Annotated in this window: 41 protein-coding genes; 20 read left to right on the forward strand and 21 right to left on the reverse strand. The window is 44.6% G+C overall.

Annotation, left to right across the window (positions count from 1 at the left end):
* From PBAL39_RS19185 to PBAL39_RS19225, 9 genes are all read right to left on the reverse strand, one after another.
* Positions 1 to 800, reverse strand: an 800-nt coding sequence (locus PBAL39_RS19185) for a PorP/SprF family type IX secretion system membrane protein (protein WP_008244627.1), incomplete at its 3' end; no start/stop codon positions are given.
* Between the two features lie 8 nt (positions 801 to 808).
* A complete protein-coding gene (locus PBAL39_RS19190) occupies positions 809 to 1,468 on the reverse strand; it encodes a DUF1566 domain-containing protein (protein WP_008244630.1) in 660 nt (219 codons plus the stop codon).
* Positions 1,469 to 1,474: 6 nt separating this feature from the next.
* Positions 1,475 to 5,476: a hypothetical protein gene (locus tag PBAL39_RS19195; protein ID WP_008244632.1), complete on the reverse strand. Its 4,002-nt coding sequence runs from the start codon at positions 5,474 to 5,476 to the stop codon at positions 1,475 to 1,477.
* Positions 5,477 to 5,499: 23 nt separating this feature from the next.
* Positions 5,500 to 6,009, reverse strand: a complete 510-nt coding sequence (locus PBAL39_RS19200; RefSeq protein WP_008244635.1) for a gliding motility-associated C-terminal domain-containing protein — start codon at positions 6,007 to 6,009, stop codon at positions 5,500 to 5,502.
* Positions 6,010 to 6,189: 180 nt separating this feature from the next.
* Positions 6,190 to 7,428 (reverse strand): AraC family transcriptional regulator, encoded by a 1,239-nt coding sequence (locus PBAL39_RS19205; RefSeq protein WP_008244637.1) that lies wholly within the window; start codon positions 7,426 to 7,428, stop codon positions 6,190 to 6,192.
* A gap of 85 nt (positions 7,429 to 7,513) precedes the next feature.
* A complete protein-coding gene (locus PBAL39_RS19210) occupies positions 7,514 to 8,806 on the reverse strand; it encodes an alpha-L-fucosidase (protein WP_039867152.1) in 1,293 nt (430 codons plus the stop codon).
* 139 nt (positions 8,807 to 8,945) lie between these two features.
* Positions 8,946 to 9,179, reverse strand: a complete 234-nt coding sequence (locus tag PBAL39_RS19215) for a DUF4394 domain-containing protein (RefSeq protein ID WP_008244642.1) — start codon at positions 9,177 to 9,179, stop codon at positions 8,946 to 8,948.
* 182 nt (positions 9,180 to 9,361) lie between these two features.
* Entirely contained in the window at positions 9,362 to 11,338 is a 1,977-nt protein-coding gene (locus PBAL39_RS19220) for a DUF2207 domain-containing protein (RefSeq protein WP_008244649.1), read from the reverse strand.
* 100 nt (positions 11,339 to 11,438) lie between these two features.
* A complete protein-coding gene (locus PBAL39_RS19225; protein WP_008244650.1) occupies positions 11,439 to 11,987 on the reverse strand; it encodes a LemA family protein in 549 nt (182 codons plus the stop codon).
* Between the two features lie 327 nt (positions 11,988 to 12,314).
* Here PBAL39_RS19225 and PBAL39_RS19230 point away from each other — a divergent pair, with 327 nt between their 5' ends.
* The 13 genes from PBAL39_RS19230 to PBAL39_RS19295 all read left to right on the forward strand — a co-directional run bounded on the left by PBAL39_RS19230 (position 12,315) and on the right by PBAL39_RS19295 (position 33,021).
* The gene (locus PBAL39_RS19230) at positions 12,315 to 12,908 is read left to right on the forward strand and encodes an RNA polymerase sigma factor (protein ID WP_008244652.1); all 594 of its coding nucleotides are present in this window, start codon (positions 12,315 to 12,317) and stop codon (positions 12,906 to 12,908) included.
* A gap of 73 nt (positions 12,909 to 12,981) precedes the next feature.
* Entirely contained in the window at positions 12,982 to 14,112 is a 1,131-nt protein-coding gene (locus tag PBAL39_RS19235; RefSeq protein WP_039867172.1) for a FecR family protein, read from the forward strand.
* A 333-nt stretch (positions 14,113 to 14,445) separates the two neighbouring features.
* Entirely contained in the window at positions 14,446 to 15,978 is a 1,533-nt protein-coding gene (locus PBAL39_RS19240) for a SusC/RagA family TonB-linked outer membrane protein (protein WP_083801776.1), read from the forward strand.
* 18 nt (positions 15,979 to 15,996) lie between these two features.
* Entirely contained in the window at positions 15,997 to 17,805 is a 1,809-nt protein-coding gene (locus PBAL39_RS19245) for a TonB-dependent receptor (RefSeq protein ID WP_008244658.1), read from the forward strand.
* 8 nt (positions 17,806 to 17,813) lie between these two features.
* Positions 17,814 to 19,253, forward strand: a complete 1,440-nt coding sequence (locus PBAL39_RS19250; RefSeq protein WP_198139855.1) for a RagB/SusD family nutrient uptake outer membrane protein — start codon at positions 17,814 to 17,816, stop codon at positions 19,251 to 19,253.
* A 27-nt stretch (positions 19,254 to 19,280) separates the two neighbouring features.
* The gene (locus PBAL39_RS19255) at positions 19,281 to 20,036 is read left to right on the forward strand and encodes a DUF4397 domain-containing protein (protein WP_008244662.1); all 756 of its coding nucleotides are present in this window, start codon (positions 19,281 to 19,283) and stop codon (positions 20,034 to 20,036) included.
* A gap of 114 nt (positions 20,037 to 20,150) precedes the next feature.
* Positions 20,151 to 21,074 (forward strand): ABC transporter ATP-binding protein, encoded by a 924-nt coding sequence (locus PBAL39_RS19260; RefSeq protein ID WP_008244669.1) that lies wholly within the window; start codon positions 20,151 to 20,153, stop codon positions 21,072 to 21,074.
* 12 nt (positions 21,075 to 21,086) lie between these two features.
* On the forward strand, positions 21,087 to 23,408 hold the full coding sequence (locus tag PBAL39_RS19265) for a Gldg family protein (RefSeq protein ID WP_008244671.1): 2,322 nt from the start codon (positions 21,087 to 21,089) through the stop codon (positions 23,406 to 23,408).
* Between the two features lie 2 nt (positions 23,409 to 23,410).
* Complete coding sequence (locus PBAL39_RS25745; RefSeq protein WP_008244673.1) at positions 23,411 to 26,080, forward strand: putative mismatch repair-like protein; 2,670 nt, start codon at positions 23,411 to 23,413, stop codon at positions 26,078 to 26,080.
* A gap of 73 nt (positions 26,081 to 26,153) precedes the next feature.
* Positions 26,154 to 28,862, forward strand: a complete 2,709-nt coding sequence (locus PBAL39_RS19280) for a pitrilysin family protein (RefSeq protein ID WP_039867176.1) — start codon at positions 26,154 to 26,156, stop codon at positions 28,860 to 28,862.
* A gap of 10 nt (positions 28,863 to 28,872) precedes the next feature.
* On the forward strand, positions 28,873 to 31,164 hold the full coding sequence (locus tag PBAL39_RS19285) for a Gldg family protein (RefSeq protein WP_008244677.1): 2,292 nt from the start codon (positions 28,873 to 28,875) through the stop codon (positions 31,162 to 31,164).
* Positions 31,165 to 31,166: 2 nt separating this feature from the next.
* On the forward strand, positions 31,167 to 31,931 hold the full coding sequence (locus PBAL39_RS19290; RefSeq protein ID WP_039867157.1) for a sterol desaturase family protein: 765 nt from the start codon (positions 31,167 to 31,169) through the stop codon (positions 31,929 to 31,931).
* Positions 31,932 to 32,133: 202 nt separating this feature from the next.
* Positions 32,134 to 33,021, forward strand: a complete 888-nt coding sequence (locus PBAL39_RS19295; RefSeq protein WP_008244680.1) for a FimB/Mfa2 family fimbrial subunit — start codon at positions 32,134 to 32,136, stop codon at positions 33,019 to 33,021.
* 109 nt (positions 33,022 to 33,130) lie between these two features.
* Here the strand turns inward: PBAL39_RS19295 and PBAL39_RS19300 are convergent, their stop codons facing one another.
* Complete coding sequence (locus tag PBAL39_RS19300; RefSeq protein ID WP_008244682.1) at positions 33,131 to 34,363, reverse strand: FAD-dependent monooxygenase; 1,233 nt, start codon at positions 34,361 to 34,363, stop codon at positions 33,131 to 33,133.
* Between the two features lie 244 nt (positions 34,364 to 34,607).
* On the opposite strand from PBAL39_RS19300, the gene PBAL39_RS19305 reads away from it, so the two are divergent.
* A complete protein-coding gene (locus PBAL39_RS19305) occupies positions 34,608 to 35,468 on the forward strand; it encodes a helix-turn-helix transcriptional regulator (RefSeq protein ID WP_008244686.1) in 861 nt (286 codons plus the stop codon).
* Between the two features lie 33 nt (positions 35,469 to 35,501).
* On the opposite strand, the gene PBAL39_RS19310 is transcribed toward PBAL39_RS19305, so the two are convergent.
* Positions 35,502 to 35,834 (reverse strand): helix-turn-helix domain-containing protein, encoded by a 333-nt coding sequence (locus tag PBAL39_RS19310; RefSeq protein ID WP_198139856.1) that lies wholly within the window; start codon positions 35,832 to 35,834, stop codon positions 35,502 to 35,504.
* Positions 35,835 to 35,955: 121 nt separating this feature from the next.
* Here PBAL39_RS19310 and PBAL39_RS19315 point away from each other — a divergent pair, with 121 nt between their 5' ends.
* Complete coding sequence (locus PBAL39_RS19315; RefSeq protein ID WP_039867177.1) at positions 35,956 to 36,360, forward strand: DoxX family protein; 405 nt, start codon at positions 35,956 to 35,958, stop codon at positions 36,358 to 36,360.
* 95 nt (positions 36,361 to 36,455) lie between these two features.
* On the opposite strand, the gene PBAL39_RS25610 is transcribed toward PBAL39_RS19315, so the two are convergent.
* The 8 genes from PBAL39_RS25610 to PBAL39_RS19355 all read right to left on the reverse strand — a co-directional run bounded on the left by PBAL39_RS25610 (position 36,456) and on the right by PBAL39_RS19355 (position 47,391).
* Complete coding sequence (locus PBAL39_RS25610; RefSeq protein WP_008244696.1) at positions 36,456 to 37,631, reverse strand: redoxin domain-containing protein; 1,176 nt, start codon at positions 37,629 to 37,631, stop codon at positions 36,456 to 36,458.
* A 5-nt stretch (positions 37,632 to 37,636) separates the two neighbouring features.
* Positions 37,637 to 39,058: a PKD-like family lipoprotein gene (locus tag PBAL39_RS19325; protein WP_008244698.1), complete on the reverse strand. Its 1,422-nt coding sequence runs from the start codon at positions 39,056 to 39,058 to the stop codon at positions 37,637 to 37,639.
* A gap of 10 nt (positions 39,059 to 39,068) precedes the next feature.
* Complete coding sequence (locus PBAL39_RS19330; RefSeq protein ID WP_008244700.1) at positions 39,069 to 39,809, reverse strand: DUF4843 domain-containing protein; 741 nt, start codon at positions 39,807 to 39,809, stop codon at positions 39,069 to 39,071.
* A gap of 13 nt (positions 39,810 to 39,822) precedes the next feature.
* A complete protein-coding gene (locus PBAL39_RS19335) occupies positions 39,823 to 41,256 on the reverse strand; it encodes a RagB/SusD family nutrient uptake outer membrane protein (protein WP_008244702.1) in 1,434 nt (477 codons plus the stop codon).
* A gap of 26 nt (positions 41,257 to 41,282) precedes the next feature.
* Positions 41,283 to 44,507, reverse strand: a complete 3,225-nt coding sequence (locus PBAL39_RS19340) for a SusC/RagA family TonB-linked outer membrane protein (RefSeq protein ID WP_008244704.1) — start codon at positions 44,505 to 44,507, stop codon at positions 41,283 to 41,285.
* Between the two features lie 311 nt (positions 44,508 to 44,818).
* Positions 44,819 to 46,012, reverse strand: a complete 1,194-nt coding sequence (locus PBAL39_RS19345; protein ID WP_008244705.1) for a FecR family protein — start codon at positions 46,010 to 46,012, stop codon at positions 44,819 to 44,821.
* A 94-nt stretch (positions 46,013 to 46,106) separates the two neighbouring features.
* Positions 46,107 to 46,706: an RNA polymerase sigma factor gene (locus PBAL39_RS19350; protein WP_008244706.1), complete on the reverse strand. Its 600-nt coding sequence runs from the start codon at positions 46,704 to 46,706 to the stop codon at positions 46,107 to 46,109.
* Positions 46,707 to 47,046: 340 nt separating this feature from the next.
* Positions 47,047 to 47,391: a helix-turn-helix domain-containing protein gene (locus tag PBAL39_RS19355; protein WP_008244708.1), complete on the reverse strand. Its 345-nt coding sequence runs from the start codon at positions 47,389 to 47,391 to the stop codon at positions 47,047 to 47,049.
* A 153-nt stretch (positions 47,392 to 47,544) separates the two neighbouring features.
* On the opposite strand from PBAL39_RS19355, the gene PBAL39_RS19360 reads away from it, so the two are divergent.
* Complete coding sequence (locus tag PBAL39_RS19360) at positions 47,545 to 48,657, forward strand: alkene reductase (RefSeq protein WP_039867160.1); 1,113 nt, start codon at positions 47,545 to 47,547, stop codon at positions 48,655 to 48,657.
* A 322-nt stretch (positions 48,658 to 48,979) separates the two neighbouring features.
* Here the strand turns inward: PBAL39_RS19360 and PBAL39_RS25930 are convergent, their stop codons facing one another.
* Positions 48,980 to 49,081, reverse strand: a complete 102-nt coding sequence (locus PBAL39_RS25930; protein ID WP_157274115.1) for a tautomerase family protein — start codon at positions 49,079 to 49,081, stop codon at positions 48,980 to 48,982.
* Positions 49,082 to 50,786: 1,705 nt separating this feature from the next.
* Positions 50,787 to 51,032, reverse strand: a complete 246-nt coding sequence (locus PBAL39_RS19365) for a hypothetical protein (protein WP_008244712.1) — start codon at positions 51,030 to 51,032, stop codon at positions 50,787 to 50,789.
* A 94-nt stretch (positions 51,033 to 51,126) separates the two neighbouring features.
* Between PBAL39_RS19365 and PBAL39_RS19370 the strand changes: the two genes are divergently transcribed.
* From PBAL39_RS19370 to PBAL39_RS19385, 4 genes are all read left to right on the forward strand, one after another.
* Entirely contained in the window at positions 51,127 to 51,843 is a 717-nt protein-coding gene (locus PBAL39_RS19370) for a DUF92 domain-containing protein (RefSeq protein WP_008244714.1), read from the forward strand.
* A 133-nt stretch (positions 51,844 to 51,976) separates the two neighbouring features.
* Positions 51,977 to 52,567 carry a GDSL-type esterase/lipase family protein gene (locus tag PBAL39_RS19375; protein ID WP_008244715.1) on the forward strand — a complete coding sequence of 197 codons (591 nt, stop codon included), beginning with the start codon at positions 51,977 to 51,979 and terminating at the stop codon, positions 52,565 to 52,567.
* Between the two features lie 68 nt (positions 52,568 to 52,635).
* Positions 52,636 to 53,364, forward strand: coding sequence for an esterase family protein (locus PBAL39_RS19380; protein WP_039867161.1), 729 nt, complete (start codon positions 52,636 to 52,638; stop codon positions 53,362 to 53,364).
* A 525-nt stretch (positions 53,365 to 53,889) separates the two neighbouring features.
* Positions 53,890 to 57,480, forward strand: coding sequence for a glycoside hydrolase family 2 TIM barrel-domain containing protein (locus PBAL39_RS19385; RefSeq protein ID WP_008244717.1), 3,591 nt, complete (start codon positions 53,890 to 53,892; stop codon positions 57,478 to 57,480).
* Positions 57,481 to 57,671 lie beyond the last annotated feature (191 nt).

Here is a 57,671-nt window from a genome sequence, read left to right on the forward strand (position 1 = left end):
CCAAGGCCGAAAGTGGCGTTCTCTGTGCTGTGATACATCCCCATAAAAAACACCTGTTGATTGGCGATGCTCAGCTGCGCTCCCGCATCCCAGATGTTGTCAAAACCTTTGACTCCCCGGAAGGCAATTTTAGGCTCTACATCCATGCCTTCAGTGCCATCGCTGAGTTTAAAGCGATAGCTGACGGCTGTGAAAAATGTAGCGACATCGGCAAGTTTTACCTCGTCCTTTTTAAGGATGCTTTTAAGGTTGGGAACAGATGCCTGGATGTTCAACCTTTCTGAAGTATAGGCAATACCGAAATCGCCGTCGAGGTAGGTTTTCCGGTCATTGTACTGGCCTACCATAGGGTCATTCGGGTCACCATTGATGTCGGAGTTCTCCAGGCGCTGCGTCATGAAACCCAGCGACAGACCGAAGTGCAGCTGTTGGTTTTCTGCGGCAAGGGGCAGGTGATAGGCATAACTGCCCATTACACGTGTCTGCCTTTGAAGTCCTGCGCTTTCATTGTTGACGTTCAATCCGATACCTACCTTCTCAAAGCCATAGTCAGCAGTCAGATTTTGGATCAGCGGGGAACCGGGCACATTGTTCCATAATTTACGGTATGCCCCGTTCAGCTTTAGTCCGCTGTTAAATCCGGCAAAGGAAGGATTAATCAGGTACTGGTTGCTGTAATATTGTGCCGACAGGGGATTGAGCTGAGCGCGGCTTTCCTGTATGTTCGACAAGAGAACAGCCAGCAGCAGCACATAAGTAATCCTGGTCATGCTATAATAATTGTGGTTAATTTTCTTCATCTTGGATGTTAAAATGTGCGCATTGCCCGGACGTGGCTATTGGAATTTTTGCCGAACTGCTGTTGACTACCGTTTCCGACAGAAAGATTCTGTCTCCAGGTTTCGGCTGAACTAAATTCTGAGGAACTCCAATAGAGATAGGAATTTACGTTGCTCAATAAGGACCTGCTGAGGTAAATCTTCTTCAGTTCATCCTTACTCGGTAGGTACCAGTCAGTATAGTCGCCACCTCTGTAGTCTGCACAAAGCTTAGCCGGAATGTTGGCATCACTGCAGGAGGCCATAATCAGGGCTGTATTTGACGATCCTGTTCCAATCGCAATGCCGGTTGCAGCAGTAGTTGTTCCGCGGCATCCCCACTGACTGTATCCTACATCTTCATTTGAAGCAATCAACCCGTGTGTTTCTCCTGCTACATATCCTGCATCCCCATTCTGGAAAATGTAAACGATAGTTCCACCCTGGTATGGAACACCTGGAGCAGGAGGGACGTTGAACTGTTGCCCCGATTTACTTAGCCCCGTGGTGCTGCCAACCGCCCCGTTTTTATTCAGGTACGCAGCGGGGTTGGTGATGATCTGACCATATTTGTTTAGCCCCTGTGCAAATGCACCGGCGCTAAACAATAAGATGGTCGCGATTAGTGAATATCTTTTGATGTTCCTCATAACGGCTTAGTAATAAAAATCGAACTGAATCCTGTCGCCGGCAACAAGTGCGTAAGCACCATTGTTAGCTGCAGTATACGTTAGGGTAGTGCCAGATACGCTGTAAGCAGTGTTACTAATGCGGATGCCATTCACAAACATTTTCACTTTGCTATTCGCAGAAGGAGCCTGAGATAAGGTAAAGCTGGTTTGTGCAGTAGCAGCAGTCACCTCATCAGCCACTTCGCGAACTGCGGCAGCCGCAGTTGCAGAAATGGTACCGTTAGCAATCGTAATGTTGGTTCCGGCAGTAACCACTGTACCATTGGCTGCCAATAGCTCTGTCGCCAAACCGCCCGATTTTATAAAAGACGTTGCAGTAACTGTATTCGAAAATTTACCCGCACCGGTCACGTCGAGTTCAGACTGAGGGTTCGTGTTGAATATACCCACTTTACCAGAGTTGGTGAAAGACATGGCACTATAGGCAGAAGTGTTGTTTACATTGCTGATCTTCAGGTCCAGCTGCAGGGCGTTGTTGGCACCCGAGGTTTCGAAGTCCGCCCAGAAGCCATAAGAACTTCCCTGAGCATGTCCTCTTTTAAACCTGAGCATGGTTTGTGATGTTGCTGAAGCACGGATACCATTGATGGTCACCACAGGTGTTGCCGATAGTGTTGCATTTGGATAAAGGTGGTCGTCAATGCTCGTTCCTGAGCCAACTTCTAAAAGGCTGTTTGCATTATCCCAGAGGAAGTTTGCCGCACCTGCCTGTGTATTTGCTGCTGACCAGTAGTTCATTTGCCCGGCTGCTCCGCTACCCGTGTGACCGCCAAAGACCGATGTGCTACCGTCTGCCATTAAAAACTGACTGGAGGTACCACCTGGTTTCACAAAGGACTGTGCCGTGAGTGTACTTGAAAAAATACCAGCACCAGTGACATCAAACTCAGACTGAGGATTGGTATTCAATACACCGACCCTTCCTGTGTTGGTAAATGTCATGGCACTAAAAGCATTGTCGTTAGTTACATTGCTGATCTTCAGGTCCAGTCGCGTAGCATTATTGGCTCCGAGGGTCACGAAATCGGCCCCGAATCCATAAGAAGTTCCCTGGTTGTGTCCTCTTCTCAGGCTAAGCAATGTTTGTGTCGCAGTGGATGCTGGTTGACCAATCAGGCTCATCAGTGAGGTATTGGATAATGCGGAATTGAATTCGTAACCTCCGTTAGCAACTCCTGAACCCACTTTCAGCAGGTTGTTGGCATTGTCCCAAAGGAAGTTTGATGCTCCGGCCTGTGTATTTGCAGCCGTCCAGTAGGTCATTTGTCCGTTTGCTCCGGTACCAGAAGAACCGCCAAAGGTAGACACACTACCATCAGCCATTAAAAACTGACTGGAAGTACCACCTTGTTTTACGAAACTGCCGGCAGTCATTTTATCGTAGGCCGTGATGGTACCATCCCTTAAAAAGGTCATCAACGGTTTATCCGTAGTACCATCATTGTGATTCAGGGTCAATCCATAACCAACACCGCTATCGGTTAGTAAGCGGAAGTTCATGGAGTATTGTCTGAAGCCTAATGAAAGTGCTGATGTTGCTCCGAACCCACTGTATTCATATCTTAAATTTGCCTGGTTCTCTCCGATTTTGAAACTTCCGATTTCAGGTGTAGAGGTAAGCAGGTTGATTTTACCTGGCTGGGCGCTGTTATAGGTCATCGCACCGTTGTTTACATTCAAACTCGCCAGGTTAGCCACCGGGCTGGTAATAGATGTTGAAGCTAGTAAAGGATCCAGGATCTGGGTGTTGTTGCCTTCCTGGTTGAAAATCATCCTTGGCACATCGGCGCCATTACCATTGTTATTGGCGATGATCAGACTGGTGATTACGCCTGAATTGTTACCCGCCTTGAACTTCCAGTTGGTTTGCCTGTAGCCCAATTGTAATGTGTTCATGTTGTCGGCCATTTTTCCCCAGCTCAGGCTTTCTGCTTCCTGATTGTCTTTTGGACCAATCTGAAAGGTTGCTGATGGGGTAGAGGTCAATATGCCCAGTCTATTATTGGTATTGTCCCAGAAGAAATTGGCATTGTCCTCGCTGATGCCTGTCCCATTTGAAAACAATACCGATCCATTGGTGAGTGCAGGCATTGAACTGGAAACGCGGCTGTCAACATAAGTTTTAACTGCGTTCTGAGTAGGGAAGAGTACATCACTGGTTCCCAACGTAGTCGTTGTGGATTTATTTGCTGCGTTCTCCTTAGTGGCTTCTGCAGTTGTTGCACGGTTAGTTTCTGCCGTTAGTGCAGCATTTAAAGTGCTTTCAGCATCGGTAGCCCTGGTTACTTCTGCAGCCACTGAAGTCGTTAACGTTGTTATTGCAGTGTTTAATACTCCTTCAGCTGTGGTGGCCCTGTTTACCTCAGTTGTTATCGCAGTTGCATTTGTCGCTATCGCAGTTGCATTTGTCGCTATTGCAGTTGCATTTGTTGCTATTGCAGTTGCATTTGTTGCTATCGCAGTTGTATTTGTTGCTATTGCAGTTGTATTTGTCGCTATCGCCGTTGCATTTGTCGCTGCTGCTGCGTCAACGTAAGTTTTGACTGCATTTTGCGTAGGGAAAAGCACATTGCTGGTACCCAGTGTAGTTGTTGTCGATTTGTTCGCTGCGTTTTCTTTTAATGCGATGGCAGTTGAAGAACTCACATTCAATCCATCTACATAGGTTTTAACTGCATTCTGAGTTGGAAAAAGTATATCGCTGGTACCTAAAGTAGTTGTAGTAGACTTATTAGCCGCATTTTCTTTAGCAGCTTCAGCGGCTGTTGCGCGGGTAGTTTCTGTTGCTATTGCAGTGCTCAAAGCCCCTTCGGCAGTGGTTGCTCTGGATACTTCCGCTGCTAATGCAGTCGCATTTGTTGTTGCTGCTGCATCAACGTAAGTTTTGACTGCATTTTGTGTAGGGAAAAGCACATCGCTTGTACCTAATGTAGTTGTTGCCGACTTGTTCGCTGTGTTTTCTTTTAATGCGATGGCGGTTGCATTTGTTGCTGCTGCTGCATCAACGTAAGTTTTGACTGCGTTTTGTGTAGGGAAAAGCACATCGCTGGTACCTAATGTAGTTGTTGCCGACTTGTTCGCTGCATTTTCTTTTAATGCAATGGCAGTTGAAGAACCTGAATTCAATCCATCTACATATGTTTTGACTGCATTCTGCGTCGGAAAGAGGATATCGCTGTTGCCTAGCGCAGTGGCTGTAGACTTATTAGCTGCATTTTCTTTGGCCGCTTCAGCAGCGGTAGCCCTTGCCGTTTCTGCACTTAATGCGTTAGCAGTGGTGGCAATCGCTGCATCGACATAACTTACAGTTGCTTTTCCATTAAATATCAACCAGTCTTCTTTGCTTAGAAAGCCATCTGTGCTGGCATTAGCCTGAGCCATTGCAGCGGAAACATCACTCGGTGTCCATGCGGACCCTGTCCATTTCAACACCTGCCCATTTACGGGAACTACAGCACTTACGGCCGATCCCTGAAGCTTACTCACTTTGGGATTTGGAAAAGTACCGCTCAGATCACCTCCGGCTGCTCCCCCTGGCGTAGCAGAGCTTGCATAGATCGCGTAAGGTACAGACTGAAGCTGAGAAGTACCCATGTCAATGAAGCTCGCGCCTCCTGCAGGATCGATCTCCACCTGAAGAAATTTGTTGCCCGTAGACCAGTTGATGGTCGACATGGCACCACTTTGAGAAAGTGCACCGCTGCTGCCGATCACCAGGCTGAAAAGTCCAAATTTATTGGTGGTGGTTTTACGCGTTTCTGAATATACAGAATTACCTGTAGCACTGCCATCGTGAATGGTCAGCTTGATGGCAATGGGTTGTTCCGTAACGGGGTTTCCGTCTGCCTTGCGCGCCACACCCTGATAATTGATCTGGGGTAACTGCTGTGCCAATGCCTGACTGCTGCACATCAGCATAAATGCGAATGCAGCTAAAAAGAGCTGTTTTTTGTAGAGTTTGAACATATAGAAGGTAAGTGCTGGTGTGATTAATTTAAGATGGTAATGAAGCCTTTGATGATGCCTGACTTCCCATTTTTGTTGAGTTTGATGATGTAATAGTAGGTGCCTTCAACAAGGCGGGTGCCGTTAAGGTGACCTGTCCAGTCGTTCTGATAGTTTCTGGTGGAAAATACCGTCCTGCCCGCACGGTCAAAGACGGTTACCTCATTATCCGGATATTTTTCAATGTCCTCGACGACCCATACGTCATTCCTGCCGTCACCGTTAGGACTGAGTATGTTTGTCGCATTGACGAAAAATCCCGGGCTGAGCGTCTGACTTGCAATGATGGGCTGCAGCAGACCATTTGTAATGATTGCTTTGCTATTGATCATGCTTTCTACAAGCACCATTTCTCCGACACTCCATTCAAAAATAACTCCGGTGTTCTGGGTGTAGGTCTGCCCCGTTGAATTGATGACGGCCTGGTTCGTCTGCTGTGCATAGGAACTAGCTGCAAAAATGGGAACAGCTAAAAGTGAGAAGATGTACTTCATACAATTGAGATGTTTTTTAGATGGATGGTTAAAATTTTAGCACCGCCCCGTTAGATTACCCCTATAATCCTTCGCCCGGTTTGGTGCTGGAACAAAGCTAACCTGTTGATAGGTGTTACAACATACAGATGTCGTTAAAGACCTATCACCATTCAATAGTTGCAGTAAAAAAAAACGGGTTTATGAGGCGTTCTGCTCGGAAAAATAAGATTTGGGCAGTACACCGGTCTCTTTTCTGAACGCATTGTAGAAGGTGGATAAACTTTTAAAGCCAGCATCATAAGCAATGGCTTCGATGGTCATTTTTCCGCACAATAGCGGATATTCATTGAGAAAATGGCGTACACGATAGCTATTGATCCAGTCGCGGAAATTCTTGCCAATAAAGTTATTGACGATGAAGGAGCAGTGGTGAACCGGAATACCCAGTGCCTTGGCCATATCTACAATCTGAAACTCTTTCTGGAGGTAGGGTTTTTCCTGCTCCATATAGCTTTTCATGATTTCAGGATAACTTGCCAGTTGTTCGGGAAGCAGGTTAATTTTCTTGTCCATGGATGTTTTTCCCCCTGGCTTTTCTACAGGCCCGGTATCTGTTGTTGGGAATTCTACCTCCGGGGCTCCAGAAAAAGCCGAATTGTCAGAAAGTGATGTTGCCTCGTTTCCTTCTGTGCGCTTATCGAGATTTACCGAAACAAACAGATATCCGTAAAACATTCTGGGATTGTGGATCACGAAAACAATGATGCTGATCAATACTGCGCAGTTCAGCATTACGATCATCATGTTTGCATAAGGAATACTGCGGGTGGCGAGCTGCAGAAATGCGATCAGCTGGAAGAAGGTGGCTGCATTCAATGCGAAAAATATCCACCTCGTATCCATCAGGCCTGCATTTTCTTTGAGCCTGAACTTTGATTTCATCACTGCATACCATGACAACGATAGGTAAACAAGCAGGAGCAAGGGACGGCCGAGGTAATAAAAGTAGGCTGGAAATAACCCGTTTTCTTTAGAGATAAACATCTGGCCACGCTCATTGATCTGCCTGATGATCATGTCCCAGTCGGTAGTACTGGTATGATTCCATGGAAGGACATGTATTACAGCAAATAGAAAAGGGGTAAAATGCAGCCAGTCTTTAGGGCTTAACCGTGTTTTATTATCAATAAAACAAGTAATGTAGAGATAAAAACATGCGGGGCCAATATAAAAAAGAGGGGTGAACAGCTGATAAAAAGATTGAAATAGCAAATGCTCATTAGACTTGATCAGCAGAAATACCAGTGCCTGACCAAATCTGCTAAAAAAAACCATTGCCAGCAAGCGGTTTAATAACCGGTTGCCGTGGCTGGCAAAAAACAAGTGTATGGAAAACAGCAGTAAAAAGAAACAGCTGATGCTAATAATAAAATTCAAATCCCCCTAAATTTGCTGCAAGATATATTAATTATAACAGATAACGGTATTCCCCTGAATATATATCACACTCCTGAAAGTGGTCTTAAAATTGGAGCTTAATTACGTTGTCAAGCTCCTCAAGGGCGATTTCCGGATATAAGTAGATTCCGTTCTTGTCTTGTTTATACTTTATCTTTTTTTTGTCTACAAAGTTGTAAGCGCCCTTTAGTTTTTTCTTTTGAACCGGGATAAAGATCCCTCCCTCAGCATCCGGATTCAGGACATGTGCATACCAGATGTTGTCCTTCGCGGTAACTGCTCCCCAGGATTGCAGGGGAATCATGTTTCCCCGGGTTCCGTAAATGGTTTCTCCATAAGTATTCAGCCATTTCCCAATGCTGACCAGGGTATCTGTGAACTCCGGCTGGATTTTCCCATTGGGCATAGGGCCTACATTGAGCAGGAAATTGGCATCATTGCCGGCGGCATTGACCAGGTAATGCACCAGCTGTCTAACGGACTTATAGTTTCTATCGTTGATGTTAAAACCCCAGCTGCCACTCATTGTCTCGCAGGTTTCCAGAGGAAGATCGCCAATTTTAGCATCCCCACTAAAGCCAGATGTATTTTTCCCAGGAAGATCTTTCTCAAAAAGCTGGAAATCCTCTCCGGCTTTGGGTGCCTGATGGTGGTTGCTGCCGATCATAATCTCCGGGTTCAGCTCATGAATCAATCCATAAATCTCATCATAATGCCAGTCGGCGGTTTTACGCTCCCAGTCGCCATCAAACCAGATGCCCTTTACCGTTGGGTAATTTTTGATTAGCTCAGTGAGCTGTGTTTTCATAAACTGGATGTAGCTGTCCCAATCGCCTTTTTCTGGTTTACCATTTACGATCTTACTGCCAAAAGCATAGTCGTCACGGCCCCAGTCGAGAAAGGAATAGTAAAACCTCAGCTCAATGCCTTCTTTTTCGCAGGCCTGGGCGAGCTCCATCAGCGGATCACGTTTATAAGGAGTGGCATCGACAATATTATAGGAAGACGCATTGGTCTTAAACATGCTGAAGCCATCATGGTGTCTGGAAGTGACGGTAATGTATTTCATTCCCGCCGACTTGGCCAGATTGACCCATTCCTCAGCATTGAAGGCTTGCGGATTAAAGAAGTCTGCCAGGCGCTGATAATCGTGATGCGGGATCTTGCGGCTGTGCATGACCCATTCACCATCGCCTAAAATACTGTAAATGCCCCAGTGGATAAACATGCCGAACTTCATGTCCTGGAAATGTGCCCTCGCCTTCAGGTTGGATGCTGATGGCTGGTAATTGGACTGGGCAAAAATCATGTTGGTGCTGAACAACAAAAGCAACGTGAAGCATATTCTTCTTTTCATACAGTTGGTACTTGGTGTATGAAGTCCAAACTACTGAAAAAAATCTGAATATTAATTAGTTGAATATACTCGTTGGATAAAAAACATCGGGCATCTTTAAAAGCAGACGCCCGATGTTTAATTTTAAATGATCAGGGAATTAAAAACCAAGACCCAATGCAAATGCCTTTACAGGTTGAGGAAAGTCCACACCTGCGGTTGCAGCACCAGAGGTCAGGTTGATGTTGTATATCTTTTGCGCACCGGATACAGTGAGGATGGCATAGGCACTGTTGCTGGTGCCGCCGATGTAAGATCCATTGCTTGCTTCTGCATTTACGCCAAGTGGTCCAACTTCTACAAGTGTACCGGCATTGGCGGATCCTGTTTGCACAATTTATCACTTTGTGCATCGATATCATAGAGTACCGTACTAGCTGCATCAAGCCTGAAAAGCTCCACGACCAGTCGATGGAGATTTATTATCTGCCGTATGATAATGGGAACGGTACAGTTGAATACTTCGAACCCTGGGGGGAAACGATGCCATAAACCTTTGAGCGAGCGGACTGCTGGTTACCAGCCGCCGCCACCTCCGCCACCGCCACCGCCGCCGGAAGAGCCGCCACCACTGCTTCCGGAACTCCAGCTGGAGCTTCCTGAAGATCCTGAAGAAGATCCTGTATCTGGTTTACTGTCGCTGACAGCACTGCTGAATGGGACGATGAATCCGCGACTGATATTCTTATGGTTAAACCGGTCGCCGTCATACCAGTCAGGGCTGTAATCTGCATCATTCAGCAGTTCTTCAAATTTAGCTCCCCATGCATTTTCGACATCCAGTGCCAGGGCATAAGGAAGGAATTTCTCAAATAACTCCGGCGTATGTTCAGGTGGGTTCAATAGGTTCAGGCGATGTTCCTCAGCCGTTTCCAGGTACATCCGGAAGCCTTTGATTTTACTGATCAGCTCGGTGCCTGCCACTGTTGGTGCCTTGATCAGGAAAACATACAGGCAGAACATGACTGTGCTGGACATAACAAATACCAGTGACACGATAGGAAGGTGGCTCAGGTTCAAAATCAGCATTCCCAACGGAATCCCCCCGAAACCTGCACCCCAGATCATCAGAAAAATTCCTGCAGCAATTGACTTCCGGATGTTTTTGATCCCCATCACAAAGCACACTCCGCCAATCACAATAAAGGGACTGAAGAAAAGCATCATCAAGGGTGTTCCTGTTTCAACAAAGATCATAAAGATCACAAAAACGCCTGCTGTCATCCCTGCGGACTTAATGAGGTGGTTTCTGTGGCTGACAAAAAAATCTTTCAGGTCGAGCTGTGGTTTCAGACGGTCACGATGTGCGTTTTTTGCTGCATTGATGGTTGGTCCATTGGCCTTGTTGATGTATATCCTGTCCTTTTTGCCAAGAAAACGTGTATAGATGGCTTCTTCTTCTTTTGATAGCAGGCCTGTAGCTGCCGTCGACTTTTCTACGGCATAATCTTCTTTTTTACCAATGCCTTTCCTGATTTTTACTACCTTCTTCACCGCCATGTTGATGACGGAGATCGCGAAGGACTTGTCATCTATTGTTTTCTTGTAAAAATAACGTAGCAGGGCCGGCGACCAGTTATTGGGGATGTTAAACGTAGGTATGGTCACTGGCTGTTTTGGATCGCGACCATAGCGCGACCAGGTGATGTAATAATAAGTACCCAGTCCAATCAGTAGAAGCAGTGATAGTGTGATCTTCAGGTAGTCCTGATAAAAAAGCTCAAAGTTGGAAGGCCTGTGGATGATGCCTTTCGTGAATGCTGCAGCAATGGTGAATCCCGTTCCTGAGGGTAAATAGTCTTTCGTTTTGAAAGTCAGTGTCTGGTCGGCGTTCACGCTGAACTCACAGTCTTTACCTGTTGAACCCTTAGCCCCGGTATAACAGGCCGTTTGACCGGGGGAGGCGCCTTGAGGAAATGTGATCGTTGCTGAAGCTTGTTCAATGTTAAAATCCCAATCACTGCCGGTTACATTCCAATAGATCTCGTCGTAATTTTTAAAGAAACCAATCTGCCCTTTGGTCTCATAACTGATCTCATAAGTGTACAATCCGGGACTCAGGATGACATCTTCGTCGCCAATGTAAATGCTACGTACGCTGCCATCATTTTTAGTCTTATAATTCTCCTTTTTTCCATCTTTTAAAATGCCGGTGATCTTGAAGTCCGCGGGTTTCCTGTCGCCAAAAATGTCCTTACGATAGATGGGTATACGTCGCACCAAGCCGCGTTTGATCTGGTTACCATTAGCGTACACCTGGATCTTTTCAGTCAGGTGCATCATTCCAGAAGTGTCAATCCTGATGTCCGTATGAAAAGACAGGATGCGTTCATACTGGACTTCCTGTGCTTCTTCTTTTGGAGAATTCTCTTCTACAGCCTCTGTTTTTGGTTCCGTCAGCATGATCTCCTGAGCAGCAGTTGCCGATGGCCAGAGTGCGGTGATGATCCAGAAGATCAGTAGCTTATATAACGTCAAATGGTTGATTTTCATTTGTATCTGATTTTCATGACTTATTCATTCCAATGGATGTTTTGAAGGTCATGAGGGTTTAATTGGTGTAAAATAAGGATTGTTGGTTGATGGTGTTCTATCAAAAAGAAACTTTTACAGAGGAGCGTTCCACTACATTGTCAACTTCAAAGAAAGTCCCGTCCTCAAATCCGAAGATCTTGGCTACCAGATTAGAAGGAAATGACTGTACCTGGATGTTGTTCTCCCTAACCGTGCCATTGTAATACCTTCTGGAAAGTTCAATTTCCGTTTCGAGGGTTTCCAGTTGTGTCTGCAGCTGCTGGAAGTTGGCATTGGCTTTCAGATCTGGATAGTTTTCTGCAATCAGCATTAGGCGGGCAATGTGTTGCGAAAGATGGTTTTCGTTGTCTATTTTTTCCTGACCCTGTTGCGTCTGAATGGCTTGCGTGCGTAAGGTCGCCAGTTCCTTCATCAACTGTTGCTCATGACTGGCATATCCTTTTACCGTTTCAATCAGATTCGGAATCAGCTCGTATCGCTTCTTTAAATAAACGTCGATGCCACTCCAGGCTTCTTTCATCCTGTTTTTCTTGTTGACAAGTGCATTATAATAAAAGATGCTGCCAAATATCAGCAACGCCAGTAGGGAGATTGAGGTGTATAACATAGGTAGGAGGAAGATAGAAAAAAGTAACAAAACATCATAAAAAAGAATGCGATATCCGTTTTACAGAAAAAACGAATGTTATCTGCACTCAGATATAAAGTTTTAAACCGAGGTTAATCAATGGTGAGCACAAGTTTAAGTAATCATGAGGAGGAGTTACAGATCAGGAAATCAGCTGAAATCAATCACATCAAAAAAATATGCTCAGGATCGAATGATGTTTTTTTAATAGTGATGTTTGTTTAATTATGTTGGGTATGGCCATTTTTTTCAGTCTAATTTGTTAACATTGTTCTTAAATAAAAAATCCATTGAACTCCAGAGGGGATGAGTGCGTTAACTGATTATAGTAATCTTGCAGATACAGAATTGACTGCCTTGTTAAAAGAGGCAGATGAGCAAGCATTTACGGAAATCTATAACCGGAACTGGAAACTTATCTATGCACATGTCTACAAGATGCTACGGGATGAAGACGAGGCAAAAGATGTGGTGCAGGAAGTTTTCGGAAATCTCTGGATAAAAGCTGCCTCCTTAAAAAACACACTCAATATATCCGGTTACTTATATACTGCAGCTAGAAATAAGGTATTTGACCTGATTGAAAAAAATAAGGTGAGGAGCGACTATCTCGGGGAGATCGCCAGCTTTGTTTCTGATCCTTTAAATGAAAAGGTAGATCACATCGATGAAAAGCGCATCATGGAGATTCTCGAAAGGGAAATTCAGAAGCTGCCCCCTAAAATGAAAGAGATCTTTGAGCTCAGCAGAAAAGAAAATCTTTCACATAAAGAGATCGCCGGGAAGCTGAATATATCCGAGCAAACGGTAAAAAAGCAGGTACAGAATGCTTTAAAGGTAATTAAACCTAAGCTCAATGACATGGGCATTAGCATTGCCGTACTCATATTGCTGCGCTAAATGAAAATATTTTAAAAATCTTCTACCCCCAGGTTACCGTTCAGCCGTTTACCTGTAAATGAATTCCAAAAGGATGAATAGGCAACAGGCAAAAGAATTGGTTCAACGGTATAATCAGGGATTGGCAACAGCGGAAGAAAGAGATTTGCTGGAGAACTGGTACCTGCACAAATCCGATAGCCTTAGCCTTGAAGAGGACGAGATTGATTTCAATCGCGTTGATGCTACTTTAAGACTGGCAACGTTTACTTATGCCGGATTGAAACTACATTCAGACGCTCCTCAAATCAAACGAATAAAACTATGGCCGCGCATTGCGGCGGTTGCTTCAATCGTTGTGGTGCTGGCTGCGGGGCTGTTCTACTATGCGAATACCACAAATAGTAGATCCGGCCGACTTAACCTTTCAACGAGCAATGATATTGCGCCTGGTTCCAATAAAGCTGTGTTAACCCTTGCAGATGGCAAACAGCTGATCTTAACGGGAGCGAAAAACGGAGCGCTTGCAAATGAACAGGATGCGCGGATTAAAAAAACTGCCGATGGCCAGTTGGTATATGAAGGAACGACTGAAACTCAGGCGGCTGCTTTGTACAATACCATCACGACACCGAGAGGCGGCCAGTACACCATTATGCTTTCAGATGGAACAAAGGTAATCCTAAACGCTGCCTCCTCTTTGAAATATCCCACTGCATTTAAAGGCAAAGACCGAACTGTAACGTTAACAGGGGAAGGATATTTTGAAGTTGCGCACAATAAGGCTAAGCCATTTAAGGTGATCAATAACGGTCAGACCGTTGAAGTGCTGGGCACACACTTCAACATCAACTCATATACCGATGAACCGAATATCAAAACGACATTGCTGGAAGGTAGTGTGAATGTGAATGGTACCCTCATCAAACCAAATCAGCAGGCGCTGGTAGGAGGTAGTCAGCTGATTGTCAAAGAAGTCAATGCTGCCGATGCCGTTGCCTGGAAAGATGGTGTATTCAAGTTTGATCATACGGATATGAAAACCTCTATGCGACAAATTGCCCGTTGGTATGATGTAGAAGTCGTATATGAAGGAAATGTAGAAAACGAGCAGTTTTATGGAAAAATTGACCGCAGTTACACCCTTTCAGAGGTGCTTAAAGTACTGGAATTGAGTAATGTTCATTTCAAAATTGAAGGAAAGAAGATTATTGTCAGCCCATAAGGCTTAGGGAAATATAACCGACCGGAAGCACAGTTGAAAAGACAATTTTCAAGAACATAACTGTCTGATAAAAAACTTAAAAACAGGCAAAAGAATGATAAAAATAACAAGCTAAAACAATCAACTAAAAATAACCAACAACCTAAACCAACCAACATGATCAGATTTTTACAAAAAAGCGGGTAACCCCATAACCGGTTGGCCGAATATGAAAAAGCCCGGAGAAGGCTTCGACACTTTTCTCCGGACCTGCGTTTGGGCCAGTCTTATCCGATAAATCGGAGTGATGAATAATTCTTGAAAATTAATCCAAAACCCAAACAGTACAAACGTATGAATTTATACTCATATGCGAAAGTTTCCCGTGGGGGGCGACTGCGTAAAATAATTATGGTCATGAAACTGATATTTTTCATAATCACTGTCGCTTGTATGCAGGTATCAGCAAGTGGATACGCGCAAAAAATAAGCATCAATCAGAAGGATGCAGTGCTTACAAAGGTATTCTCAAGCATTGAAAGCCAGACCGGTTACAGCTTCTTCTGGAAAAATACCGACTTAACGAAAATAAAGGTCGACGTCAAACTGAAAAATGCACCTTTGGAGGATGCCTTGAAAGAAATCTTCGAAGGTTTGCCACTGACCTATTCCATTACGAAAAAGTCAATCATCGTGCAGGCAAAAGCGCCGTCTTTGCTGGATAAGATCGCAGACGTTTTTAAGGATACTGATGCCCGTGGCATTGTATCAGATGCCAATGGTGAACCGCTGCCAGGTGCTACAGTTGCTGTTAAGGATGGGAAAGCCAGGGCCATCACCAATACACGTGGTGAGTTTATCCTGAAAAATGTGCCCGATGATGCCATCATTCAGGTGTCCTTCATGGGGTATATGACAAAGGAAGTACCTGTCGGGATCCGCTACCTGGCCATCAAACTTGAATTGAGCAACTCCAAACTGGATGAGATCCAGGTGATGGCCTACGGAAAAACCAGTCGCCGTTTTTCAACAGGGAACATCACCACTGTTACTGCGGAAGAAATTGCCAAACAACCCGTATCAAATCCTTTGATGGCGCTGGTGGGTAAGGTGCCGGGGATGATGATTACCCCAAATACAGGCCAGGCAAGCGGAACGATTAAAGTAGAAATCCGCGGACGGAGTACGGTCAGCTCACAATTTCCATCGGATCCCCTATATATCATCGACGGTGTACCACTTACGTATCTGGATGTGGGCGGTAATTCCAGTTATCAGTACGGCTCTTCCGGTGTCATCCAAAACGGCATGTTTACTTCCGGATACGGTCAGAGTCCGTTGTTTAACATCAACCCTGCGAGTATTTCGAGTATTGAGGTATTAAAGGATGCAGATGCTACCGCTATATATGGATCCAGGGGAGCCAACGGCGTCATCCTGATCACCACCAAAAAAGGGAAAGCGGGCCCTACCCGGGTCACCACAAATATTTCTCAGGGCGTAAATGCCGTCACCCGATACTGGGACCTGTTAAATACCCGGGACTATGTAAAAATGAGAAAGGAAGCTTTTAAAAATGATGGTATTGTGCCCACACTGCTCAATGCACCGGATCTTATTGCCTGGGATACGACAAGGTACACCAACTGGCAAAAGGAACTTTGGGGAAATACCGGCAAGGTGACCCGTGTGAATTTGAATATTTCCGGTGGGAATGAAGATACCCAATTCAGCATCAGCCCCGGCTATGGTAAGACCACAGACATCATGACCTCCAGTGGATCTGACCAAAGTGCCAACCTGGCGTTTAGCATCAGCAATGCTGCATTCAACAAAAGGTTAAAGACAAATTTCAGGGCCTTACTTTTTCAAACGTTAATACAATAACACAGCGCCCAGACTATATTGTCGCCCAATGCACCGCCGATATACGATAGCAACGGACAGCTCAACTTCCAGGAATGGAATGATGCCGGAATGCCTTATGCTTACCCATTCGGATCGCTTAAGGCCTTGAGTTATTCAAAGACCTCACTGGCAACCGCAAAATTAATGCTTTCTTACGAGCTGCTCAATGGACTGCAGTTGAGTACCAGTTTGGGGTACAATACCAGTCATAATGTCGGCGGGGGAGAAATGCCTATTTCCTCGCAAAACCCCTTGACTAATCCGACAGGCATGATGGTGGTGGGTACTAATGACAACCAGAACTGGACCATTGAACCTCAGCTCAACTATGAAAGTGTGATCGGGAAGGGGAACTTATCTGTGCTCCTGGCTGCTAGTCTGCAGGGTACTGTAACCTCTGGTCAGAGTATTCAGGGGCTTGGTTATGAAGACGACAACCTGCTGGGGTCGATAACTTTGGCACCTTTCACCAGACTTTTCGATACTTACGGACAGTATAAGTATGCTGCGGTTTCTGGTAGGGTCGGCTATAACTGGGAAAAAAAGTATTTCATCAACCTTAGCGGCAGAAGAGATGGTTCGTCGCGCTTCGGCCCCGGAAAACGTTATGGGAATTTTGGTGCCCTGGGCGCTGCATGGATTGCGTCAGAAGAAGCCTGGGTGAAAAATGCACTTCCTTCATTCATGGGCTTTTTGAAATTCCGGGGCAGTTATGGGTTAACGGGCAGCGATGGTGTGGGCGACTACCAATACATGAGTCAATGGTCCAATCAGCCGAATTATAGCCCTCTATACCCCTATGGAGGCGTTACACCACTTACCAGTATGCATGCGGTAAATCCGGACTACCGTTGGCAGGTGAATAAAAAACTGGAGTTTGCCACGGAGATGGGATTCTTCAACGATAAGATCACCTTGATGGTCGCTTATTATCAGAACCGTTGTGGCAATCAGCTGACTTCTTACCCAACTCCCTTTTACACGGGCTTTGGTAGTGTTACTGCCAACTGGCCTGCAACGATTCAAAATAGTGGATGGGAATTCTCTGCGGCTAGCACGGTCATCGCTAAATCTGATTTTAAATGGGATCTGAGCCTGAATGGGGGGACGAACAAAAACATACTGATCGATTATCCTGATCTTGAACTTTCTCCTTACGCTACGGAATATGTGATTGGAAAATCTGTTAACGACAGGTATTACCTGCACTATATTGGTATCGACCCAATGACTGGTCAATATGCCTTCGAAGACCGCAACGGTGACGGTACGGTGGGTGTTAATTCCGCCGCAATACCGGGTAAGGGAGAGGATGACCGCTATGTAGTAATCAACTCAGACCCGAAATTCACTGGAAGTTTATCCAATAGTTTCCGGTATAAGAGCATCGCGCTGAGTTTCTCCCTATATTATAAAAATCAGATGGGCCTCAGCGCGTTCTACAGCGGCCCACCAGCGGGAGGTTTTTTCAATATACCTACTGAAATTTACGAAAACCGCTGGCAGTACCCTGGCCAAAATGCCAAATATGCCGCGCTGACTACTGTGAATGGAAGTGGATCGAATTCGCTGGTAGGATCGTCTGATTTGTACTATACCGATGCCTCTTTTCTCAGACTTCAAAATGTCGCTTTTTCATATACATTGTCAGATAAGTTGTTGAAAAATAAGGAACTGAGTTTTACCGTGAATGCACAAAACCTATGGGTACTTACAAAATATAAAGGTATTGACCCTGATACACAGAACTTCGGTTCAATGCCTACCTCAAAAACAATTACTGCTGGCCTTAACCTGACTTTTTAACCATGATTATGCTTAACCATCATACATACAAGTTACTGCTGCTGATACCAGCATTGCTACTGGTTTCCTGTAATAAACTCCTGGAAATTTCAGAACCAAAAAATAGTCTCACCACAGAGAAAGTGTTTAATAATGAAACACAGGCATCAGGCGCAATGGTTGGTGTCCTTACTCAAATGATTAATGTATCGGCGTATACTGCCTTCAGTTCGGGTTTGACCAGTCAATTGGGACGTTTCTCCGCAGATGAACTGGACAAGGTGGTCAATCCTAGCGACAATTTCTACCGTAATGCGGTTACTGCACAAAATGCTGAATCCAATGGGCTGTGGAACTCGGCGTATCAGTTTATCTATGGATGTAATGGCGTGATTGAAGGAATAGCCGAATCCAAATCTACCTTACTGGGAGAACGGGTGAGGAAAGAACTGACTGCAGAAGCCAAATTCGTCCGTGCCTTTTGTTATTTCTACCTGATCAACACCTTTGGGGATGTGCCGCTTGTGCTCACTACCAACTTAGCTAAAAATACCAATATTAAAAGGACACCAACCGCAGAGGTCTATGTGCAGATCATCAGTGACCTAAAGGATGCGGCAAGCGTCTTACCAGCAGACTATTCTACTGGTAAAGGGGAGCGGATCCGGCCCAATAAATGGACGGCGAAAGCGCTGTTGTCAAGGGTTTACCTGTACTCAGGCGATCATGCCAATGCCATTCTGGAGGCGACAGAGGTGATCGGCCAAACCAGCCTCTATCAACTGGAAACTGCCGATTTGAACAAAGTTTTCCTGAAAAACAGTTCGGAGACTATCTGGCAGCTGCAACAAACTACGCAGATGGACCTCAGCGGCAACGCGGTGCCGGAGGCAATTTATGTTTTACCCAACCCACTTCACACAGGTGTCTCCGGCGACCTTTCAGCCAACCTACTCCGGGCTTTTGATGCCGGGGATCTCCGTAGAGCAGCCTGGATCGATAGCACTGACTTTGTTTCAGGAGGCAAAACGGGGCATGCCAGATTTATGTATAAATATAAAACTGGTGCGCATAATAAAGTCTTAAATGGGGAAGCTTCAGAATACTATATGGTGCTGAGGCTCGCTGAAATGTATCTCGTTCGTGGCGAAGCTAGAGTGTTAAGTGGTGCCATAAGTGCTGGTATTGAGGATGTTAATGTGCTGCGTCGCCGTGCTGGTGTTGATCCTTTGTCTACAGCTCTCGGCCGGGAACAGGCCATTGCTGCTATTGCCAGAGAGCGGCAGGCTGAACTTTTCGGAGAATGGGGCCACCGCTGGTTTGACCTGAAGCGTACCGGTAAGGCTGAAGAGGTGCTTTCTGCGATTCCCGCCAAGCAACCCTGGAGAGGTAATTATCAGTTGCTATACCCGATCCCAAAGTCAGAGCTGGAAAGGAATAACCTCCTCGTTCAAAACCCCAATTATTAGAATCATACTGTCATCAAATAGATCATCATGAAAAAACTGATTTTCCTATATATCCAGAGCGCCTTATTCTTATCAATGCTCCTTTCCTGTAAAAAGGAATTGAGCCAGCAAGATACTGCGTCGCTGACCATTGTCAATGCGATGTACGGTTCCGACCTTGCATTGTTTAATTTTGACCCCAACTTTTCTCCGGCAGTAAAGCCAGCCGCAGGGATGGTTAGAAGATATCGTTCCTATGATCCCGGGGGGCATATTACCATTCCCATTAAAGAACAGTTCCTGAAAGTCTACAAATATCCTTTGAACACACAGGATCAGTCGGTTTTTCAATATAATTTCACACCTGCTGCAGGAGATGCCAGTACCTTGTTCTTCAGCGGAACGATACAACAGCCTGAGTCGGTCCTGATTACCAATCTGCCACCGTATCATGCGGTTGCTGACAGCGTTCTGGGTTTGCGTTTTGTCAATCTTGCTCCCGCGAAAACACCGGTGCGCATCCGGATTTCAGGTGAGGGAACGGACTTAACGGTGACTAATCTGGCCTACCAGGCGGCTACAGATTACCTCTCCGTAAATGCGGATGCAAAAGTTGGAAATGTATTGGTCGAAGTGTTTGACCAGGCATCAGGTAGTATTTTACAAACCTACACGCTGATGGATGTGGGCACCACCACGATGGAAAAAAACAAGTGGCGATACCGGAACTACACCCTGGCATGGTTGCCCAATGATTTAAATGGTAATCTGGCCGCAGAACCTTTTCTGATCGAGGACTTTTAACAGCACCATAGCTTCATTTTAACCCTTTTACTCCGCAAATTTTGCGGAGTACTGGCTGGCTAATGTCTCATTTATCCAAATTATCAACATCAAAACTATCTAATACAATAATATATGGAACCAATTGTTCGTATCAGCGGACTGTCGCACCGTTATAGTACCAGCTGGGCTATAAGAGACATCAATATTGAAATCCCTCGTAGTGGAATTGTGGGGTTGCTTGGCTCTAATGGTGCCGGCAAGTCTACGACCATGAACATTCTTTGCGGCGTGCTCAGGCCAACAGCGGGATCAGTAGTCATCAACGGCATTGACCTCAGCAAAGAACCGGAACGTGCCAAGCAGGAAATCGGTTTCCTGCCACAAACGCCACCACTTTATATGGACTTAACCGTAGATGAATACCTGATGCACACTGCCATTCTGCGCTCTGTAGAAACGTCAAAGCTGAAATTAGCCCTCGAAGAAGTGAAGGAGCGATGTGGCCTTAGCCACATCAATAAAAGACTCATCAAAAACTTATCAGGAGGATACAAACAGCGGGTAGGCATTGCCCAGGCCATCATCCACCATCCGAAACTGGTGGTGTTTGACGAACCAACCAACGGCCTTGATCCCAACCAGATCCTTGAGGTACGCGGATTGATCAAAGACATTGCCTCCGAGCGTGCCGTGATCCTCTCTACGCACATCCTTACCGAAGTGCAATACCTCTGCAAAGACATCGTCATGATTGAAAGCGGCAGGATTGTCTTCGCCGATACTATGGAGGCCTTCGACAACTACATTGCTCCGCACAGCATGCTGGTGACCATGGAAAGTGCCCCGCCTGCGGAAGATCTGATGGCCATAGAAGGCATCATCCGTATAGAAATGCTCACCGAAAAACAGCTGAGGATTTATTTTAACGGCGACCGTACGATCTCCGAGACGGTGGTGCTGGAAAGTGCAAAACAAGGCTGGCGGCTAAGGGAGCTGAACATGGAGAAAAACTCTTTAGACGAAACATTTGCCCAGTTATCCAGGATCTCCAACTAAGACATTCATTACATGAAAAAAATAATACAGATAGCCAGACTGGAACTCAGCCTGCTATTTTATTCCCCGATTGCCTGGCTGCTCATCATGGTGTTCTTCGTGCAGATGGCCCTCGACTTCGTCTCGGGGCTGCGGGCAATCCAACACCTGCAGCAGTTCGGCTTCGAATTTCCTTTCCTTACCGATGTATTGTATACCACCAGCGTGGGCAGAACCCATGGCATCTACTTCCTGATCCTCAAAAGCCTATACCTGTATACGCCGCTGGTGACCATGGGGATCATCAGCAGGGAAATTCACAGTGGAACGATCAAATTGTTATACTCCTCGCCGGTAAAAATCAGCCAGATGATCTATGGGAAATTCATTTCCATGCTGGGATATAACCTCGTCATCGTCTTTGTTACAGGCCTTTTCCTCGTCTGCGGCCCCTTTTTTATAACTCATTTTGATTATCCACACCCATTGGTGGCCATGCTCGCCTGCTTCCTGCTGCTGAGTGCCTATTCGGCAATAGGGATTTTTATGTCTAGCTTAACGACCTACCAGGTGGTCGCTGCCATCAGCACCTTTATGGTGCTCGCCTTTCTGAATTACATTGGCGGGTTCGGTCGGGGCATCGATTATGTCCGTGACCTGACCGACAGCCTTTCGATGCCGACGCGTGCCAACCGCATGGTGGGAGGTTTACTGACCAGCAGGGACATCATCTATTACCTCGTCATCTCCGGGATGTTCCTTGCTTTTGCGGTGACCAGGCTGGAAATGGCAAGGGCATCGCGCTCATTTGTACATCAGGCCAGCCGTTATCTGCTGATCGTTATTGTCGGACTTGCTGTAGCTTACATCAGTTCCAGACAACCGCTGACGATGTATTATGATGCTACCGATACCAAGGTAAACACCATTGTTAAGGCCAGCCAGAAAATATTAAAGGATATGGGTGATGAGCCTGTAGAGATGACCGAATACATCAACGTCATGGACGATAGTTATATGAATGGTGATCCTGCGAACCGTTTGGGTTCCATTGCCCGCTGGGAGCCCTACTTACGTTTTAAGTCCAACATCCGCCTGAAATGGGTGTATTATTATGACAGTATCCCTGTACCGCAATTTTATGCCGCCAATCCCGGCAAAAGCCTGAGAACGCTGTTCAGGGAAAGGGCAAAACTCCTGGAACTCGATACTGCTGATTTCCTCAGGCCGGATTCCATCCATAAGCTGACAGACCTGCATGGCGAAGGCGGACGTCTGGTGATGCAGCTCCGTTATAAAGACAAAAAGACCTTTTTACGCACCTATAATGATGGTGAGGGCTTCTGGCCGCAGGAGGCAGAAATTGCAGCTGCTTTGAAAAGGCTGATTGTGACGCCGCCGAAAATAGTTTTTGCCATGGATGGTTACCAACGGAGCGTCGATAAGATAGGGGACCGCGACTATAAAATGCTGTTGAACATGAAGACCTCACGCTCCTCACTGATCAATCAGGGTTTTGATATCGATAGCCTCTATCTGGAAAATAGTGATATACCCATTGGGATCGCTGCATTGGTAATCGGCGATCCCAAAGTAGCCTATAGCCCGGCCGCAATTGTCAAACTTCAACATTACATCCAGTCTGGCGGCAACCTGATGATTGCTGCAGAGCCCGGTAAACAAGGTGTGATCAATCCTTTGCTGGATGCCCTTGGTGTGAAAATGCTGGATGGAACGATCGTCCAACGCAGCAGGGATTATTCTTACGGTCTGGTGACGCCTGCGCTCACTGCTGCTGCAGTAACCATGAGCCCGGCACTGGCAAAACCTTACCAGGATAAAACACCTGTTTCCATGCCTGGGGTAGCCGCATTAAATGTTGACCATAAACACGTTGATCATCAATCGGACTTTAAAACAGCGCCCCTGCTGATGACTGATGCCCATACCGGATGGATCAAAAAAGGTTTGTTTGTGCTGGATTCAGCCGCGCTTGTTTTTGAAGTAAACAAGGGTGACCTGCATGGTGCTTTTCCTACAGCCTTGATGCTCAGTCGCAAGCTGAACAATAAGGAGCAAAGAATCCTGGTGTCCGGTGATGCTGATTTCTTCAGCAATAAAGAATTGGGACGCAACAACATCAAAACAGCAAACGGATCTTTTGCAATCTCTGTCTTCAGCTGGTTCTCCGGCGGAAAATTTCCGATAGACCTGTCGCGCCCGCCATCAAAAGACAACAAACTTAACCTGAACAAAGCAGGAGTGAAAACTGTGCAGATCATCTATTACGCCGTGCTTCCAGCTACGATCATCTTGTTGGGAATGGTTCTCCTGATCCGCAGAAAACGTAAATAACTATGAGCTTTATAACCGATAAACAAACGATCGATGACCTGAACATCTTCTCCAAATCGGGGAGTGATTCCATCTATCATATCTTTAATAAAACGTATACCCAGGGAGGGGCTTCCCTGTTGGAAGAGCTGTTCCGCAACCCGCTGTCGAACGCGGCCGCCATCAATGAGCGGGTAGCGATCCTAGGGTACTTTCAGCAAAGCAAAATTTCCTTCCCGCTTCAGGGCAACCGCTTCGAGGAAGCAGAAAGGTACCTGTCCAATACAGATCCCCGCAGTCGCCTGTCCAACCAGGGCTTTAGCATGGCCGACTTCAAAACGGCCGGCCAGAGTGTGACGGCGCTGATTGAAATTCTGCAGGGACTGAAAACATTCTTATTGGAAATTCAGAGCAAGGTTGCCGGCAACCCATACGGCAAACAGGTTACCCTTACGCTGGACCTCCTTCATGCCAAGGAGCTGGAACTCGTCTTTGCCGATCATGGCAAAGGAAAGATCTCTTCGGGAAAAATTGTAGAATACGACAACATCCTGCGCTTCCAGCAACGTTCACTGATGGAGAAAATCTTACAACAGATCTATCACCTGGATGTCTACATCTCCATCGCCAGGGTAGCCACTGAGCATGGTTATACCTTTGCCCATGCATTGCCGCGGGATGCCAACAGGCTCAGGCTGATGGAAGTGTACCACCCCCTGCTTCATAAACCGGTACCCAACAGCCTGGAGATGACGCCCGACAGCAACATCGTGTTCCTGACTGGTGCCAACATGGGTGGTAAGTCTACCTTCATGAAGTCCCTCAGCATTGCCATGTACCTCGCGCACCTGGGCTTCCCGATTGCCGCTAAACAAATGGAGTTTTCTGTTTGTGATGGCATGTACACGACCATCAACCTGCCGGATAACCTCAGCATGGGCGCCAGTCACTTCTATGCGGAAGTGCTGCGTGTAAAAAAGGTAGCTACCGAACTCGGAGCAGGTAAAAACCTCTTTGTAGTGTTCGATGAGCTTTTTCGTGGTACCAATGTTAAGGATGCTTATGAGGGTACCATCGCCATCATGGAAGCCTTCGCCCGCAAGCCGCATTCATTGTTTGTGATTTCCACCCACATCATGGAAGCAGGTGCGGTGTTGAAGGAAAGATGCGGGAACATGATTTTCCGTTACCTGCCAACCACCATGTATGATGGGAAACCGGTGTATTCCTACACGCTGACAGAAGGGATTACAGACGACCGCCACGGAATGATCATCATCAACAATGAAGGGGTGATCGAACTGATCAAAAATAAAAAACAGGCGAAACAACAACATCCGGATTTCCTGGCCGACAAACAAACAGGCGACGACCTTAACCTCCAGGGTAAATTCAAACAGCAATCGATCTATAGCTTGTTCAATCATCTGCAAACGCGCGGTGGGGAGAAAGTGCTGGAAGGGATGTTCGCAAGGCCTTTAAATCATGCGGAAAAGATCAACACAAGGGCCGCACTGTTTGCCTTTTTTCAGCGCCATAAGGTCATCTTTCCCGTGATCAGGTCGCAGGTAGAATCTATGGAAGACTACCTGGCGGGCGGTGCAGGTGCTTCATTGCCAAGGGTGGCCTGGAGCATTTTTGCCAAGAAATTTAAACAAACGCTCTTTCATAGTGCTGAACTGCTGCAGCTGCAGGCCGGACAATCGGTCACCATTGAAGTACTGCAGGCTTTCAGGGAGTTCTTCGCAGATCTGAAAGACAAAAATGGGGTTGACGTTTATCAGAGTGATTTAGATACCGCGCAAAGGACGATGCAGGACTCCAGACTTCAGGAGATTCTCAACGCCCCTGAAGCGCAGCTCTCCATGATGCAATTGATCCGTAATGATTACATCATCCGCCATGCCATGATCAACGAGATGGAAACGCTATTGAAACTCATCTATGAATTGGATGTATTTGTTGGTGTGGCAGCGGTAGCGGCAGACCAGGGTTTTGTGTATGCGAAAGCCCTGCCTCCCGAGGGGATGTTACTTGATGTGGAAGGCTTCCGCCATCCTGCGCTTAAAAATGGGGTAGCGAATAACCTTCACTTGACCAGGGAACGCAACATGCTGTTCCTTACGGGAGCCAACATGGCGGGTAAATCTACCTTCATGAAGTCCCTGGGCATCGCAGTATACCTGGCACATATGGGTTTCCCAATTGCAGCCAAAAGGATGGAGTTCTCGGTTAAAGATGGCCTTTTCTCCTCCATCAATGTTTCTGATAACCTGGACATGGGATATAGTCATTTTTATGCGGAGGTCTTGCGCACCAAAACCGTGGCACAGTCGGTCAGCGAATCGCAGGACCTGTATGTTTTGTTCGATGAGTTGTTTAAAGGGACGAATGTAAAGGATGCTTACGATGCCACACTTGCGGTATGTAAAGCATTTGCCGAAAATCGCAACAGCTTTTTTGTGGTGTCCACACACATCATAGAAGTGGGGGAAGCACTCGGCGAGGCCTGTGATAACCTGCAGTTCTCTTTCCTGCCTACCGTCATGAAGGATGGTGTGCCAACCTATCCGTATACACTGGAATCGGGCATCACGACCGACAGGCAGGGCATGATCATCATTGAAAATGAGAAGATTATTGAACTTATCCAGGCAAATGATCCGCAATCACCTAACCTTATTCAAAATTAATATGTTGCTCAGATATAAATTTTTAAGCCTTTTAGCGGTGGCATGCTGCGGCTTCTTTGCCTGTAAAACACAGATGGCTGATCAGCCTTTACTGTTGGATCCGGAGCTGCGTACAGGTAAACTGCCTAATGGGTTTACGTACTACATCCGCAGGAATAAAACACCACAAAAGCGGGTAATGATGTATCTCGCAGTAAAAGCAGGTTCCATCCTGGAAACCGACCAACAGCGGGGGGTAGCCCATTTCGTGGAACACATGAGCTTTAACGGCACAAAACACTTCCCGAAAAAGGAACTTTCCAACTACCTGGAGAAATCCGGGGTACGCTTCGGTGCAGACCTCAATGCCAATACCGGACCTGATGAAACGGTATACCAGCTGCCCCTGCCTTCGGACAATCCTGAATTGCTTGCCAATGGTTTGCAGATCATGCGCGACTGGGCACAGGAGGCCAATATTGAGGCGGAAGATGTAGCCAGGGAACGCCATGTGATCCTGGAGGAGAAACGTTATCGCCAGGGACTGCAGCAGCGTTATGAGGAGCAAAGCATTCCCGTTTATACAAACCAGTCGCGCTACAGCTCCCGTTTACCTATAGGTACAGAGCCGGTATTGCAAAAGGTAACTGCGGAGCAGATCAGGAGCTTTTATAAAGACTGGTACCGCCCGAATCTGGAGGCCATTTTGGTCGTTGGTGATATTGACGTTGACCAGATGGAAAAAGACATCAAGGCGAAGTTTTCAGACCTCAAAAATCCTGTAAAGGAAAAAGAACGTCCCGCATACCGCGCGACGCTTACTGGCAAAAACCAATACATGCAGTTCATAGACCCGGAATGGGGTGGCATTGCGGTAGAAGTGGTGATGAAACAGCAGCAGTCAAGGATGCTCAGCACCTCAGACTACAGAAACAACCTGATGAAAACCTTGTTGTCGCAAATGATCAGTGCCCGGTTCCGCCAAATGCCCTTCGTCAGCTTTACCTCCATTACCGGTGGCTTGATGTCGATGTCTGTAAATGTGAACAGCAAACCCGCGGAAACAGGCCCTGCGCTGCAAAGTGTATGGCTGGAGCTGCGCAGGATGGAGGAACAGGGGTTTACTGCTGCAGAGCTGGAACGTGTGAAGAAAAACCATCAGGAAAAGATGGCTGAGGCATGGAAGGAAAAGGACAAAACAAGTTCAGAAACGCTGATCAGGCCCTATCTCACGCATTTCCTGACTGGCGATATCGCCCCCGGTATTACCAGGGAAAATGAACTGACAACGGAGCTGCTCCCTGAAATCAGCCTCTCGGAAATCAATGACCTGATGAAGGCTTATGTCAAAGATACAGACCGCGACATCATTGTAAAAGGATCTGAAGAAAACAAAGCCTTTTTGCCGGATGAGGCGACCATACTGGGCTGGATTGAAGCGGTCTATACAGCGCCTTTGACGCCTTTTGTGGATGATGTACAGGATCTTCCATTATTGAGTGATACACCAAAGCCCGGCAGGATCACTGTTGATGAGCCTGTAGAAAAAGCGGGCCTTCAAAAGATCACGCTAAGCAATGGTCTGAATGTACTGCTTAAGAAAACGGATTTCCAGAACGATCAGGTGCTGTTCAAAGGTTTTGCCGAGGGAGGTGCTTCTTTATCGGATGATGCCGATTACCTTAGTGCGCTCAATGCAGCAAATGTTGTTGTTGCTTCTGGTGCGGGAAATTACAATGCCCAGCAGCTCAGTAAATACCTGTCGGGCAGGCAGCTGCAGGTAAGCCCGTTTATCAACGATACTTACCAGGGATTTGGCGGCAGCAGCACCAAAGCGGAGCTGTCGACCGCACTTGAGGTCGTCCACGCTTATGTCACTGCGCCACGGAAAGACCAGGAGGCTTTCAACATCCTGATGAGCAGATCCAAAGACCAGCTGCTCAATAGAAGCAATGGACCGGCTCAGGTGTTTTCAGATACCGTAGCCCTGGTGCTGGGAAACAACCACATCCGCAGAAGACCGCAGACGATGAAAAGCCTGGAGTCCCTGCAGCTGGATAAGGCTTATGAGATCTACAAAAAGCGTTTTGCGGATGCTTCCGCCTTTACCTTTGTGTTTGTAGGTAATATGGACCTGGAAACCATGCGTCCGTTGTTGGAGAAATACCTGGGCTCATTGCCCTCTACAGGTGCAAAAGAGCAGATTCGCGACGTGGGTATCAACATTCCTCCAGGCAGGATTACCAAAACTGTATACAATGGTGCTGTACAAAAATCAAGCGTTTTACTGGCCTATTCAGGTGCTTTTGACTATACTTTTGATCATACCATACAGATGAATGCGCTTGCAGACGCCTTGAAAATCAGCCTTACCGAGCGGCTGCGCGACCAGGAGGGTGGTACTTACACACCAAATGTGCAGATGACGCTCAGCAGATATCCCAAAAGCAGGTTTGGCCTCTTGATTTCTTTTGATTGTGCTGTGCAGAACGTAGAAAAACTCATTGCTTCCGCACAGGATGAACTTGATAAAATGAGAAAAACCGGTCCCTCTGAAGAGCACCTGCAGAAGTTTAAAGCAGCACGCAGGATAGGCCTCCAAACGGGCTCCACCAATAACGAATTCTGGCTGGACTACCTGACCGGACAAGTGATGAACAAGGAGTCGCTGACGCAGTTTTTTGACTACGGTGCAGCATTGAATCAGCTTTCTGTGAAGTCGGTTCAACAGGCGGCAGCAAATTTTATCCAGGATAAAAACTACGTAAGGCTGGTGCTGATGCCGGAAAAAACTAACCATTGATCTCAACATTATGAAGAAAATTATACAGATAGCAAGGCTGGAGCTCAGCCTGCTATTTTATTCGCCTATTGCCTGGTTATTACTGATCGTACTGCTGGTACAAATGGATCTGTTTTTTATTCCGGTCATTCCAGAATTAACAAAGACACAAAGTTTTGATGCCCTAACCAGCAGCCTCTTTACCAATCCAGAGAAACTGGGTATCCTGTCAAAAATGCTCGAACACCTGTATCTATATATCCCATTGATTACCATGGGGATCATCAGCAGGGAGACGAGTAGTGGCAGCATTAAACTCTTATATTCCTCTCCGGTTAGGTTAAGTCATGTCATCTATGGGAAGTTCATTTCCATGTTGGTCTATAACCTGATGATCATTGCTGTTCTGGGGTTGTTCGTGCTCATCGGCGCATGGTTCATCCCTCACTTTGATTACCCGCATATCCTGGTGGCCTTGCTGGCAATTTATCTGTTGATCAATGCTTATGCTGCCATCGGGATTTTTGTGTCTAGTTTAACCAACTACCAGGCGGTCGCGGCCATCAGCACTTTTGTGATGCTGGCAGTGATGAACTATATTGGTAAGCTGGGGCAGGACCTGGATTTTATCCGCGATCTGACGCATAGCCTCTCTATGCCAAGTCGTACGGAACGCATGATAGCCGGTTTGTTGAATACCCGTGATGTGATCTATTATTTCGTGATTTCAGGAATGTTCCTGGCGTTTACGGTCACGAAGCTGGAGTTGGAAAGGTTATCCAAATCAACTTTACAGCAGTCCAGCCGCTACGCGGCGATATTGCTGATCGGCTTAACGATCGCATACATCAGCTCCCGTCAGCCAATGATTGCTTATTACGATGCAACGGCAACCAAAGTCAATACGCTGACAAAAGCTGGTCAGGAGATCCTTAAAAATATGGGTGATGAGCCCATTGAAGTAACGGAGTACATTAACGGACTGGACGACTCTTATTTTAAGTCGACCCCTGCGGAACGAATTGAGGACATTTCCCGCTGGGAGCCTTATTTCCGTTTCAAACCGAACATCAACCTGAAATGGGTGTATTATTACGATAGTGTTCCTGGTATCACGCCCCATCTTAAGGAGCAGAAAATGAGTTTCAATAAGTATGTGACCACCATGGCGGCGATCAATGAGATCGACCTGGGGAAATTTCTGAATGCACAGGAACTCGCAAAAGAGGTGAACCTGAAAGGTGAGGGGGCGCGACTGGTCATGGGGCTGAAGTATAAAGGAAAAACGACCTTCCTCAGGACGTTCCCGCCACCCGATGGGAAATTCTGGCCCGGAGAAGCCGAAGTCGGGGCAGCCTTGAAACGAATGATTTTTATGCCGCCGAAGCTGGTTTTTGCCACGGATGGATATCAGCGCAGCATGGATAAGGTTGGCGACCGTGATTATAAGGTGCTTGCAAATAGCAAAACTTCTAGGGCCTCACTGGTCAACCAGGGATTTGATGTAGACAGTGTTTCCCTGGAGCATCAAGAGATTCCTAAAAACATTGCTGCCCTCATCATTGCTGATCCAAGGGTGGAGTTCAGCGTTGTTGCCAAAGCGAAGCTACAGCAATACATCCGGGAAGGTGGTAATCTGATGATTGCCGGAGAACCGGGAAAACAAAATGTAATGAATCCGCTGCTGGATTCCTTAGGTGTCCGCATGCTGGACGGCACTGTGGTGCAGCGAAGCCGCGACTATTCCTTCGATTTGCTGACGCCAACGCTTGCTCCTGGTGCGGTGGCCATGGACAAGGGGTTGCAACAGCTTTATATGTACAAAATGATCGTGTCCATGCCGGGGGCAGGGGCACTGAGTTATGTTAAAGAAAGCCCTTTCACAGCTCATCCCTTGCTGACTTCCAATGCGGAAAATAGCTGGCTCAAGAAAGGGAGGTTTGTGCTGGACTCTGCGGCACTTACGGTAGATCATCTGAAAGGGGATGAACAGGGGAGTTTTCCTACTGCGCTGATGCTGACCCGCAATGTGAACGACAAGGAGCAACGCATCATCGTCTCTGCGGATGCAGACTTTTTCAGCAATGCCGAACTTAACCGCAATAACATGCAAACGATGAATACGGTCTTCGCCATGAGTATGTTCCGCTGGTTCTCTTATGGAGAGTTCCCGATAGATGCGAGTCGCCCGCCATCAAAAGACAACGCAATTACCTTAACCAAAAATCACGTGAAACCCATACAGATCTTATTCTATGGCGTAATTCCGGGTGTATTATTTTTAATTGGATTGGTGGTACTGATCCGCAGAAAACGTAAATAATTATGAGTCATCTATTTCAATCCATTAGTGTAGCGTTTCTCATCACGATTGGCCGATATTTTATCATTGCAGGTATCTTTTTCGTAGTTTTTTACCTGCTTTTTCCCAAAAGCCTGTTGCGAAACAAAATTCAAAGCAGGCTTGCGGGGAAGGCCGATTTTCTCAGGGAAATATTTCATTCGTCCATATCGAGTGTGATGTTGACGATTACAGCAATCATCGCGCTGTCGGATTTCCTGAGGCCATACACCTTCATCTATACCGACCTACATGCTTATCCTTTGTGGTGGATCCCGGTCAGCCTGGTGCTGACCCTAATCGTCCACGATGCCTACTTTTACTGGATGCACAGGATATTACATCATAAAAAGTTATTTAAGGTAACACATCTGGTGCATCACCAGTCAACCAATCCTTCTCCCTGGACTTCCTATTCTTTTCATTTCCTGGAAGCGATAGCAGAAGGAGCAGTGGTGATCCTGCTGGTTTTTTCCATGCCCTTACATCCGCTGACCATCGGGTTATTTGCGCTGTCGTCCTTTGTGATTAATGTATACGGGCACCTGGGATATGAGATCATGCCTAAAGGTTTCAGAAATACTTTTCTTTTTGAGATCATCAACACTTCTACTTTTCATAACCTGCACCATCAGAAATTTAAAGGGAATTACGGGTTGTACCTTCGGGTGTGGGACCGGCTGATGGGGACGGAGCACCCTGATTACGTAAAGAATTACGATCAGCTGCAGAAGAAGCGGTTTGGTTAATTCTGATCTTGTTCATTGAATTGACAAGAAGCCGGGTCATGATGTAATGGCCGGGCTTCTTTATGTATAAAAGATCTACAGCATGACAGCTGAAAAGGTTGGCATTGCACAGTTCTGAGCATATTGTTTACAATCGGCTACCCAATCGCATCAATCCCGGTTTTTTCCTGCAGGGACCTCGTATTTTTATTATAAAAAAAATATGAAAAAGTTATCGCTATTCATCGCTGTATGTCTGATGTTAAACTTATCATGCAGCAAAAAGGCTATGGAAGAGGAGCCCGGTTCAAATGAGAAAAAAGTTAAACTCAGTTTTGCGGTCGCTGCGGCCCCTGAACTGGAGGGGCAGATTGGTATTGCTGAAGCTCCTTTGTCCAGCCTGATTAAGCAACTCACTTTTGTGATCTACAGAGATGGTTTAAATACCGAAGTGGCCAGACAAACACAGTTGTCGGTAGATCCGTTGTTTGGACAGCTGTCTTTTGAACTTCCTATTGGCGAGTATAAGGTGGTTGCCATAGGCTCTAAAGCAGAATTCGGAATCAATAAGTTTTATCGAAACAATGAAATTCCTGTCATATTGCCATTTTCAGCGGCCAATATGGAGTACTGGCAGCCGAACAGTACCATGGGGGACAAACATTATAAAACTGATGATACATTTTTTGGAAAAAGATCAATTACTGTAGGAAGCGGCACATCTCAGCAAGTAATTGTTCAGCTTAAGCGGATCGTCGGGAAATTGGAAGTCATTGTTGAAGACGTTGAGACTTTTACACTCGATGTGGATAATGAAGCAACCGGTTATATGTTCGACTCCGAAAAGTCATTTGGCATTATAGACAACGACCAGTTTCAAATTACCAATGAAAATGGTCCGATTAGTCTTTATATCCTTCGAACAGATCAACCTCTGCGTATAGAGCTTTCTATCGGTACGAATCTCTCTTCAAGGCGGGAGCTGACAGTACCGATCTATAAAAATAAACGGACAATTGTGAAAGGGAACCTGTTTACTCCTATACCTCACAGTTTTAGTGTTTCCATCGATGATCAATGGTTACCCGATACGGCAGTAGTCGACTTCTAAAAGGAAAAGGAAAGGGTTGCTCCATCCAGACACATCCCTATTCTAACCATGAAAGAGGGTGTTGGTCGAAAATCGCTTTTGCATGGTAGTGCATGGACATTCTTGTAGATCATAGCTGCGGACCATTATTTAAGTGTTGGCTATAGTTTTTGAGTACCAAAGGAATTACTGATAATCCGAAGTCCGGCAGGTCAGCAGACCCGGTCGTTGAGTCTTCTTCAGACGTTTGGCCAGGTATCTCCTGTGTCTGCTGCGGCTCATTGCTGGTTTCGAACGCGAGGCTTTGGTTTTTAATAATGTATTCGCGTAATTCTTTTTCATAGTTTCCAAAAGCAGTACGCAGGTCGTCATGGTGAGCAGCCAGTTCGCCAGCCAATACGTAAGCACCAACTATTGCGACTGAAGTGCTTTGACCCAGGGAAAGCGATACGCTGTAACCGGCATCACCGACCAATACGATACGTCCTTTTGCCCAGTTATCCATTATCGTTTGGTTCACAGAATCAAAATAGAAATTGGATGAGCCCTGCATCAATTCTTTTATTTTCGAGATTTTTCCACAAAGGTCGGTAGCCCTTTCAGTGATCAACCGCTTTTGTGCGTCAATATCCCTATGATCATATTCCAAGGGTAGCTCGGAACTGAATCCCAGATATGTCCTGGCTTCGCTTTCTTTCTCTTTAGCTATGCACACAGCGACCGGTGTGCCTTCGTATTGAAAGATCATTTCCCAGTGATCGAGCTCAAAATAATTCGGCATCGTAAATATCGCTACATAATGCCCGAGGTAACGGATGAACTGTTCATCTGCACCAAATACTATTTTCCGTACGTTCGAGCGTATACCGTCTGCGCCGATAACCAAATCAAAACGCTGTGGCTTCGCCGTCGCGAACGTCACGTTAACGGCTTGATCATCCTGGTCAATCGTAACAATGGTATCATTAAAAATGTATTTTGCATGATTATCAACCGCGTCAAATAGGACTTTACACAGGTCATCACGTAATATCTCGACATCCGGGCTGTCATGCCTGCCGCCGGTAAGTGTCTGCTCATGGGTGCTGTATATCTCACTGCCAGATACAGCGTCGACGATAGACATTCCTTTCAATTTGGTACTGTTTTCCCGGATTATCCCTAATATGCCCATTTTTTCAGCTACCTCTAAAGCAGGTCCGCGGACATCCACAGCCTGACCTCCGGGACGGATATGTGCCGCGCGTTCAACTATAGTGATATCAAAGCCATATTTCGTTAGCCAGTAAGCGGTACTCAGTCCTGCTATACTCGCACCCGAAATGAGTACATGTAAGCGTTTTTCATTTCTTATCAGTTCCATTATCATACAATTTATTGTCTATGCAAAGAAACCGCGCATCATATGGGAGGCCAAGGGCGAAAAGGAGCAGGTATTGGACAAAACGGAGTTTTTCAAAAAAGCTTGCTCCGCCAATACGCCATCATCTTAATATTTGATGTTATCCACGCAGAGTCAGAATGCCGTCATAAGTAATGGCCATTAAATCCTTGATATGCACCGTCATTTATTAAAGCGTATTTTTAGGTGTTTGATTCCAATAAATATGGTAAAAAAACCAAAATCGATTCCCTTAAATTTGATGGTTGATAAGTCCGACTCGGGTATTGTCATCGGGAAGGCCTCAGTAATCGGCGTACGTACATTTGAAGAAGGAGCACAATCCCATCGCGATGACTATCATTTATTTTTTTTGCAGGAGGAGGGGGCTTTCGCTATTGAAATTGATTTCCAAAGCTATCGGATCATACCCAGGTCAGTGGTTTATATCCAACCCGATCAGGTGCACCGGATCGGAGCATTTGAAGACGCAACAGTCAGTTATTGGATGATCAATAACGACAATCTCCATGATGAACAGCGTAGAATGCTGGAGGATCTTTCACCGGTCAGTCCAATGCAGTTGGACGAAGAAACATATGATGTTATTTCAAATGCGGTATCGCTCTGCCTTCAAATAACTGAGCGAAGAAACGATAAACTATATCATACGCTTGTAAAAGATAGCTGCAACACCTTAGCGGGTCTGGTCGCTTCGCATTATGCAAAAGACATTAAAACCATAGACGGATTGTCACGATTTGAGGTAATTACTAAAGCGTTCAAGACTATTTTAGCGCATAATTTTATCAGCACCAAAAAGCCAGCTGCTTATGCCGCATCACTTAATATATCTGCACATTATTTAAATGAATGCGTTAAAAACACAACGGGCCATTCCGTATCAAGGCATATTCAACAGCGGCTTGTGTTAGAAGCGAAGCGGCTGCTTTATCATTCCGGCAAGTCCGTAAAAGAAATAGCTGCAGAACTCGGCTTTGACGATTATCCGTATTTCTCCCGGTTGTTCAGCAAAGCTACAGGAGTGAGTCCTTTAGCCTTCCGGAACGGCATTTTGTCTAGATAAGCTAGACCATTCTTGCAGAATGCATCATTTCTCTTACTGCTCACCCTCATGAAATTTACCCTTGCCGATCACGATCTGACGATGTGCCAGTCCCCAATAATGGAGTCCTTCAAGTACTCCTTCCAAAGAACGACCGTGTTCCGTTATGTTATAAACCACTGTTGGGGGGAAAGTGGCGTGAACTGTTCTTTCAATGAGTTTGTTGGTTTCAAGCCTTTTCAATTCAGCAGAGAGTGTTTTGTCTGTAATGCCCAAGATCGCTTTGGCCAACTGTCCGAACCGCTTGGGGCCGTCTGACAGGGAAAAGAGGATCAGCAATTTCCACCGTCCTTCCAACGCCTCCAGCGCATCTCTAATGGAGAGCATGGTTTTTGGGCAACCGCCTTTGTTCAGCATATCTATTTGTTTACGTTACTATCTCATTGGATAGTGCTATCCAATGAGATAGTACTATCCAATGGTGAGTAAAGATAAGTATTTTTGTGATATGGAAATACGACAATATACTTCAAAGACACATAACATTACATTATGGATAGCCCAGATTATTCTTTTTTTGTTATTTATCAGCGGAGCTGTAACGAAGCTATTCTTTCCCGCGGAGAAACTGGCTGCTATGTGGCCATGGACAGCCGTCAATGGGAATCTGGTGATCCTCACCGGCATTCTTGATGCACTGGCAGCCTTTGGGCTTATCCTACCCATGATGACCGGCATTGCGCCAAAGCTTACTTTTTTTGCTGCATTGGGGGCTGCTGGCCTCATGATGGGAGCTATTGTATTCCACATTGGCAGGGGGGAGGCCGAACACATTGGGATCAATGTATTCACCTTATTGGTGGCGCTGTTTATAGCCTGGAATAGAAAATCAGTGAAGTCCCCTAGTAGCTAATTAAATAGAGTCTTTGGTAAAGTTAAACCCTCGTGTGCCGAAAAGCATACGAGGGTTTGATCATATGAAGCCACCTTTTTCCGGATGATTACATGTTAGCGCGACATCTCTATCATGGCTGATAGCTCCTTAACTGCAGCCTCATCCGGCCACACCAATCCACTTTCCTTGAAGCGTATTTTGCCATAGCCATCAATGATAAATTTTGCTGGAATTCCCTTCACGCCAAATGAAGATACTGCAGGATTACTTTTTGTAACCGCATTTTTAAGGTCCATATACAGAGGCAAATCCAGATCATGTGTCAGCAAGTAATTCACAGCGTCCGATTTAGGGTCTTTAACAGTCTCCCAGGTATGTATAAAAAGAAACTTTACACTGGGATCATTCTTGTATTTGTCGACCAGCATTTGCATCGCCGGAAGAGATTTCTTACAAGGTCCGCACCAGGTCGCCCAAAAATCGAGAATAACGATTTTGCCTTTAAAATCTGACAGTGACACTGCTGTGCCCTTGATGTCCGTAACTTTAAAATTTGGAGCCTGCTCATCGAGCATTTTGGCAGCTATTGTTGTCTTGTATTTTTCTTCAAACTGATTGGTTAATGCTGCGAGGTACGCATTTGAATCTTTTCCTGGATTCACTTTTGCGTAGGCACTTTCTAATTCGGCCTTATACTGATCATCGGCTAAACCTGCCAGTATTGCTTTTTCCAGCTCTGGAAGCGCTTCCTCGTATCCGCCTGTTTTGCTCATCAGGTAGTAATATTCTGCGGTCAGGCGCGCAGGTTTTCTTACCGCCTGTTCATAACATTCTTTGATAGCAGCAAAGGCTTTTTGATAGTCTCCCTGCTTATCCATTACCTGACTATACAGATGCAACACGAACTGACGGTCTTCCGGCGCATTTGTTGAATTTGCCAGTTCTTGCTCAATTAAAGTTTCTGCAGCTTTCAAATCAAAGGCCATGATTCCTGTCGCCACTGATCCTACATACATGATCCTTGCAGTTTCTACAATCTGGTTAAAATGAAATAATGCTTTTGCCGAGTTCTTTGCAACAACAAAATTATCTACAAGTATAGCCCTGTATTGGTCAAAACTCTCGCCAGGGTGTTCTTTCACCAGTCGTTCAAGAATCGCTTCTTTTTTTGAAGGATCAATGAAGATCTTCAAAGAATCAAGACTGGCCTTATAAACGGGTTCTGCCTGCTGACTGTAGCCTGAATATCCTGTAGACAGGATCGTGATGAGCATAAGTATTTTTTTCATATCGTCTATAGATTTTGTCTGGCCTGGGCAACTTGTACAATCTCACCAAAGCCGGTAAATTTCTTATCGTAATTACCATTGCTGAATTCTCCCTGTGCGTTGATGCTGAAATAATATACTTCACCCGCGGCACCATTGTTGACCCCGATCACCAGTTGTTTGCTGGTGTTGCGCAACATCTCAATATCCTTGATGACGTATCCTGCTGGGAAAGTGTAAATCGGGCGTGCTGATTTTGCGAGCATGTCGTACAAATACACCTTATTGCCAACCGTATAATAAAGTTGTTTTAGGATGGAAGAGGTTGCAAAATTATTTGCAATGCCAATTTCCGGACTATTTACCATTTGCTGATTAACCCCAGGCTGGGTATTGCCGAAGTTATCATAGGTTAAGGACATTAAGTGGCGGCCGTTATCATCTTCCATGATGAAATACCACTCAACTTCTTCTTCAAATAGGGTTGATATGCCACGATCATAAGCAATCATTTTTCTTCCTACATTTGCCATGTCAAACGAGCTTGTTGTTGTAGCAGGTGCATCTTCCAGAATTCTTGAAAAAATACCCATTCGCATGAATCGCATTTTGGCATTGTTATAAAAATAGGTCAGGTTATAAGTATTAGGAAACACACCCGGGAACAGGTCATAGTCGCCAGGAATGCGTTGGCTGAAAGGCTTCACATTGTCTGAAGTTGAGCCTGAAATGCCAGCATATAAACCGCCGTCCGCAACAATGAACTGGTCAAATTTCGAAGCGTTTAAGATAAATACCGGTGCACTTTTAAAGGGAAGCGGTGTAGCTAAATTTGGAAGTATAGAACTTTTATCCCCAAGCTCCAGCCAGTCGTTCATGTTAAAACGGTAGACATTTTGATCTGTGAAATAATAAAAGAAACCCCCTTTCCCAAAATTATATAAGCCTAATGGCTTTCCTGGATAGGTTTTATTATTAGCCACTTCCATAGGATTTTCGAAAATTACCTCATCGGTACGGATCAACGAAACCTTGCCTTTTCCATCTTTACTACTGACAATGTACCAGCCATTGGGATAGACTCCTGTTACGACAACGGTGTAACGCTGTAGGGTATAAATGCCATTTTTATTACTCGTTACCTTATAAGTTATCAAATACGTACCTGGACTTAAAGTTATTTTTAAGCGCAAATTTTTAGATTGGGCAATCACTTTTGAATCAATGGTCCAACTGTAGGTAAATGAATCACCTGCAGGCATGGTTTCTACTAATGTGGGTGTAATGATCAGCGAATCCAGTTGAGGTATTGTAAAACTGGTTGTTGCATCGGTAATCTTAATGTCGTTAATTGGCTCATATTTATACAGGTTGTTGTCTTTACTACAGGCAGATGTCATCAGGATTGCGACAATCATGCTCAGCTTAAAAAAATGTTGTAAATGCATAATATCTAAATTAAGGGAAAGAAATCTGTTGACCGTTCTCATCTAACAATGGACCGTTTTCGGCTTCATAAGTAGCCAGTGCATTTCTTAATGCCACAGGGAAGTTCAGCAAACCATCGGAGCCGATCTGCTCATAAGAAAAATCTGTTATACCTAGTACTTTAACCATGAACTTGTATTTTAAGGCACTGAATGCCCCAAAATCCGCCGCAAGGTACACCTCCCAATAAGCAGGCTCAATGTATTGGGCGGTCACATCTATCTTCAGATATCTAAAATTTTCCTCCGTACCCTGGCTAACGCTATTGGCAGGCGTTTGGCCTAAAGTACCCAAAGTAAAGTCCTTGGTTTCTGAAGGCTCCAACACAATTCTATATACATTACTTGCCATTCCAACAGAGTTGATCAGGACAAGAGGATAATTAAATATGGAGACTCCGGGCGGAATTGCCACTTCGTTTAGCTCAAAATCCACGCCCGCAGTTGCCGATGTTCCTGCGGCTGTCTTTAGCAATACAGTACGCGGCTGATCAGATAGCCTTCCGGTAATCCTCAAGGGTATAAACATCGTATCCCTTGTTTTTACGGTGCTTTGAAAGGCAAAAGAGTAACTTCTGGTCGCTGTGGTATGTAATTGTTGAAAGGTGTAAGCAAAGAAGCTAACGCCATCTTTTCCCTGATAAGTTTCTACCGCTTCTTTCTTACAAGAAAAAAGGGAGAAGACCATCGTCACATATAATAAGTATTTCATAATACGAGTGTGATTAATTAGCATAATTCGGATTGAATTGAAGTTCAGCAGCTGGAATTGGCAGCACATACTGCTCTGGGGCCATGTCAATATTACGGAACTGCATTCTCAGTGTTTTAGTGCGTTTATAGTAAAAGAACAATTGGCCTTCCGCATAAAACTCCTTCTGGTACTCCCTGGTGATCGCTGCGGTAAGTGCAGTAGCTGTAATAGTTGTTGACAGATTGGAAAGCCCCCTGTTTTGGCGCACCATATTCAAATATCCGACACCAACAGCAGGCGTCTCCGCAGTTTCAGCCAGGATGTAATACATCTCGGCAAGGCGAATACCAGGCACGTACTGATCCAGTAAATTGTCGGTAATGGTGGTTGTAGCGGTTGAGGCCTGCCAAAATTTAGAAGGGAACAAGCTTCCGCCATCCTGCTCAAGGCGGTAAAGGTACCTGAAGTCTGTACCTCCGCCCGATGTGGTTTCATACAGTGTAGTAAAGTTAGTAGAAGTACGCGTGAGGGTTTGTCCTAAAATGCCCCTAAATCTAAAATATCGTTGTACGGTAGGTAGTATATCTCTAACTCTAATCATAAACACCTGTTCGTTGAAATATAGACGGTCGCGTACCAACAATCCCGTGCTGACCGCTCCGGCCGCGGCCTGGGTGACAAATGCGTATTTAGCAGAGTTGATCACTACATTGGCGGCAGCAGTAGCGCCAGCTTTATCACCGCTGTATAATTTTATTCTTGCTTCCAGTGCTTTTATGCCATAGTAATTCAGCTTAATCCGTCTGCTCCTCAAATCGCTGGTTACGATCGGATCAACCGGCAACAACAAATTAGCGGCCTCCGTCAGATCGGCCAAGGCGAATTTCACTACCTCAGCAGTGGTAGACGGTATAATTGCGTTTTCGCTGACTTCCTTTTTGTAAGGGATGGCTTTTAAATTGGCACCCGCAGTATATTCAGGGCCGAACATACGCAATAAATCAAAATGTAAAAATGCCCGTAAAGCCAAAGTCTCACCGCGCAGCAGTGCGTAGGAATCATTGCTTAGCAAAGACCTTTTTGTTTCTGTATTTGCAATGATCTTATTTGCTGCGGCAATTGTGCTGTAACTGGTAGACCAGATGGCATTGGTATACCCTGCGACCTCTGCTGAAGCATAGTTCAAGACTTGTGTTTGTTGCAGTGAAACGTCGGCATTGGTATTGAGTGTTGAATAGTTTTGTGCAAGCGCAGATACAAAACCCATGGAAAGGTTATCTCCGTAAAGACTGTTGCTGGCCAGCTGACCATATACACCAGATAGGGCCTGCTGGAAACCAGCTTCTGAAGTAAACAATTGCTCTTCTGACAAACTTGTTTTTGGCGTTACATCCAAAAATTTCTTACAACTGGAAAACACCGCAACTATTGCCAGAATTCCTATGATTAATGTTGTTCTTTTCATTGGGATATGAAATTTATTTTTTGAATTTAAAATCTTGCATTCAGACCGAACGTATATTCTCTTGCAAACGGATTGTCTGTGCCACGTTCAATTGCAATGGTGCTGAAGTTGGCAAGGTTATTTGTCGTTGCACTAACGGTCAGGTTCTGGAAGCCCAACCTCTTAACCAATGGCGTTTTGAACTGATAGCTTAAATTAACTGAACTGAGCTGAATGTTGTTGTCGCGCTGCACAAATCTTGAAGTAAGTTGTGTTGGTATTGGTGTACCGGAAGTGATCCTTTTGTAAGGACTTACACTACCAGGTCCGGTCCAGCCCAGGTCATAAGCTCGTCTGTCTACATTATGGCGCGCATCAACAGCTTCCACCCGGTTTAACAGTGTACTGTTGTACAGATCAGCACCATAATTATAATTGATGCTAAAGTTTAAGGCAAAACCTTCGTATAGGAAATTTGAAATTACAGCTCCCGTCCACTTGGGACGGTTATCACCAACATAGGTCTTATCATTAACATCCCAGACAAAAGTTGGCGTACCATCTGATTTAAGGTATACTTCCTGACCAGTAACCGGATCAATACCCAATGACCTGACCGCATAAATAGCCGTCGTTGATCTGCCTTCAATAAACTGTGCATTTTCAGCAGTCTGATTCGGGTTATTGGTATTTAGTGCAGCATTGAAGGCTTTCAATTTCTCAGAAATTTCTTTTAACACAGATTTATTAGTGGCTGCGTTCGCAGAAACATTCCATTTTAAACCCTTACGAGGTTGAGACAGTATGGTATAACCCAGGTCGAGCTGCAATCCCCTGTTCTGGATTTTACCTAAATTTTCAGTATACGATGGAAAACCTGTACTAGGCGCCAGCGATACCGTAGTGAGGGCATTCTGGGTAACTTCATTATAAAATTCAGCATTGAAGGTCAAACGGTTGTCCAGAAATGCTGAAGCAATACCAATGTTCGATTTCAATACTTGTTGCCAGCTTAAATTCGGGTTTCCAAGTCCACCAGGGAAAGCACCCACTTCGCCAAAATAGCCAGTCGACGTGCCCAGGTTGTACCTGAATTGTGCTGCATAAGGACTTTGTACAGATGTACCTGTAGATCCATAACTTCCACGAATTCTCAACAGGTTGACTGCTTTGCTATCCTTCAGGAATGCTTCATTATTCACGTTCCATCCTAAACCAGCAGACCAGAAATTACCAAATTTGTTGTTTTCTCCATAAGCCGAAGATCCGTCTCTGGTATAGGTTAAATCAGTAAAGTACCGGTTATCATAAGAGTAGTTCGCGCTTCCCGTATAGGAAAGATTGTTAATTGTACTTTCTGACCCCGTAGGCCTGCTGTTTGCGTACTGTGCAGCAAACAGGAGGTTATCTAAACGATCGAATGGAAAACCCTGGGTAGCAACGGCGTAGGAATTAAGGCCTGCGCTGGCGAGTCTGGCTTGTGCAAATACAGTAATACCATGCATTCCAAAATTTTTATTGTAGTTTACGGATCCGGTACCGTCCATTACAAAAGTAGTACTGTTGTCGATGGAATAGGTACCCCTTGCACTTAAATCTGAGACGCCATTGAACCGGCTATCGAGAGCCGAGTAGAAATTATCTACAGTCCCGTTCACTTTTGTAATGCCCAGGGCACCGTTGAACCATAAAGACTTATTGGCATCGTAACGTATCGAGGTATTGTTCCTTAAATTGAAATTCTTATTTCTATTGTCAATGGTATTGTAGGTAATATCCATCAATGGGTTTAATACAACGGAACCCGCTACACCGAAGCCCAGATTGATGTTCTCCAGGTATTTGTTGACATTCCCATTTTCATCGTAAGGTTTCCAGTATGGGTTCAGATCCAGGTACTCACTAAATGAACCGTAAGGTGAATCGTTGGAATTTACCTGCGTTGCTATGGTGTTATTTCGGAATGTCAGTTTATTCGTTCTATAACTCAACATAAAACTTCCCGAATAATTTTTCCTGTCCTGTCCCTTCATTACCCCCTGTAACAGATTACTGCTAAAGATAAGGTTAAAGTTTAGCGACTGGTCACCTCCGCGCAAAGACAGATTTGTCCTGTTGTTGATCCCAGTTTGAACAGGAATAGCTTTCCAATCTGTATTTACACCGCTCAGCACCGCTTTATACCGTTCAGAATTGATATAATCCCCTCTATAGCTGTCAACAAGTCCTACACGACGCTCAAAATCCAGTTTTTCTGTTGCATTCAGCATATTGTAAACAGACAAGTCAGGAGCTGATAAAGTAAAATTGTTGGTTATTGAAACTTCAACTTTTCCAATTGGTGGAAGGATCGTGGTTACCACCCAAACACCATTACCTCCACGGGAGCCATACATGGCGGTGGCCGAAGCATCCTTTAGTAAAGTTACGGAAGCAATTTGATTCATGTCTAAGTCCACGATCGCCTGTAAGGAAACCTGGAATCCATCAAGAATGAACAATGGTGTATTGGGGTTTCCAATAAGTTCAGATCCTAAGGTTGGGTAAGATGTCTGCCCACGCATGGTCACTTCCGGAAGTGCGTTGATGTTTCCTCCTATTTTGTTATTGGGGATTATTCTGAAAGACGGATCAAGGGCAGCAACGGCGGCAAACACATTCACCGGGTTCACTGCCTTCAGCTCAGCGGCAGTCATGGTTTTGGCTGCACCGGTATAGGTACTGAGCTTCCTGTCCACCATACCCGTGATCACCGTCTCATTCAATGAGAGCTGATCCTCGTCCATGTAAATGGAATAGTTGGAATTGGGTGAGATAGGTACATCGACAGTCTTATAACCTATAAACCTGAATTCTAAAGATTCAGCACCTTTCGAAATGCTGATGGTAAATTTTCCATTTTTATCTGTCTGGACCGCAGACTTTGTTCCCTTGATAGACACCGTAACGCCTGGAATGGGTTTGCGGTCTTTGGCATCACCTACAAAACCGGAAATAATTTCCTGACTGACCTGTGTGCCTGCTTTGACGACGACCGTTTTGTTGCGGATAATAAAATCCAGGTTCTGCCCGGCAAAAATCTGGTTAAGAACAGCTGGTAGTTCCGCATCCTTAACGTTGATGGTTACGGGAGACGAATTTTCCAACAAATTGTCCGTATAAAAAAAGTTGTAACCTGTCTGTTGGTTCAGTTCTTTAAAGACAGATCGGAGTGAAGCACTTGACTTGGTTAAAGTCACTTTTTGGGCAAGGCTCGACGCACTTACCTGCATAAAGCATGCTATTATTATTACGATGGTTAAGCGCATAGTGATCAATAATTTTAGGTACAGCCGCTTAGGCATACCAAATTTCCTTGATTTTTGATACATTAGTAGTTGGTTTGGTTAAGCAGTCTCTTTTGCGTTGGACCGTACAGAGCACTGCGGTTATCACTTTGATTTTTAATTGAAATGTTCCAAACTTTTACCAGGTTCTGATGGCTAATCGGAGCCTGGTTTCGTTTAAACATTTTTGGCTAGTGTAGTTTTCTTCTCATGTGGTTTAGTTCAAGATTAGTATTCTGTTAATTATTATTTAGGTATTATTTTGATACATATACAGTTCTTCCCTTAATATCAAAGCGGGCTTCTCCCGTTGATTCTACGATTTCAAGGACTTTGGACAATTTATCAAACCGTGACACTTTACCACTGAACCGCTGGGTGGTCTTCTCGCCGATGTAAACAACCTCGACGTTATACCAACGACTGATCATTTTCATGATCGTTTCAATGTTTTCACTATCTACTACAAATTCATTATTTGTCCAGGCAACAGCGAGGTCGGTATCAGTTTCATTGACCTGTATTTTACCTTCATGCAGCTTAGCTTGCTGCCCGGGTTTTAATACTTTGGAATTACCGGATGCAGATAATTTAACGCTTCCTTCCAGCAACGTAGTTTTTTCTACTGCGTCATCAGCATAACTGCTGATGTTAAAGTGTGTGCCCAAAACTTCTATTTCCTGTTTGTTTGTCTTCACAATGAATGGGTGCAGCTTATCTTTCGCTACTTCAAAATATCCTTCGCCGATCAGCTTAACCACACGTTTTCCATCTTGCATCAGCGCAGCGGTATAGGTAAGGGTTGAAGCTGCATTTAGATAGACCAGTGAACCATCAGGCAAACGTACCTGGTAAGTCTCCCCCCGGGCGGTAGACAAGGTATTCAAAGCATTCGGATCGGAAACACTTTCATCAACTTCATACACCAGTCTGTCATCACCGGATTTAGTGATGGTCAGTCCCGCTTCCCTGCCAATTACGCCTTTCGAAGCATTTGCCAGGCTGATCTTCCTGCCATTTGCCAGGGTAAGTGTGGCACCAAAATCACCGGGTTTAACATCATATACCACAATTGGGGCAACAGGGGCAACTTTTTCCGATGGGCTATTGAAAAAATAAATGCCTGTGAATGCCAGGGCCAAAACAGCAGCAACACCAGCAATTCGTAACCAGAGTTTAAATGTTTTATTTCTTCTGGTGTGTATAACCTCAATGGCGTCTTTAATCTGAAAAAACAAATCGTGGTCAACTTTTGCCAGCACTTCATCAATGGAGGCGTTAGTTGCGTAACTTTCGTCCTCGATTTCTAGAACATCGGTGATGATGGCTTTCAATGCTTCCTGATCTTCATCAAGTTGAAAGTAATCCATCAGACACTGTGTTTCCTCCAGGGTAGCGGTGTTGTCGAGGTATTTTTTGAAGAGAATATGGAGTTGGTCAGCTGGTTTCAAGGTTCAATTTTACAGCTAATACGGAGCTGAGCAAAAATATCCTTAGCCGGTTAATAAAAAATTAACAATTAATTTCCAAAAATGCCGATCAGGATCAAAAGCCTTTGAATAAAACACCCAAAACTACCGAAATGGTAAGCGCAGAAGAATCTCGAAAATGAGCTTTCAGAAATCTATTGGCTTGCAGCATGTGGCTACTAATTGTTTTTGCATTTATGCCCATAATCTCCTCTACTTGCTTATAGGATTTGCCCTCTAATTTACAGAGTGTAAATACCATTTTGCGCTGAGGTGGCATAAGGTTTATGGCTTCCTGCAATTTTTGAGCATCTTCTTTACTGAGCATATCTTCTTCAATATGAAGATAAAGCTCTGAACTCGACGCAACGATTTTATTCAATAACCGTTTATCTTTTGCAACTTTCCGAAAGTAATCATGTACCAGATTCTCGGCTATACGAAACAGATAAGATTTAAAAGACTTCTCTGTATCAATATGTGTCCGTGATTCCCATATTTTAAAGAAAAGCTCCTGCAGGATCTCTTTTACCAAGTCGTCAGATTTGAGCAATTTGAACAAATTTCCGGCGATTCGGAATTTGTAGTTATTGTACAGGATTTCAAATGAACGCTCATCACCGTTTTTCAATTGAACTAGTAAAGATTTCTCATCGGTATGATTGATGTTGACCATTTGCCTTACAAAGATACATTAACTTTAAAAAGAAAAGATAGTAATAATTGCTAACAAACGCACGGTATTATTCAGCATCCAATCTATTTCTGATGTTGCGATGTTCTGCACATCCTGCTCTGCCTTGATGTAGTTTCGCTGAATCATACCCGAATCTACGTGCTGTTTAGCAATCTTTTTACTTAAAATTCAATCAATGAATTATACATAAAAATATGTCCAACTAAATACAACATTTTTAGATATCGTGCAGTTCAATGGTTGGGCATGATTGGACGGTTCTGTGACGGCTATCCTACCAGATGATAAAAAAGCAAAGATTATCAATAATAGCATCAGCTTACTGCTTGAATATCTGCTGCCGGTGATTCAATCCCCATTTGTAAAGACTATTTACAATCTGTTTTAAGCTTTTTGCATACGGTGTTACAGAGTATTCGATTCTTACTGGATAATCGTCAAAAACAGTTCGTTTGATCAACTGATGCTGTTCCAATTCTTTTAATTCCTTGGCAAGCACTTTAGGCGTTATTTTAAGTACTGAGGCTTCTATCTCTTTAAATCTTTTATTTCCGTCTAAAAGGGCGACTATGATTAGTATTTTCCATTTGCCGCTAATCACATCAAGTGTGTCCCGTATAGCAAGCATTTGATGCATGCAATCTTGTGAATTGTCCTTTTTCATCTATGTAATTTACTTTCCTTAAGGAAATCGCTTCCCTTTGGAAAGCGAATTTAAATAACTTTGTTTCCGTTTCCAAGACATAAATAAACAATCGTATTGCTGTCCAAAAGCAAGATAAACTGTTAAATACTCACATTAATATAAACGAACAGAATGAATTCAAGTCCACTATTTTCCCCATTTCATAATCAAAACTTAAGTTTAAAAAACAGGTTTGTTATGGCTCCCATGACCCGATGCAGGACCGGGAGAACAGGTGTTCCTACCGCTATGAACGCCGAGTACTATGCACAGCGCGCTTCAGCTGGATTAATTATTAGCGAAGCAACAAATGTTTCACCTGAAGCATTAGGGTTCGCCTTTACACCCGGTATTTACAATGATGAACAAGAAGGCGGCTGGAGACAGGTAACTGATGCGGTTCACGCGGCCGGTGGCAAAATATTTTGTCAGCTATGGCACGTTGGTCGAATATCACATTCTTCCATGCAGCCGAACGGAATGCTGCCAGTTGCTCCTTCGGCTGTCAAGCCGGACGCACGGTGCTTTACTGAGAATGGCTTCAAATCGTGTGCCACACCCCGGGCTTTAGAATTAGAGGAAATTCCGGGACTAATCGAGCAGTTCTTTCATGCTACGAAAAGAGCAAGGCAGGCCGGTTTCGACGGAGTGGAAATCTTGGCGGGAGGCGGGTACCTTATCGATCAATTTCTTAAAGACAAGACGAACCGACGAACTGATGATTATGGTGGTTCCATTCCGAATAGATCACGGTTTTTAATAGAAGTTGTCGAAGCTGCAATAAAGGCTTGGAGCCCCGATCATATAGGCGTTCGTATCTCACCGGTTGGAACTGTTAACGATATTGACGACAGTAATCCAGAGGAGTTATTTTCGCATGTAGCGGAGCAGCTTAGCGCCTATGAACTAGCGTACCTACATGTTATGGAGAATACTGTACCCGGCTCACCACGGGAGGATACTTATGATCTTTTAATGGAAAAGCTTCGAAAGCTCTACAAAGGTGTCTATATAGGAAACAGCGGGTATGATCTGAAATTGGCGATAAACAGACAACAGGATAATCTCGCAGATCTGATTGCATTTGGCCGGCCATTCATTGCTAATCCGGATTTGGTACAACGCTTCAAAATTGGTGCAGCTCTTAATGAACCGGACAACTCAACATTCTATGATGGGGGAGGGTCGGTTGGCTATACCGATTACCCGTTTCTCCCAAATGATTCTGTATGGTCTACCGGATAACGTCATTGTTTTCTGCGGTGCTTGCCATATAGATGCTTATCTATCTCTTGGATACAATAGCATTTAATTTCGGAGCATATAATTCCAAATATTCGCGAAAACCTTTGGCATCAATATATTTGTGTACACGATGTTATAGGCAGCTATAGGTGGTTTTTGATCAGCGGCGCAGCTGGATGGATTAAGGAACAGGACATGAGGTGTTTGTCACTGCCTATTATCGCCTAATCGCAGAAGTTGCAAACCAAGAACATGATTAAGGAGACGAAAACACTAAATCTGTGGGTCAATTGACCCACAGATTTAGTGTAATACAAACTATTTATTTTATAGAAAATTCTCTCAGCTCCGTCAATTCTATGGCTAATTCTTTTTTATTTTCTTCCGTCACTCCCGGATACATTTTAACTTGTATATGTGGCATACGTATAAAAAATTAATGTAAAAGGTTTTTCTTGAATTCGTTGGGACTCGGTGATAAAAATTGTTTTTCCCATTTTTCTAATATGTTTTAGATTCAAAATTAGACAAAGTGGACACCAGCTGACTGATACAGATGTAGGAATCTCTTATACCTTTTTACGGAAGGGGGGACAGACATTCAGGCTAATCTTTACTATGGGGAAATACATCAGTATCATTTAAAACTTATTTAATGGGCAGCTGTACCGTACTTTCCAATTCGTTTTTAAATAGCCTGTGTTTTTTTTGGTTGGTGCCTTTGGATAGCAGCTTCACTGCAGTGGCAAATTGTTGGATAACTCACGTAGTTAAACGAGTTTCGGAACCGCAAAGGATAAATGTTGGTTTTGCCTTAAATAACTTGGTAAACGATAAGGATCTTTTTCTGGAAAATCTTATCAATGAATTATACACAAAAACATACACAACAAAACACAAAATTCATGAAAAATAGGGGTAATTTTTATTTAGTTAGAAACGGGAACGATTTAAAACCGTGTTTAAAGTACAGATAGGCTAGAAAAAAAGAAAGGGTTGCTCCATCCAGACACATCCCTATTCTAACCAAATATAAACCTGTATGAACGGGTTTTCTCTTTAGGTTCTCCTGTAGCGAGCCCAGATCAGATGATCCTTTACTCAAGCTAAACAGCGAACAATTATTTCAATCTCTCAATCAGGCAATGTTAGCTTAACATTTGCGTAACATTATCGCCTTTTGTTGAAACAAATATAGTAAATATTTTAGAGTGTACAAAATACACTATGCTTTTTTTTCTTAATCCAAGTAAGACGACGCTATTAAGCCATTAAAATGGCTTGTAGATATCATGAATGGTGATTTTGCTAATGTAATTTTAATGTCATAGGTGTTTTTTATGCCAATTCGTGTATAAAATGTACAATCAAATGCTAAAATTGTATAATATAAAAATGTCAATATTTGATTTTATGGTTTTATTTCTCAGGCAACTTGCAGATCAAAGACATGTAATGTGTGTGTTTTATAATTTTTCTACTAAAAATGGTTGGTATTTTGTGTTTTTCCGTGCTAAAAGATCGTTTGTTAGCTTTTATTTTAGTTTTTAAATGTGAATTATCGGCTTTAATGCCTTTTGATTCACCCAAATTGATGGCTCTTTAAAGTTGCAACGGGGGATTTTTAAATTATTTATACCCAGTCTGAACTACATAATTTAAGGTTGACAGGAAAATAAAAGCACATATTCTTGTATGTTTGCCTGACCAATCAGATTAAGTATGAAAAATTTGAGTTATCCATTATTAATCGTTCTGTTTTCCAGTGCCATCATGTTTAAAGTGTTTGGGTTGATCTGCGGAATCATGAACGATAATCTTTTTGAAATTAAGACTTGCTTTTTAAAGTAGTTTGTCAGTCAATTCCAGACTGCCTATTATTTTTGACACTAATGTCTTTTTATCAGGAAAGTATTGTCAGGAAAAAAGGATAGCAGATTTTAAAAATACGTTTTAGTACAACTGAATAGACCTTCTTGATAAACGTTTAAGATACGGTTATAACCAGAACCAGCTGTGATTAGGGGATCACAGCTGGTCTTTTGGCAATCTAATATAGGGGGAGATATTATTCTGCGCCGTATCGCCCAATAATCCTGCCATAGATGCAGGAATGGCAATAAAAAGTATTATTTCTGAGTGTTTTCCAGGTAGGTGCTGAGCAGATTTTTAAGATAGATATCAGGTTTAGGCATGGTGATCACTGTACCGGGTTCCTTGTCCTGCGATTGTTTAAGGTAGTTTGCTTTGATCTTTCCCCAGTCTCTTGAATATAACTGGATAAAAGTTTCTACAAACTGTTCTCCCGTGTAGTCTTTTGGAAGCTTACTCAACACTGCTTCAATTTTCTCTTCTTTTCTATGTAATACTGCCATGATGTTTTTTTAATTTTTCAAAGTTACAAATTTTAACGTCTCCTTTGCTGCCGAAGACCTGAAAACAGGCTGACATTAGCTATATTCGCTTTATATGCCGCATGTAAACCTCTATTTTCTTCCCGTACTGCTGTTGCTGATTGCCGTAATGGTATTTTGTATGCGGGCCAGAAAGCTGACGATCACAGCGGGTATTGCTGCATTGTTTTTGGGTGCCCTGGTTTATTTGGCTGCCAGGGAGCGAGGGTTGATCCTGCTGTTCACCTTTTTCATTTTGAGCGTGCTGGCTACGGCTCATGGAAAACGCAGGAAGGCCGGGACAGACTCCGTAGCCAGGCATCCTGAAGGACGGGATGTATGGCAGGTATTGGCCAATGGCGGCATGAGTGGGTTACTTGCTGTCGCCATACTCATCGATCCGCTCCATCAATCTTTGTATCTCCTGATGATGGCGGCGAGTCTGGCTGCAGCATTGTCGGACACCCTTTCCTCGGAACTTGGAACGGTGTATGGCCGTGGCTTTTACCACATCCTGAACTTCAGGAAAGACTTCAAAGGACTGGATGGTGTGGTCAGTATCGAGGGTACGCTGATTGGCGCTATTGCCGCGGGGTTGATGGGCTTGATTTATGGAGGATGGAGCAGACTCAGTATGTATGTTGCAGTGGCCGGCATCCTGGGGAACCTTATGGATTCTGTGCTTGGTGCCGCATTCGAAAGGCGTCAATACATTGGGAACAATACCGTCAATTTTCTAAATACGCTGTTTGCGGCGCTGGTTGCGCTATGTGGTATGCTTTTTTTAAGTTAACTTGTCTTTTTTGCTGCGTTAAATTTGTGTTATTGAATTTTTGCTTTCAGCCCGTCTGCAATTGAAAACTTAATATAAAGATTTGTCGCTCCTTTTATTCATCTGATTATCTTTATGGTCAAGATCGGTAAAGATGTATTGGTACGAAGACGAGGTAAAAAGGTTGGAGCGTGAGTGTTCTTATACAGGTCATGAGCCTGATGTGATTTTCTATGGTAGCTCTTCGATCCGGCTTTGGGATCAGCTGCATGATGACTTTGCAGGACTTAAAGTGGTGAATCTCGGTTTTGGAGGTTCTACGCTGGCGGCTTGCGTATGGTTTTTTGAGCGCATTATGATGCATTATGAACCAAAGGCACTCGTGGTTTATGCCGGCGACAATGACCTTGGGGATGGCAGGAACCCGGAGGAGATCTTTATTTTCTTCCAGCACCTTATGGTGAAGGCAGCGGCAAGGTATGGCGACCGGATTCCCTGTTATTTTGTTTCCCTGAAGCCAAGCTCCAGTCGCTGGCACATGGCAGATAGTTTCCGTTATACCAACAACCTCATTGAAAGTGAAATCATCAAGCTGAGTGGCAACTGGACATTTATTGATGTATTCAAAAAGATGCTCGATAAATCAGGACATCCTCAAAAGGAACTGTATGCCCAGGATGAGCTGCACCTTAGCAGGGAAGGTTATTTGTTGTGGAAGGAAGTCATTCGGCATGCAATAGGTTAATCATTACCACGAATTAACAATTATCTAACATATAAGGCTGATCTTCCACAAGATAACCATCGGGCAGCATGAACAGAGAATACCACAAGTGGTTTAGTCATCGGTTAAACCGGGATATGGAGCTTTTAATTTTTGGCCATGGCGGAAGGGTCATATTGTTCTTTCCGACCAGGATGGCCAGGTTTTACGATTATGAAAATTGGGGCATCATTGCTGCTATGCAAGCTCAGATCGACAGGGGGGAGGTTCAGCTCTTTTGTGTCGACAGCATTGATGGAGAGAGTTTTTATAATCCGCATCTGCATCCTGCAGCGCGTATGGAAAGGCACCTGCAATATGAGCGTTATATCCTGGAGGAGGTGATTCCCCTGATGCATCAAAAAAATAACAGTGGATGGCATCAGGTGGCGGGTTGCAGTATGGGCGCTTACCATGCCATGAACCTCGCCATGAAATATCCCTGGTTGTTTAAAAAGGCTGTAGGCATCAGCGGACGCTACGACCTCACTTCCAGTCCGGGGCATTTTAAAGACCTGTTTGATGGCTATCACAACGAAGATGTGTATTTTAATATGCCCGGTCAGTACATCTCCAACTTGTCTGATCCTTACCTTCTTGACGCCGTAAGACAGATGGAAATTATTATTGCCATCGGCGAAGCGGATCCATTTCTGGCGGGCAATAAGGAATTCAGCAATGTGCTCTGGGAGAAAAATATTCCCAATCAGCTTTATCTGTGGCAGGACGATGCACATCGCGCAAAATACTGGCGCCAGATGGTGCCCTTGTATTTGTGACAATTGGAATGGGGCACATACCGTCGTCATCTATATTAAGTTCTGTTACTGTTTACGTTTGATAGGTGATTCAGAGGGTTTTTCCAGAGGGTTGCTAGGGCCTTGATACAGCAGATTGATGTATCAACACCGTATAAATTATGGAGCATCGTTGTCTTAATATGAGGCTTATCCAAAACCAATATACTATGAAGACAGGCCGGGAGCTGAAGGTTTTAAATTAAAATCGGGTGATGCAATGACTCATTCATTGCTGAACAAATATTCACAAAGGAATTGTATTTTCAAAATTATTCATTGTGGCTTATAAAATAGCGGAAGATTTAATTTGATCAGTTCTTTTTGAATGGTTTTTTCTTGTAAAGTGACCGTCATCACTTGTTAATTTTGGTGTTGTAACTGTAATTATGACGTTTTAAGTGTGAAAAACCGCTAATCTGCTGAGTGCTATGATATAAATATTCTTTTTTGTGCTCAAAATATCACCAATATGCTATTTTTGGAGCGACACAAAAACCATAACGAATGAAATTGAAATTTTTATTAACGCTTACAGCAGCGATGCTGTTCTTTTGCCGGACGGGGTGGGCACAAACTTTTGCTCCCGACCTCTACTACAAGATTGTTAACGATAAGGGTATGGCCATCGATAATGGCAATACCGGTGAAAATGATGCGCTGTTGATGCTTACAGCGAATGTAAAGGAAAACCTTGGGCAGGTGTGGACCATATTGCCGGCCAAAGACGGAACTTTTACCATTACAAGCTCGAAGTATAAGAGCAGCATAGACAATGGCAACAGGCCTGACGATGAGATGACGCTGATGCTGCAGTGGACAGCCAGTAAGGAGAATCCCAATCAGCAGTTTCTCATTAGCCCGGCGGCTGATGGTACCTTCTATATCACCAACCGCAGGAAAGACAAAGCATTCGACTACCGCAATGATGGGAAGCTCATCTATACTAAAGCAGATCCTGAGCGTGTGCAGCAGCAATGGAGGATTGTGGAGGTGAAGGTTAAAATTCCTAAAGACAAAAAGGTTGTCAGCAAAAATGTATGGGAGAACGAGCAGATCTTTGGCATCAATAAAGAAGCTGGTCGCGCTACTTTTATCCCATTTGCTTCAAAAAAAGAAATGATGAAGGATGAGTACTTCAAATCTCCATGGCTGTATCCGCATTCTTCGAGGTATCAGTTGCTGAATGGACAGTGGAAATTCAACTGGTCTAAGCAGCCTCAGGATCGTCCTGAAGATTTCTATAAACCAGGTTATGATGTTTCCTCCTGGAAAGAAATTCCGGTGCCTTCCAATTGGGAGATGCTGGGTTATGGTACACCTATCTATACGAATATTACCTATCCTTTTAAAAATAACCCTCCTTTCATTCAGCCTGTCAAAGGGTATACGGTAGAAAATGAACCTAATGCCGTTGGATCGTACAGAAGAGAATTTACAATTCCCGATGACTGGAAGGATAAAGCCATTACACTGCATTTTGATGGTGCTTACAGCGGACTTTTTGTGTATGTAAACGGCAAAAAGGTCGGCTATAGCCAGGGTGCCAACAACGTGGCAGAATTTGACATCACCAAATATGTTAAAAGTGGTGTAAACACCTTGGCTTGCGAAGTTTATCGCTGGACAGATGGCAGTTATATTGAAGATCAGGATATGTTCCGTCTGAGTGGTATCCATCGCGATGTTTACCTGCTGGCTACACCAAAAGCACATTTACAGGATTTTTATGTTTCTGCTGATTTCAGTGGTGATGATTACGGCAAAGCCAACTTTAAGCTAGATGCCACTATGCGCAACCTGGGGAAATCCGGACCTGCTGCGGGATCGTTACAAGTAAGCCTGCTGGATGCCCAGGGACAACCTTTACTGGAAATGAAAAAAGCAGTGGATGGCATCCGTGGCGGGCAACAGCAGCAGCTGAACCTTTCCGCAATGGTGACCAAACCTTTGCTCTGGACTGCAGAAACACCAAATCTTTACACTGTGGTACTGGAATGGAAGGATGCTGCAGGAAATACCTTGGAAGCAACCAGTACGAAGTTTGGTTTCCGCAAGATAGAGATCAAAAACAAAGTGGCTTACATCAACGGAGAAAAGGTATTGTTCAAGGGCGTAAACAGACATGACATCCATCCGGTACTTGGTAAGGCCGTTCCGGTGGAGTCGATGATCAGGGACATCACCCTGATGAAGCAGCACAACCTGAACACCGTACGTACCAGCCACTATCCAAACGATCCGAAGATGTACGCCCTTTATGATTATTACGGATTGTACATTATGGATGAGGCCGACCTGGAATGTCATGGTAACCATAGCCTTTCAAATAACCCGGACTGGCTGCCGGCAATGATTGACCGCCAGGAGCGTCTGATCAGTCGCGATAAAAACCACCCATCGGTGGTCTTCTGGTCTTTCGGTAATGAATCCGGTGGTGGTGATAACTTTATCGCCATTGCAAAAAGGGTGAAAGAACTGGATGGCAGTCGCCCGACTCATTACGAGGGCAGGAGCGAGGTTGCCGATATGGACTCGCACATGTACCCTTCCATTGATGGCATGGCCAGGATGGACCGCAGAAATAGCGACAGACCATATTTCCTATGTGAGTATGCGCACTCCATGGGCAATGCCCTGGGCAACTTTGTCGAGTATTGGGATTATATTGAGAATAAATCGCAAAGAATGATTGGCGGCTGTGTGTGGGATTGGATTGACCAGTCGCTGGTCAAACCGGGAGAATCACCGACTGCATTTTACTATGGCGGCAGCTTTGGCGAAACGCCAAATGACGGCGACTTCAGCAATGACGGTCTGGTGACACCTGACCGCAATGTGACGCCGAAATTACTGGAAGTCAAACGTGTGCTTCAGTATGTGAAGTTCATTCCGGAAGATTTGACACAAGGGAAAATCAAAGTGATCAACAGGTACGATTTCCTCAACCTGAATACTTTTGGCCTGAGCTGGAAGCTGTTGAAAAACGGTCTTGCGGCGGATTCAGGAAAGATAGAGCTGGCTAGTGTATTGCCAAACGATTCTTTATTACTGAATGTTCCCGTTGGAAAACTGCAGCCTGGAAATGAATATTTTCTGAACCTCACAGCTACGCTGAAAAACGGAGAAAGCTGGGCAAATGCGGGCCATGTAGTTGCAGAAGCACAGTTTGCATTGACGCCACGCGTTTATCCGGCAGCCCCTGTGGCTGTCGCTGCAGAAGCGAAAAAGAAAAAAGCAAAAGCTGCCGCCAGTACATTGAAACTGAATGAGCAAGGGAATGTTGTGGAGATCAAGGGGGATGGTTTTGACGTTCATTTTGACCGTAACAGCGGCAAAATGATTTCCTTAAAATATGACGGTACAGAGGTGCTTCATGAGCAGTCCGGCCCGGAGTTCAACTGGTACCGTTCGATTAACAATGATGTTAGGGAATTTATAGAGACCAAAACCACATTGAATAACTTCAGCTACAAAACTGCAGATGGTGGTTACTTTGTTGATGTGGATCAGTCTATACGTTTTGATGCACAGCAAACGACTTACCCGCTGCACATCACTTATTTCGTGCAGGCAAACGGCGCCGTTGATGTAAAAACAGTATTCCGTCAGAAATCTGGTAAATATGAGGTGCCGAGACTGGGCTTGACCATGAAGGTATCACCTTCACTGGAGCAAACGGACTATTACGGCAAAGGTCCTTTTGAAAATTATTCCGATCGCAAAGTTGCAGCAGATTATGGTGTGTACCACACCACCGCCAAAGATATGGAAGTGGCTTATGTGCGCTCGCAGACCATGGGCAACCGTGAGGATGTACGTTGGTTAAGCCTGACCGATGGACGGCATAAAGGGCTGAAGGTAGTGGCATTGGACCGTCTGAGCTTTAGTGCACTTCACTTTAGCGACAGGCAGCTTTGGGACAATAAATACCATGCTTACTTTGATGAGTTGCGTAAGCCTGAAATTTACCTGAACCTGGATGCGGTACAACGCGGACTGGGGAATGCGAGCTGTGGCCCGGGTCCTCTACCTCAATACGAAATTCCATTAAACCAGGATCAGTCGTTTGAGTTTAGGCTTGAGCCGTCCAGATAGGGGATGAACAGGTATCTGCCCTTTCCGGCAGATACCGGACTGAATTTCTAAAATCATCATAAAAACAGCCTTCGGACAGCAGCTCCGGAGGCTGTTTTCTTTTGATCTCTGAAATAGAGGAATACTGCGTTAAAATTAGTCCTTCGATTGTATTTTATCGTTTACAGAAGGGTTTCCAGGCTTTGTTTTGT

This window comes from Pedobacter sp. BAL39 (genome assembly GCF_000170795.1).
Classification (GTDB): Bacteria; Bacteroidota; Bacteroidia; order Sphingobacteriales; family Sphingobacteriaceae; genus Pedobacter.

Coding starts and splice junctions, on each gene's coding strand:
- PBAL39_RS19190 (WP_008244630.1), bottom strand. CDS start 1,468: ATGAGGAACATCAAAAGATATTCACTAATCGCGACCATCTTATTGTTT.
- PBAL39_RS19195 (WP_008244632.1), bottom strand. CDS start 5,476: ATGTTCAAACTCTACAAAAAACAGCTCTTTTTAGCTGCATTCGCATTT.
- PBAL39_RS19200 (WP_008244635.1), bottom strand. CDS start 6,009: ATGAAGTACATCTTCTCACTTTTAGCTGTTCCCATTTTTGCAGCTAGT.
- PBAL39_RS19210 (WP_039867152.1), bottom strand. CDS start 8,806: ATGAAAAGAAGAATATGCTTCACGTTGCTTTTGTTGTTCAGCACCAAC.
- PBAL39_RS19220 (WP_008244649.1), bottom strand. CDS start 11,338: ATGAAAATCAACCATTTGACGTTATATAAGCTACTGATCTTCTGGATC.
- PBAL39_RS19225 (WP_008244650.1), bottom strand. CDS start 11,987: ATGTTATACACCTCAATCTCCCTACTGGCGTTGCTGATATTTGGCAGC.
- PBAL39_RS19230 (WP_008244652.1), top strand. CDS start 12,315: ATGAGTGCGTTAACTGATTATAGTAATCTTGCAGATACAGAATTGACT.
- PBAL39_RS19235 (WP_039867172.1), top strand. CDS start 12,982: ATGAATAGGCAACAGGCAAAAGAATTGGTTCAACGGTATAATCAGGGA.
- PBAL39_RS19240 (WP_083801776.1), top strand. CDS start 14,446: ATGAATTTATACTCATATGCGAAAGTTTCCCGTGGGGGGCGACTGCGT.
- PBAL39_RS19250 (WP_198139855.1), top strand. CDS start 17,814: ATGCTTAACCATCATACATACAAGTTACTGCTGCTGATACCAGCATTG.
- PBAL39_RS19255 (WP_008244662.1), top strand. CDS start 19,281: ATGAAAAAACTGATTTTCCTATATATCCAGAGCGCCTTATTCTTATCA.
- PBAL39_RS19260 (WP_008244669.1), top strand. CDS start 20,151: ATGGAACCAATTGTTCGTATCAGCGGACTGTCGCACCGTTATAGTACC.
- PBAL39_RS19265 (WP_008244671.1), top strand. CDS start 21,087: ATGAAAAAAATAATACAGATAGCCAGACTGGAACTCAGCCTGCTATTT.
- PBAL39_RS25745 (WP_008244673.1), top strand. CDS start 23,411: ATGAGCTTTATAACCGATAAACAAACGATCGATGACCTGAACATCTTC.
- PBAL39_RS19280 (WP_039867176.1), top strand. CDS start 26,154: ATGGCTGATCAGCCTTTACTGTTGGATCCGGAGCTGCGTACAGGTAAA.
- PBAL39_RS19285 (WP_008244677.1), top strand. CDS start 28,873: ATGAAGAAAATTATACAGATAGCAAGGCTGGAGCTCAGCCTGCTATTT.
- PBAL39_RS19290 (WP_039867157.1), top strand. CDS start 31,167: ATGAGTCATCTATTTCAATCCATTAGTGTAGCGTTTCTCATCACGATT.
- PBAL39_RS19295 (WP_008244680.1), top strand. CDS start 32,134: ATGAAAAAGTTATCGCTATTCATCGCTGTATGTCTGATGTTAAACTTA.
- PBAL39_RS19300 (WP_008244682.1), bottom strand. CDS start 34,363: ATGGAACTGATAAGAAATGAAAAACGCTTACATGTACTCATTTCGGGT.
- PBAL39_RS19305 (WP_008244686.1), top strand. CDS start 34,608: ATGGTAAAAAAACCAAAATCGATTCCCTTAAATTTGATGGTTGATAAG.
- PBAL39_RS19310 (WP_198139856.1), bottom strand. CDS start 35,834: ATGCTCTCCATTAGAGATGCGCTGGAGGCGTTGGAAGGACGGTGGAAA.
- PBAL39_RS19315 (WP_039867177.1), top strand. CDS start 35,956: ATGGAAATACGACAATATACTTCAAAGACACATAACATTACATTATGG.
- PBAL39_RS25610 (WP_008244696.1), bottom strand. CDS start 37,631: ATGAAAAAAATACTTATGCTCATCACGATCCTGTCTACAGGATATTCA.
- PBAL39_RS19325 (WP_008244698.1), bottom strand. CDS start 39,058: ATGCATTTACAACATTTTTTTAAGCTGAGCATGATTGTCGCAATCCTG.
- PBAL39_RS19330 (WP_008244700.1), bottom strand. CDS start 39,809: ATGAAATACTTATTATATGTGACGATGGTCTTCTCCCTTTTTTCTTGT.
- PBAL39_RS19335 (WP_008244702.1), bottom strand. CDS start 41,256: ATGAAAAGAACAACATTAATCATAGGAATTCTGGCAATAGTTGCGGTG.
- PBAL39_RS19340 (WP_008244704.1), bottom strand. CDS start 44,507: ATGCAGGTAAGTGCGTCGAGCCTTGCCCAAAAAGTGACTTTAACCAAG.
- PBAL39_RS19350 (WP_008244706.1), bottom strand. CDS start 46,706: ATGGTCAACATCAATCATACCGATGAGAAATCTTTACTAGTTCAATTG.
- PBAL39_RS19355 (WP_008244708.1), bottom strand. CDS start 47,391: ATGAAAAAGGACAATTCACAAGATTGCATGCATCAAATGCTTGCTATA.
- PBAL39_RS19360 (WP_039867160.1), top strand. CDS start 47,545: ATGAATTCAAGTCCACTATTTTCCCCATTTCATAATCAAAACTTAAGT.
- PBAL39_RS25930 (WP_157274115.1), bottom strand. CDS start 49,081: ATGCCACATATACAAGTTAAAATGTATCCGGGAGTGACGGAAGAAAAT.
- PBAL39_RS19365 (WP_008244712.1), bottom strand. CDS start 51,032: ATGGCAGTATTACATAGAAAAGAAGAGAAAATTGAAGCAGTGTTGAGT.
- PBAL39_RS19370 (WP_008244714.1), top strand. CDS start 51,127: ATGCCGCATGTAAACCTCTATTTTCTTCCCGTACTGCTGTTGCTGATT.
- PBAL39_RS19375 (WP_008244715.1), top strand. CDS start 51,977: ATGTATTGGTACGAAGACGAGGTAAAAAGGTTGGAGCGTGAGTGTTCT.
- PBAL39_RS19380 (WP_039867161.1), top strand. CDS start 52,636: ATGAACAGAGAATACCACAAGTGGTTTAGTCATCGGTTAAACCGGGAT.
- PBAL39_RS19385 (WP_008244717.1), top strand. CDS start 53,890: ATGAAATTGAAATTTTTATTAACGCTTACAGCAGCGATGCTGTTCTTT.